The following is a 56612-nucleotide window of genomic DNA, read 5'->3' as shown; positions in this document are numbered from 1 at the left end:
GCCCGGTCCTTCAGCCCCTGCTGGACCTTGGCGACGTTGACGCGGTGATAATGGGTGGCATGTAGGGTCGCCGCCGTCGGCGAGGGAACCCAGGCGGTGTTTGCGCCGGCCTTCGGATGGGCGATCTTCTGTTCCAACATCGCCGCCATCAGATCCGGCATCGCCCACATGCCCTTGCCGATCTGGGCGTGGCCGGAGAGGCCGCATTCCAGCCCGATATCGACGTTCCAGTTCTCGTAGGCGGAAATCCAGGCTGCCTGGCGCATATCGCCCTTGCGAATCATCGGACCGGCTTCCATCGAGGTGTGGATCTCGTCGCCGGTACGGTCGAGGAAGCCGGTATTGATGAAGACAACACGCTCACGGGCGGCGCGGATGCATTCCTTGAGATTGACCGTGGTGCGCCGCTCCTCGTCCATGATGCCCATCTTGATGGTGTTGCGCGCCATGCCGAGCATGTCTTCGACCCGCGAGAAGATCTCGACCGCGAAGGCGACCTCTTCCGGCCCATGCATCTTCGGCTTGACCACATACATGGAGCCGCTGCGCGAATTCTTCTTCCGCCCAGACGGGCCGATATCGTAAAGCGCGATCAGGCTGGTGATGACGGCATCCATGATGCCCTCAGGCACTTCGTTGCCGTCCTTGTCGAGGATCGCCGGATTGGTCATGAGATGGCCGACGTTGCGCACCAGCATCAGCGAGCGGCGATGCACCTCGAAGCGGGCGCCATCAGAACCGACATACTCCAGATCCGGATTGAGCTTACGGATGAAGCTCGTTCCGCCCTTCGCTACTTCTTCCTGCAGATCGCCCTTCATCAGGCCGAGCCAGTTGCGATAGACGACGACCTTGTCCTCGGCGTCGACGGCGGCAATCGAATCCTCGCAGTCCATGATCGTGGTGATCGCCGATTCCAGCCAGACATCGGAAATATGGGCCGGATCGGCCTTGCCGATCGCCGTAGTCGGGTCGATGACGATGTCGATATGGATGCCGTTGTTCTTCAGCAGAATATGGGTCGGCGTCGCGGCATCACCGCGATAACCGGCAAAATGCCCCCCATCCCCGAGCCTTGTCTGCTCGCCGTCGACCGATTTGACGGCGAGCGTTCCGTCCTTGACGGCGAAGCTGCCGACATCCTTCCAGCTGCTGTCCTGCAGCGGCGCCGCAGTATCGAGGAAATCTCGCACCCAGGCGATGACCTTTTCGCCGCGCTTTGAATTGTAACCCTTGCCCTTCTCGGCGCCGTCGCTCTCGGGAATGGCGTCAGTGCCATAGAGCGCGTCATAGAGCGAGCCCCAGCGGGCATTTGCGGCGTTCAGGGCATAACGGGCATTCATCACGGGAACGACGAGCTGCGGACCAGCGATCGAAGCGATCTCGGGATCGACGTTTTCGGTCGAGACCTGGAAGTCCGATCCTTCCGGAAGGAGGTAGCCGATGCTGCGGAGAAAGGACTGATATTCGTCCATATCCGGCGGGGCGCCATGCTGGCGATACCAATCATCGATCTTCGTCTGCAGCTCGTCGCGTTTAGCGAGCAGCGCGCGATTGCGCGGGGCGAGATCGTGGACGATCGCCGAAAAATCGGCAAAAAACCTGTCCGCATCGATCGCCAGACCCGGCAGAGCCTCCTGCGTCAGGAAATCGTGTAGGACGGTTTCAATGGCAAGACCGTTCTTATCAATGCGGCTCATGCGATAGTCTCCCTGGCAACGCCTGTGAATGCTGCCACTTTGCCCGGCTTTCATTCACAGTCAATTCTGCAATAGTTCGAAAGATTTATGCCGTTCGGGAAATTATGCGCGACGTCACGCGCATGGGAAGTCCGTTCTGCGGCTGAGTCGTCAGCTTCTGAACCGGCCAGGGATTAGTGGTTTCCGTCTGATCAAAACGGAAACGGTGCATCATCACGGCCAGCGCGATCACCGCCTCCTGCAGCGCAAAAGTCGCGCCGATGCAGACGCGCGGGCCGGCGCCGAACGGCAGAAACTGGAAGCGGCCGATGCTGCCGCGGTTTTCCGGCAGGAATCGTTCCGGCATGTAGGCGCGCGGCTTTTCCCAATAAAGTTCGTGGCGATGCAGCGTCCACGGCATGATGAGCACGGTAATGTCGGCCGGTATTTCGACCTTTTCGCCCTTGGCATTCGTCCATAGATCATCGGCGATGGCGGCGCGATTGATCGAAGGGGCCGGCGGATAAAGTCTGAGAGCCTCTTCAAAGGCTGCCCGCGTCACCGGCATCAGATCCAGCCATTCCACCGGCTCGGCGCCGGTTGCCAGAACAGCGTCGATTTCCGCTTCCATCGCCTCGCGGATATGCGGGCTGTTGGCGACACAATAAAGGGTCCAGGCCAGCGCACGCGCGGTCGTTTCGTGCCCGGCGCCGATAAAGGTCAGGATATTGTCCTCGATCTCCTCTTTGGTCAGGCCATCGGGGCCCGCCTGTTCCAGGAGCAGCGTCAGAAAATCTTCCGGTGCGGCGGCACGATTGGCCTTCATTTTCGCCAGACGCATATCCATGGTGTCGCGAACGATCGCCCTGAATTTCTCCAGCACCTTCTGGCCGCCGATGCGGGTGAGACGCGGCACCCAGGAAGGCGCCCGCAGCAGGTCCATCGGGTCGACCCGGCCCATGCGGTGGAGAAGCTGGTTGACGTCGTCGGCGAAATGGCCGCTCGACGAGACGATTTCGCCGGAAAAGAGGGTTTCAGCAAGAATCGCAAAGGTGAGGTCGGTCATGTCGGCGGCGATATCGAAGACCTGGCCAGCCGCATCGGCGCCCGTGTATTTCCGGACAAAATCTTCCGATTGCCGCAGCATCTGGCCGGCAAAACCTTTGGCGTGTCGCGGCGTGAAGACCGGGGCAACCGCCTTTCGCGACCGCTTCCAGACCTGGCCTTCCGCCGTCAGCAGACCGTCGCGCAGGATCGGCCGCAGCACCAGCTGGCGAATATCAGACATGCGGTAATTGCCAGCATTGTCGACCAACACGTGCTTGATCAGGCCGGGATCGTTGACGATGAGGGTGTGCTGCCCGAAGAAACTCGTCTTGATCCAGGGCAGAGTATAAGAGGGCTCACCCCAGAGTTCGAGCGGGTTGCGCAGGATGATGCGGATGATGTCCAACCGGCTGGGCGGCACGGTGCGCGGCAACGGTGCCGGCGGAACGAAGGGATCAGGACGCATGTCCATCGTCAAAGCCTTTCGGGGAAGATCGACGCCTTCCCGGCAAGCTTGAAGCTAGAGCAGGCCCTTGAGTTCGTCCAGCTTGTCGTTGATCAGCCAGCCGTAATAATTCTCTTCCGGCCAGACGGTCGCGACGGCAGAGCGGTTTTTCGAAGCAAGGGCTAAGGCACGCTGGCGCGAGTTGCCGACGTTGTAAAGCGTTGCCGTCAGGCCGGGATTGCCCGAGATATCCATGCCGGCAATCTCCTTGTAATCGTCGATCGATCTGCGGATCGAGGCGGCGACGAAGGCGAGCGAGATGTCAGGATCCATGATGGCTCTATAGACGGCGCCGGCATTCTTCTCGTTCAGCTTGGGGTAACCGGAGACGCGGCTGACGAGATCGGAGAGCATCAGCGCCGTCAGGGGGTTGACCTGGCCGAGGCCGAAAGTCTGGCCGGCGTAGAAGGGCTGGAAGAAGACCGCGCTGAAGCGGTTATTGGGGAAGCTCTCGCCGCTGACCGTTTTGCCGCGGAAATCGCTTTCCCAGACATCTTCCCGGCAAGACCAGAGCGTATAGGAATCACTCTTGCCCTTGCACTCGGCAAATTGGGGCCGCGCCACGAAATCATCGATGCTTTCGCCGTCATAGGCGAAACGGAAGCTTTCACCGGCATAGGAGGCGGCCTTGACGTAATAGGCCTGCAGCCGGTCGTAGGCGTCGACATTGTAAGTATGCTCGCCGACGATCGCGCCGATAACATGGATAGGATTGATGCCGTAAGCGCCGGAGACCTTGCGAATCTTGGCCATGAGCTCGCGATCGGTCGCGAGAAGCTCATGGACCTTCTCATATTTCAGATCGAAACTGCTTTTGGTGCCCTTCGTGCGGCGGACGGACGCGCCGGGAATATCGGGCTGCTCAGCATGACGATTGCCGGCCGGCACCGTCTGCATTGCGAATGCAGGCGCCGAATTCACCAGGGCAACGGCAATCAAAAGACTTGTCAAAAGGCGTCGCACGATCCGCTATCCCATCCGTTCATCGTCCTGTTCGCGATGCGGCTGAGTGGACCAGAATCTTGGCCGAATAAAGCCGCGGCGGAAAACAAAACGGGCCTTCACTAAAAAGGAAAAGGCCCGCTGTCGATAGTCGAATCGACTGAATGCGGCATTCAGATCGGTAAAGCCATGAACCGGTGCGCCGATATCACAGAATGAAGCGTGACAGATCCGTATTCTGTGCGAGGTCGCCGACATGCTCGCGCACATAGGCTGCATCGATCGTGATGGCTGCCCCGGCCCGATCGGGCGCATTGTAGGAAATATCGTCCAGGACCCGCTCCATCACCGTCTGCAGACGGCGTGCGCCGATATTCTCCACGGAGGAGTTCAAATGCACCGCGACATCGGCGAGCGCGTCGATCGCATCCTCGGTGAAGTCGAGGTTCAGGTTTTCAGTTTCCATCAGCGCCCGATACTGGCGGATGAGGCTTGCTTCGGTCTCCGTCAGGATCCGGCGGAAATCCTCCTTGTTCAGCGGGCGCAGCTCGACACGGATCGGCAGTCGGCCCTGCAATTCGGGCAGAAGATCCGACGGTTTGGAGACATGGAAGGCGCCGGAGGCGATGAAGAGAATATGGTCTGTCTTGACAGGCCCATACTTGGTCGAGACCGTCGTGCCTTCGACGAGCGGCAGCAGGTCGCGCTGGACACCTTCGCGCGAAACGCCCGCGCCCATGCCGCCGTCGCGAGCGGCGATCTTGTCGATTTCGTCGAGGAAGACAATCCCGTCATTCTCGGTGGAGCGAACGGCCTCGCGCTGGATCACCTCATTGTCTATCAGCTTATCTGATTCATCGCGGATCAGGTCGGTATAGGAAGCCTTGACCGTCGTGCGCACCTTCTTGGTGCGTCCGCCCATCGCCTTGCCGAACATTTCCGACAGGTTGAGCACGCCGATATTGGCGCCTGGCATACCGGGTATTTCGAAGCCCCCCATGCCGGAACCGGCATCGGCCACCTCGATATCGATTTCCTTGTCGTCGAGTTCGCCATCCCTTAGCTTCTTGCGGAAACTTTCGCGGGTGGCCGGCGAAGCGGTGGTGCCGACCAGCGCATCGAGGACACGCTCCTCGGCGCTCACATGCGCCTTGGCTTGCACCTCTGCCCGTTTCTTCTCACGCACAAGACCGATGCCGACCTCGACCAGATCGCGGATGATCTGCTCGACATCACGGCCGACATAGCCGACTTCGGTGAACTTGGTGGCTTCGACCTTAATGAAGGGCGCGCCGGCGAGTTTTGCCAAGCGGCGGGAGATCTCCGTCTTACCGACACCGGTCGGACCGATCATCAGGATGTTTTTCGGCATGACTTCGTCGCGCAGGCTCGGGTCGAGCTGCTGGCGACGCCAGCGATTGCGCAGTGCAATCGCGACGGCGCGTTTGGCATCATGCTGGCCGATGATGTAGCGGTCGAGTTCGGAAACGATCTCGCGGGGGGAAAAGGTCGTCATTGCGCATCATTCTCCTGGCGGTCCGGAGCCATCGGCACCCGGCCGCAATTCGTCGTTGATTCGCCGCGACGGATCAGCCGCGGCAGCAGCCAAAGGGCCTGGAATTCAAACCTCGACATCCAGCGATTCCACCACGATATTGTGGTTGGTGTAGACGCAGATGTCAGCGGCGATATCGAGGGCGCGCCGGGCGATCTCTTCGGCCGATTTGTCGGTATCCATCAGTGCACGGGCGGCGGCGAAAGCAAAATTGCCACCAGAACCGATCGCCGTCGTTCCGTGTTCGGGCTCCAGAACATCGCCGTTGCCGGTGATTGCCAGCGTGATCGACTTGTCGGCAACGAGCATCATGGCTTCGAGATTACGCAGGTATTTGTCTGTGCGCCAGTCCTTGGCGAGCTCGACGGCGGCGCGCATCAGCTGGCCGGGATATTGCTCCAGCTTCTTTTCAAGCCTTTCGAGCAGGGTGAAGGCGTCAGCCGTGGCGCCGGCGAAACCGGCGACGACCTCGCCCTTGCCGATGCGCCGTACCTTCCGGGCGTTGCCCTTCATGACGGTCTGGCCGAGGCTCACCTGGCCATCGCCCGCCATCACCACCTTGCCGCCTTTTCGAACTGTAATGATTGTTGTCATAAAACACCTGTCTGCCCATGACGCGGGCCTTTACATAAAACCGCATACCGTCCTTGTTGAACCCTATGTAAGCAGGCCGGGGCCGATTGCAAATGGGCGGGCTTTTCTCCTGCCCGGCTTCTGGATATTTGCCGATGCGCCTGATAAGGAACGGCCTTATTCCGATGGAGGGCCACATGGCCGAGACCGCAGCAAGCCGCACGGGCAGCGTTTCCCGCAAAACCAACGAGACGTCGATTTCCGTTTCCGTCAATCTCGACGGCACTGGCAAATCGAAGATTTCGAGCGGCGTCGGCTTCTTCGACCATATGCTCGACCAGCTTTCGCGGCACTCGCTCATCGACATGGAGATTGAAGCCAAGGGCGACCTGCATATCGACGATCATCATACGGTCGAGGACACAGGCATCGCGATTGGCCAAGCGATCTCGAAAGCGCTCGGCGACCGCCGGGGTATCACACGCTACGCTTCGATCGATCTTGCCATGGACGAGACGATGACCAAGGCTGCGGTCGATCTTTCGGGCCGGCCGTTCCTCGTCTGGAATGTCGCCTTCAGCGCGCCGAAGATCGGCACCTTCGACACGGAACTCGTGCGCGAATTCTTCCAGGCGCTCGCCCAGAATGCCGGCATCACCTTGCATGTTCTCAACCACTATGGCGCCAACAACCACCATATTGCCGAGACATGCTTCAAGGCCGTTGCCCGCGCATTGCGCACGGCGACAGAGATCGATCCGAGACAGGCAGACCGTGTTCCCTCGACGAAGGGCACGCTCGTCTGAGCCCCTCAGGGAGCTGCGACAATGACATCCAGCTATATTTTCCTGACGCCGCCCGGCGCTACGAACGCCACGGCCGAAGAAACGCGAACCATTCGCGACGGCTTCACGTTCCTCGGGTTGCTGTTTCCATGGATCTGGCTGCTGGCACACCGACTGTGGCTGCATGCGGCCGCGGCTTTCGCGCTGCAGACGATCGGCGGGGCGCTGATGGATGAACCGGGCCTCTGGCCGGCGGGAGTGGCAATCATGCTTGGCGTGAACATGATCGTCGGTCTCGAGGGTCAGAACTGGCGCATCCGCAATCTCGCCGCCAAGGGTTGGAACGAGAACGCACTCATTGCGGCCGACAAGCTCGACATTGCCGAGCAGATTTATTTTTCGGACGGGCCAGCCGCAGCGGATCATGACGACACCGTCGTACCGGACTGGCAGAACAAGCCCGGTGCAAACAGTTCGCGCGGCCAGGCTACGTCGCTTGGTCTGTTTGGCTTTGATGGAGGACGCTGACGATGCGCGTCGCGATTATCGACTACGGTTCCGGCAATCTACGTTCGGCCACCAAGGCTTTCGAACGGGCCGCCCGCGAGGCGGGAATCGATGCCCGTATCGACCTTACCGATAAAGCGGAGGACGTCGCCGCGGCCGACCGTATCGTACTTCCAGGCGTCGGTGCTTATGCCGATTGCCGGCACGGTCTCGATGCTGTGCCCGGAATGGCGGAGGTGCTGATCGAGGCCGTCGAGAAGAAGGCGCGGCCTTTCCTCGGTATCTGCGTCGGCATGCAGCTCATGTCCTCACGCGGTCTCGAGAAGACCGTGACGCACGGCTTCGGCTGGATCCCCGGCGATGTCATTGAGATGACGCCTGGCGATCCGGCGTTGAAGATACCGCAGATCGGCTGGAACACGCTCGACCTGAAGCGCGAACATCCGCTCATCGACGCAATTCCCACCGGGCCACAGGGGCTGCACGCCTATTTCGTGCATTCCTACCATCTTGCCGCCGAAAATGCCGAGGATGTCATTGCGACGGTCGATTATGGCGGCCCGATGACCGCCCTCGTCGGGCGCGACAACATGGTGGGTGCCCAGTTTCACCCGGAAAAGAGCCAGAAGCTCGGCCTCGCCCTGATCGCCAATTTCCTGCGCTGGAACCCGTAATACCTCCGCCTTATTTCCTCTTTATGGAAAGAGCGGAACAGGAGTGCGCTCGATGCCGGAGTCGCGGAAATCAGGCAAGGTGTTCTATATGCTGAGACCCTCCCGAGAGGGTCTGCCTCCCTTCTCGGACATCCGGCTCCCCGACGGAACGATCATTCGCCGTGTCGACGAAGCCCTCCATAAAAGAGCGCTTTCGAACGCGGCCAAGGCATTGAAAGAAAGGCTGGACCGATGATCCACGAATTTCTTGCCGGCAATGAGAATTCGCAGCTGCGCGCCAATGGGATCAACGCCGGCGATATCACCGAAGCCGTGCTGGAATTTTATATCGAAGATGAAGACGATCTGATCGGGCTGATCGCCTACGCGCTCTACGAGCGGCAAAAGCGCGATTTCGTCATCAGCTATCGCAAGCGAAATGCCGGCCGTTCGCCCAATGAGGCCGAGCTTGCCGCCGTCTCCAGCAACTATCTCTCCACCGACCTGCGCAATACGCTGCGCGATCGCGCCTCGCAGATTCTTTCGAGCTATGCCGAAACCTTTGTGGAGGCGATGGAGCCTGATATCCGGCTCGCCGCCGTCAACAGCGACGCGCTGCGACGGGTGCGCGAGATCGAGAAATCGGTCAAGAAACGCCTCGGTTTCTGGCGCCAAGTGCGTGCCGGTTTCATCGTCACCCTTCTGCTTCTGCTGCTTTTGAGCGCGGCCGCCATTGCCGCTGTCTTTTTCCGCTCGGATATCGTAGATGCGTGGAATGCGCTGATGACAGCGATCACTCTACGGACGTAAGACGACATGATCCTTTTTCCCGCGATCGACCTGAAGGGCGGCCAATGCGTCCGCCTGAAGCTCGGCGACATGCAGCAGGCGACGGTCTACAACACCGATCCGGCCGCCCAGGCGAAATCCTTCGAAGAGCAGGGTTTCGAATGGCTGCACGTGGTCGACCTCGACGGCGCCTTTGCGGGACATTCGGCTAATGGCGACGCCGTCGAGGCGATCCTGAAGGCGACGAAAAATCCGGTGCAACTCGGCGGCGGCATCCGTACGCTCGCTCATATCGAGGCCTGGCTGTCTCGCGGACTGCGGCGCGTCATTCTCGGCACCGTCGCGGTCAGAAATCCTGATCTGGTCATCGAGGCCTGCCGGCAATTTCCGGACCAGGTTGCCGTCGGCATCGACGCCAAGGGCGGCAAGGTGGCGGTCGAGGGTTGGGCCGAGGCCTCGGAACTCGGCATCATCGAGCTTGCCAGGAAATTCGAGGGCGCCGGCGTCGCCGCGATCATCTATACCGATATCGACCGCGACGGCATCCTGACCGGCATCAACTGGAGCTCGACGCTGGAGCTTGCCGATGCCGTCTCCATTCCCGTCATCGCCTCGGGCGGCCTTGCCTCCATTGAAGACATCAAGCGCATGCTGCAGCCCGACGCACGAAAGCTCGAAGGCGCGATTTCAGGCCGTGCGCTCTATGACGGCCGCATCGGCCCGGCGGAAGCGCTGGCGTTGATCAAGGCCAGCAGGGCAAAGGAAACCGCATAATGACCCTCAAAGCCCGTGTCATCCCCTGCCTCGACGTCAAGGACGGCCGCGTCGTCAAGGGCGTCAACTTTCTCAATCTCGTCGATGCCGGCGACCCGGTCGAAGCGGCGAAGGCCTATGACGCCGCCGGCGCCGACGAGCTCTGCTTCCTCGACATCACCGCGTCCTCGGACAATCGCGAGACGATCTTCGATGTCGTATCGCGCACGGCCGACCAGTGCTTCATGCCGCTGACCGTCGGCGGCGGAGTGAGAACCATCGCCGATATCCGCAAGCTGCTGCTGTGCGGCGCCGACAAGGTGTCGATCAATTCAGCAGCCGTCAGCAATCCCGATTTCGTTGCCGAGGCGGCCGACAAGTTCGGCGATCAGTGCATCGTCGTCTCGATCGATGCCAAACGCAGGCGCACGCAGGCGGTCGGCGGCGACAATCTCAGCGCCTGGGAGATCTATACGCATGGCGGCCGCAACGCGACCGGCATCGATGCGGTTGAGTTCGCCCAGAAGATGGTGGCGCGCGGTGCCGGCGAGTTGCTGGTCACCTCGATGGACCGCGACGGCACCAAGGTCGGCTATGATCTGGAACTGACGCGGACGATTGCCGATGCGGTGCGCGTTCCGGTGATCGCCTCGGGCGGCGTCGGCGACCTCGACGATCTCGTCGCCGGGGTGAAGGAGGGCCACGCCAATGCCGTGCTCGCCGCATCGATCTTCCACTTCGGCACCTATTCCGTCGGCGAGGCGAAGCACTATATGTCGAAGTGCGGTATCGACATGCGTCTCGACTGAATCTGAAAGCGCAGATATGAGCGGATTTTCCCTTTCCGACCTCGAAACCATCGTCGAAGAGCGGTCGAAGGCCTCACCGGAGCACTCCTGGACCGCCAAACTCGTGGCCGGCGGCCAGCCGAAGGCGGCGAAGAAGCTTGGTGAAGAGGCAATCGAAGCCGTGATGGCGGCGGTCACCGGCGACCGCGACAATCTGACCTATGAAGCCGCCGATGTGCTCTATCACCTTTTGGTCGTATTGAAGATTGCTGAAATACCGTTAGAGAATGTGATGGCCGAGCTCGAGCGCAGAACCGCGCAGTCCGGTCTCAAGGAAAAGGCCAGCCGGCAGAGTTCATGAGTATCGCGACTGAGATTATCGGGGTGCCGGAGATATTGGATCACTTCCAGTCGGAATCCTATTCGCCCTACCATTTCTTCTCTTCCGAGCAATGGGCGAAATTTCGGGCGGACACGCCGCTTACGCTGACCGGCGACGAGGTCAAACGGCTGCGCTCGATGGGCGACCCGATCGATCTCGACGAGGTTCGGCGCATCTATCTCTCGCTGTCGCGTCTGCTCTCGTCGCATGTCGAATCCTCGCAACTGCTGTTCGAGCAGCGCAACCGCTTCCTCAGCCTCTCCGACGTGACGAAGACGCCCTTCGTCATCGGAATCGCCGGCTCGGTCGCTGTTGGAAAATCGACCACGGCCCGTATCCTGAAGGAGCTCCTGGGCCGCTGGCCTTCCAGCCCGAAGGTCGATCTCGTCACCACCGACGGTTTCCTTCACCCGAATGCCGTGCTGCAGCGGGAAAAGCTGATGCAGCGCAAGGGTTTTCCGGAAAGTTACGATACGGGCGCGATCCTGCGCTTCCTCTCGGCGATCAAGGCCGGACGGCCCGATGTGAAGGCGCCGTGTTATTCGCATCTCGTCTACGACGTGCTGCCGGACGAATACAAGATCGTCGACCGGCCCGACATCCTGATTTTCGAAGGCATCAACGTGCTGCAATCGCGCGACCTGCCGGCCGATGGCAAGATCGTGCCGATGGTGTCCGACTTCTTCGACTTTTCGATCTATATCGATGCCGCGGAAGACCAGATCCACAACTGGTATGTGACGCGCTTCATGCGGCTGCGGGAAACCGCCTTCCGCGATCCAAACTCCTATTTTCATCGCTACGCCTCGATCACCGATGCGGAAGCGCTTGAAATCGCCGAAGATCTCTGGACGAACATCAACCTGAAGAATCTGCGCCAGAACATCCTGCCGACGCGGCCGCGCGCCGATCTCATCCTGAAAAAGGGCAAGAATCATCTGATCGAACAGGTCGCGCTCAGAAAACTATAGCAGGCGATCGATTTTCACAGACGAACGCGGCGCAGCGTCAGATTGATGCGGCCGCCGTTCTTCAACAGCGTCGACGTCGCGGGGTAGATGCGGTCGACACCATGGTAACAAAGCCTCCCCTCGCCGCCCAGCACGATCAGATCGCCGCTCGAAAGCTTGAAAGATAGCGTGCGGTCTTTGCGGTCGAGGCCGCCGAGACGGAAGAGGCAGCTGTTGCCGAGAGAGATCGACACGACAGGGGCGTGCAGATCCTGCTCGTCCTTGTCCTGATGCAGGCCCATGCGGGCGTCGTCGGAATAGAAATTGACGAGACAGGCTTCCGGCGGCTTGTCATAACCCGAAACATCATTCCAGATGTCGAGCAATTGCTGCGGCATCTCGGGCCAGGGCCTACCCGTTTCCGGGTGCGTCGGCTGATAGCGATAGCCGCGCCCCTTGTCGGTCACCCAACCGAGCGGCCCGCAATTGGTCATGCGCACCGACATCGGCTTGCCGGTGCCGGGCATGGCAGGCATGAAAAGCGGCGCTTCGGCCACGACAGCACGGATCAGTTCGACCAATGCTTCCTGGCTCGCCCGGTCGAGATAGCCCGGCAGATGGCGGATGCCGTTCAGGAGCTCGGGCATGTCACTCGCCGCCGCCGGGGCGGCCGCGCATTTTCTTGACTTCCGAGCGGCCGGATTTCTCCTTCAGGCGGCGCTCGACGGAACCTTTGGTCGGCTTGGTCTTCTTGCGCGGTGGCGGCGGCGGCTTGGCCGCCTCCACAATCAGTTCCTTCAGCCGCTCGCGCGCATCCTCGCGGTTGCGGTCCTGGCTGCGAAAGCGGCTCGCCTCGATCATCAGCACGCCCTCCTTCGACATACGCCGGCCGGCAAGCTTGATCGCATTGGCCTTGACGCGATCACTGAGGGAAGGCGAATTCGCGATGTTGAAGAACAGCTGGACCGCCGTCGAAACCTTGTTGACGTTCTGCCCACCAGGGCCGCCCGCCAGAACGAACTGTTCCGTCAGTTCCCATCCGGCGATGGTAATCCTGTCATCGATGTAGAGCGCGTCGCTGGCCATGCGGCGTTCTATCTCATATCGGCCGCCAATTGAAAACATCGGCCCTCAACGAGAAAACCCGGCAATCCTGCGATGCCGGGTTTCACGTGAATCAGAAGTTTAGTCTTCTTACTCAGCAGCAACCTTAACGCCGGGGGCGGCATCGCGGACGCCGCCATCGACGTGGTTCTCGAACTTGGCGAAGTTGGCGATGAACATCGACACCAGCTTTTCAGCCTGCGCATCATAAGCTGCCTTGTCGGCCCAGGTCGAGCGCGGATCGAGAATGCCGCCGTCGACGCCATCGACGGAAACCGGCACGGCAAAGCCGAAATTCGTATCCGCGCGGAATTCGACCTGACCGAGTTTGCCGCTGAGGGCGGCAGCGAGAAGGGCGCGCGTGGCCTTGATCGGCATGCGCTTGCCGGTGCCGTAAGCGCCGCCGGTCCAGCCGGTGTTGACAAGCCAGCACTCGACGCCGTGGCGGCTGATGAGATCCTTGAGCATGTTGCCGTATTCGGCCGGGTGACGCGGCATGAATGGCGCGCCGAAGCAGGTGGAGAATGTCGCTTCCGGCTCGACGACCCCCTTTTCGGTGCCCGCCACCTTGGCGGTGTAGCCGGAAAGGAAGTGATACATCGCCTGATCGGGGGTCAGGCGCGCGATCGGCGGCATGACGCCGAAGGCGTCGGCGGTCAGCATGATGATCGTCTTCGGATGCCCGGCGCGGCCGGTTTCCGAAGCGTTCGGTATGAAATGCATCGGATAGGCGCAACGGGTGTTTTCCGTCAGCGAACCGTCATCGAAATCAGGCTCGCGGCGATCGTCCAGCACGACGTTTTCAAGCACGGTGCCGAAGCGCTGCGTCGTTGCGTAGATTTCCGGCTCTGCCTCGGCCGAGAGGCGGATGGTCTTGGCGTAGCAGCCGCCTTCGAAGTTGAAGATGCCGTTTTCGCTCCAGCCATGCTCGTCGTCCCCGATCAGCGTACGCGCCGGATCAGCCGACAGCGTCGTCTTGCCGGTGCCGGAAAGACCGAAGAAGACCGCCGCGTCACCGTCCGGACCGACATTGGCCGAGCAGTGCATCGGCATCACACCCTTTGCCGGCAGCAGGTAGTTCAGCACGGTGAAAACCGACTTCTTCATTTCGCCGGCATAGGAGGTGCCGCCGATGAGAACGAGACCGTTGGTGAGATCGCAGGCGATCACAGTTTCCGATCGGCAGCCGTGGCGCGCCGGATCGGCCTTGAAGCTCGGCAGATCGATGATCGTCAGCTTCGGCACGAAAGTGCCCAGTGCCGCCGTCTCGGAGCGGATCAGCAGATTGCGGATGAACAGCGAATGCCAGGCGAATTCGGTGACGACACGGGTCGGCAGGGCATGACCTTCTTCGGCGCCGCCAACGAGGTCCTGAACGAACAGATCCTTGCCGGCCGCATGCGCCAGCATGTCGTCGCGCAGCAGGGCGAAGTGTTCCGGCGAGAGCGGCTTGTTGTTGTCCCACCAGATTTCGCCATCGGTATTGGCGTCGCGGACGACGAACTTGTCGCGCGGCGAGCGGCCCGTATGCTGGCCGGTGATGGCCCGAAGCGCACCTTGAGCGGTCAGTTCGGCTTCACCCCGGCGGATTGCTTCTTCATAGAGCGCTGCGGCGGAAAAATTATAGCGGACGCTGGCTGCGCCGCCCAATCCAACCGTCGCAAGCTCCGTTGCCGGGTTATGAACTCCGAACTTTTCCATGGCTAGTTCCCTTTGTTCAGGCTCGTTGCCGTTAAAACTAAGCGGGAAAATACGGTGAGAAATTTTAAAAGACAAGAGATAAAAACTGAGAAAATATAGTAATATCAAATAATTAATCGATTTAAATTTGTTTTATTCTTTTTAAATCGTTTGAAGGACCCGCGTTGAAACATTTCGCCATGCAACTTAGGAGCGCTGCGGAATTTTACGACAATCTTCCCCTTTATCTTTGCCACAATTTGTTCCACCTTTATCCTCCATAAGCGCATCCGGTCATTGAGACCGCCTGGGGACGACCAAAATCCGGGAGATTGCGCACTGATGACGGAGACCAACACCATGCCGACAATCGCGCTCGTTGACGACGACCGCAACATCCTCACCTCGGTGTCGATCGCACTGGAGGCCGAAGGATATAAGGTCGAGACCTATACGGACGGTGCCTCGGCGCTCGACGGGCTTCTGGCGCGGCCGCCTCAGCTTGCGATCTTCGATATCAAGATGCCGCGTATGGACGGCATGGAACTATTGCGCCGCCTGCGGCAGAAATCGGATATTCCGGTCATCTTCCTCACCTCCAAGGATGAGGAGATCGACGAACTGTTCGGTCTGAAAATGGGTGCGGACGATTTCATCACCAAGCCGTTTTCGCAGCGCCTGCTGGTGGAGCGCGTCCGCGCCGTTCTGCGCCGTGCGTCAAGCCGTGAAGCGGCGGCCGCCGGCGGCACAAGCCCCAGCGGTACACCGAAGGCCGGTGCGGTGCAGCAGGCCCGCTCGCTGGAGCGCGGGCAACTCGTCATGGACCAGGAGCGCCATACCTGCACCTGGAAGGGCGAGGCCGTGACATTGACGGTGACCGAGTTCCTGATCCTGCACTCGCTGGCGCAACGCCCCGGTGTCGTCAAGAGCCGCGACGCACTGATGGACGCGGCCTATGACGAACAGGTCTATGTCGACGACCGGACCATCGACAGCCACATCAAGCGGCTGCGGAAGAAATTCAAGATGGTCGATACCGATTTTGATATGATTGAAACCCTCTACGGAGTGGGATACCGCTTCCGCGAAGCAGCTTGAGCCCGAGCGGCACAGCTGGAAATGTTGAAGGTTGCCGGCCGGTTTATCCGGCCCAACCTTTCGAAAGGGCCTGTCATTGGCACAGTTGGTGCAAGAAAGGGATATAGACGATGCGGAGGGCGTGAGCACCCGTCGCATCCGGGGCCGCCGTTGGTCGCATCCCTTCACGCTGATCCGGCGCATCTTCGGCAATGCGGTGTTTTCGAGCCTGACGCGGCGCATCCTGTTCTTCAATCTCGTCGCGCTGGTGGTGCTCGTCGGCGGCATCCTTTATCTCAACCAGTTCCGCGAGGGCTTGATCGATGCCCGCGCCGAAAGCCTTCTGACGCAGGGCGAGATCATCGCCGGCGCCGTTTCGGCCTCGGCATCCGTCGATACGAACTCGATCACCATCGATCCGCAGAAGCTGCTCGAGCTGCAGGCCGGCCAGAGCATCACGCCGGTGCCGAATGACGAGGATCTGGAATTTCCGATCGATCCGGAGAAGGTTGCGCCGGTCCTGCGCCGGCTGATCTCGCCGACGCGCACGCGCGCCCGCATCTTCGATGCCGACGCCAATCTGCTGCTCGATTCACGTCACCTCTATTCGCGCGGCCAGGTGTTGCGCTTCGACCTTCCGCCGGTCGAGGAAGAGAAGCAGACCTGGAGCGATTGGTTCGCGACGCTGTTCAACAAGGCGCTGCAGCCTGGCAATCTACCGCTCTACAAGGAAGCGCCGGGCGGTGACGGGTCGATCTACCCCGAGGTGATGAATGCGCTGACCGGCGTGCGCGGCGCGGTCGTGCGCACCACCGAGAAAGGCGAACTCATCGTGTCCGTCGCCGTGCCGATCCAGCGCTTCCGCGCCGTACTCGGCGTGCTGCTGTTGTCGACGCAGGCGGGCGATATCGACAACATCGTTCATGCCGAACGGCTGGCCATCATGCGCGTCTTCGGTGTGGCGACGCTCGTCAACGTACTGCTGTCGCTGGTGCTCTCGTCGACGATCGCCAATCCGCTGCGCCGTCTTTCGGCAGCCGCCATTCGCGTTCGCCGCGGCGCCAAGACACGTGAGCAAATTCCGGACTTTTCCGCTCGCCAGGACGAAATCGGCAACCTCTCCATCGCCTTGCGCGAGATGACGACAGCCCTTTATGACCGCATCGACGCGATCGAGAGCTTTGCCGCCGATGTCAGCCACGAGCTCAAGAACCCACTCACCTCGCTGCGAAGCGCCGTCGAAACGCTGCCGCTCGCCAGGTCGGAGGATTCCCAGAAACGGCTCCTTGACGTCATCCAGCACGATGTCCGCCGTCTCGATCGCCTGATCAGCGACATTTCCGACGCCTCGCGGCTCGATGCCGAACTCGCACGCGTCGACGCTGCCTCCATCGACATGGAGGTGCTGCTTCGCGATCTGATCGAGGTGTCGCGCCAGATCAGAGGCAGCAAGAAGCAGGTGGAGATCGACTATGTCGTCGAACGCAAGCCGAACATCAAGACGCGCTTCGTCGTCAATGGTCACGATCTGCGCATCGGCCAGATCGTCACCAACCTGATCGAGAACGCCCGCTCCTTCGTCCCCGAAAAAGACGGCAGGATTACCGTGCGGCTGCTGCGGACACGATCGCGCTGTATCACCACCATTGAAGACAACGGTCCCGGCATCCAGGCGGAAAACATCGATCGTATTTTTGAGCGCTTTTACACTGACCGGCCGGAATCGGAAGGCTTCGGCCAGAATTCGGGCCTCGGCCTGTCGATCAGCCGCCAGATCGCCGAGGCGCATGGCGGGTCGCTTAGAGCAGAGAACATCGTAGACGCCGAGAGCGGGCAGGTGCTCGGAGCGCGCTTTATCCTCGCGCTGCCCCTCGATCCAGCGACATGACGGAGGCCGCCAACATCCATGCGACGGCGATCGTCGTCGGCCGGACGGGGCTGCTGTTCAGCGGCCCCTCGGGCTGGGGGAAATCGATGCTGGCCTTCACCTGCATGACCGAGGCGCGACGCCTCGGGCTCTTCACCGCGCTCGTTGCCGATGATCAGGTGCTTCTGTCGGGGGAGTCCGGCACGGTGATCGCCACCTGCCCGCCGTCGATCGCCGGGCTGATCGAACTTCGCGGCACCGGCATCGTTCGGCAGCATCATATTCCTCAGGCGGCCATGCATTATGCCGTGCTGCCCGGCAGCGCTTCCGGCGAAAACCGCGTTCCCCCCGAGGGTGAAATCGTCAGCCTTTCCGCCGGTTTTTCACTTCCCGCATTGCGGTTGCTCACTGGCGTATCTTCACCGCTTGCAATCCTGATGGCAAAAGCCCCTGATATCGGAGATTGAGGCCGTTCAGATTGATCAATCTGCCTTATATATTTGCATTTTTATCTTGCACTTCGGCTTTTCATGGCCAAGATGTGCCCCCACCGGTGGACGTAATTGCTGCATTGCGATATTGGGGCCACCGTTTGCGTATATGGGAGCAGTAATATCATGATCGGACTTGTGCTTGTCACTCATGGCAAGCTGGCTGAAGAGTTTCGCCATGCTGTCGAGCACGTCGTCGGTCCTCAGAAATTTATCGAGACGGTCTGTATTGGCCCCGAAGACGATATGGACCAGAGACGGCAGGACATTCTGCAAGCCGTTTCCGGTGCCGACGACGGCCATGGCGTCGTCATCCTGACTGACATGTTCGGCGGCACGCCGTCCAACCTCGCCATCTCGGTCATGAGCAGCGGCCACACTGAAGTCATTGCCGGCATGAACCTGCCGATGCTGATCAAGCTCGCCGGCGTGCGCGGCGAGAACAACATGGAGAAGGCGCTGGTGGAGGCTTCCGAAGCCGGGCGGAAATATATCAATGTCGCGAGCCGCGTGCTCAGCGGAAAATAACGGCGCTTCATGACATCGCTTTCCCGGGAACTCCTCATCATCAACAAGCGCGGCCTTCACGCTCGCGCCTCCGCCAAATTCGTTCAGATGGTCGAGACCTTCGATGCCGCTATCACCGTCTCGAAGGATGGAATGACGGTCGGCGGCACTTCGATCATGGGGCTGATGATGCTTGCCGCAAGCCCCGGCTCCAGCGTCGTCGTCTCTGCAAGCGGCAGCCAGGCCGAGGAGGCCCTGGAGGCCCTCGACCAGCTGATCCAGAACAAGTTCGGCGAAGAAATGTAAGCGTCGACCGAGTTCATATAAACATATAAAGACTTCTTTATATCCTTATTGCCTTCCCCGGCGAAGCCTGCTAAACGGCGGACATGCCCTGCGCTGGCTCGCGCCTGCGCCAATTTTGAGACGTTTTCAGCCTGGAGACCTCTATGAGCACTGAAAAAGATTATGTCGTCGCCGATATCGGGCTTGCGGATTTCGGCCGCAAGGAAATTACCATCGCCGAAACCGAAATGCCTGGACTGATGTCCTGCCGCGCGGAGTTCGGCGAAGCAAAGCCGCTGAAAGGCGCGCGCATTACCGGTTCGCTGCACATGACCATCCAGACGGCCGTCCTGATCGAAACGCTGGTGGCGCTCGGCGCCGAAGTCCGCTGGGCTTCCTGCAACATCTTCTCGACGCAGGATCATGCCGCTGCCGCAATCGCCGCTGCCGGCGTTCCGGTTTTCGCGATCAAGGGCGAGTCGCTCGAAGACTACTGGGTCTATACCGACAAGATCTTCCAGTGGGCGGATGGCGGCCTCTCCAACATGATTCTCGATGATGGCGGCGACGCCACCATGTACATCCTGCTCGGCGCCCGCGCCGAGGCCGGCGAGGATGTGCTCTCCCATCCGCATTCCGAGGAGGAAGAAATCCTCTTCGCACAGATCAAGAAGCGCCTCGCCGCTTCTCCGGGCTGGTTCACCAAGCAGCGCGACGCGATCAAGGGCGTCACCGAGGAAACAACGACGGGCGTCAACCGCCTCTATCAGCTGAGCCAGAAGGGCCTGCTGCCCTTCCCGGCGATCAACGTCAACGACTCCGTCACCAAGTCGAAGTTCGACAACAAGTATGGCTGCAAGGAATCGCTGGTCGACGGCATCCGCCGCGGCACGGACGTAATGATGGCCGGCAAGGTCGCCGTCGTCTGCGGTTACGGTGATGTCGGCAAGGGTTCCGCTGCCTCGCTTTCCGGCGCCGGCGCCCGCGTAAAGGTCACGGAAGCCGATCCGATCTGCGCTCTGCAGGCCGCCATGGACGGTTATGAAGTCGTCCTGCTCGAAGACGTCGTTTCCTCGGCCGACATCTTCATCACCACCACGGGCAACAAGGACGTCATCCGCATCGACCACATGCGGCAGATGAAGGACATGGCGATCGTCGGCAATATCGGCCATTTCGACAATGAAATCGAGGTCGCCGCGCTGCGTAACCTCAAGTGGACCAACGTCAAGCCGCAGGTCGACCTGATCGAGTTCCCCAAGGGCAACCGCATCATCCTTCTCTCCGAAGGCCGTCTGCTCAACCTCGGCAATGCGACGGGCCATCCGTCCTTTGTAATGTCGGCTTCCTTCACCAACCAGACGCTGGCTCAAATCGAGCTCTTCACCAAGCCCGGCCAGTACGAGAACAAGGTGTACATCCTGCCGAAGCATCTCGATGAGAAGGTCGCCCGCCTTCACCTCGACAAGCTCGGTGTGAAGCTTACCCAGCTCAGCGAAGAGCAGGCTGCCTATATTGGCGTGAAGCCGCAGGGCCCGTTCAAGTCCGACCACTACAGATATTGATAGGCTCATCGATATCCACAAGATGTAGAAGCCGCGGCATTGACAAATGCCGCGGCTTATTTTTTGGCCGCTCCCTTCCCGCCGATTCCCTTCCGAAGTATTGTTTTGAGACTTGATTCGTGGCGCCGGACCCCGTCCGACCGCTCCGAAAATGGGATGTCTTGTCGTAATGCGGCACATTGAAAGACGGAGACATACCGCGGATGTCGGAAGTGAAAAACAGCCTGACCGGTCAGGCGGACGATGGTGCTCGCACTCCCCGTCCGTTCATGGCAGGCAAGGGATTTAAATCTGCCACGGCACACGAGGCCGCGAAGCAAGAGCACGGATCATTGGCGCGCTTCCTGAAGATTTGCGCGGCGGGCACGGCGCTTGCCGCACTGGCGCGGCCAGTTCTGGCACAAAGCGAGCAGCAGGCGGCGGCCTCGGCTCACCTCTTCACCTCCTCGCAGGTCGTCGGCGTTTCCGTTGTCATCGGCGTCATCTCGGCGGCGCTGCTTTCAACGCTGTGGCTCGTGCGCCAGCGCGGCAATCTGGAAAACGAGAGCCGGGAAATCCGCTCGGCGCTCTCCGATGCCCAGCAGCGCATTTCGCAATATCAGGCGCTGATCGCCGACAAGAACCGGCGCATCGTCATCTGGGACGGCAATTCGCGCCCGGAACTGCTTGGCCAGCTCCCGCCTGAGACGGGCGCACCGCAGGACGGCGAATTCCTGGCCTTCGGCCTCTGGCTGAAGTCACACTCGGCCTCGGAGCTTGAAAAGGCGATCGACCGGCTGCGCGAGGCGGCGCAGAGCTTCGATATGGTGGTCGAGACCATCCGTGATGAAATCCTCGAGGCGCAGGGGCGGGTTTCCGGCGGACGCGCCTTCGTCCGTTTCGTGGCGCTCAACAATTTGCGCGCCGAGCTTGCCGAACTCAGGATCGAGCGCGACCGGCTGATGACGTCGATCTCGGCCTTCCAGACCATGCTCGACGCGATCGACATGCCGGCGTGGCAGCGCGACCCGGCGGGGCGCCTCACCTGGGTCAACCAGGCTTATGGCGACGCAGTCGAGGCGCGCTCGCCGCAGCAGGCGATCAATGAAGGCCGCGAGATGCTGACGACCGTGGCGCGCGAGCGCATCCGCGCGACGACGACGCCGGAATCGCCCTTCCACGACAAGATCTCGACCGTCGTGCGCGGCAATCGCACATTCTTCGACGTCGTCGACGTCAAGGTCCCCGGCGGCTCTGCCGGGATTGCGATCGACGTGTCAGACATAGAGGCGGTGCGGGCCGAGCTGGAGCGGACGCTGAAAAGCCATGCTGAAACGCTTGACCATCTCGCGACACCCGTCGCCATCTTCGACGGCGAGCGCCGGCTGCAATTCTACAACCAGGCCTTCGTCGCGCTCTGGGAGCTTGATATCGCCTTCCTTGAGGGCCGTCCCGACAATAGCGAACTGCTCGAGCGGCTGCGGGCAGCCAAGAAGCTGCCGGACCAGCTCAACTGGAAAAGCTGGAAGGAAGCCGCTCTTTCCGTCTATCGCGCACTCGACACGCAATCGGACCTCTGGCACCTGCCCAACGGACAGACGCTGCGCGTCTTCGCCACCGCCCATCCGCAGGGCGGCGCCACCTGGGTTTTCGAAAATCTGACCGAACAGGTGGATCTCGAAACACGCTACAACACGCTGGTCAAGGTACAGGGCGAAACGATCGATCATCTCTCCGAAGGGGTGGCGGTATTCGGACCCGATGGACGTATCCGCCTGTCGAATCCAGCCTTCCGCGCACTCTGGGGGATAACGGAAACCGAAGCCAAGCCCGGCACCCATATCCGTGCGCTGGGCGAGGCCTGCGCGCCGTCCTATGACCGGCCGGACGGCTGGAAGACTTTCGCGGAACTAATCACCAGCTTCGACGACGAGCGCCGCTCGAGCCAGGGAACGCTGGAACTCTTCTCAGGCCTCGTGCTCGATTACGCCGTCATCCCGCTGCCGAACGCGCAGACCATGCTGACCTTCGTCAACATGACGGACAGCGTACGGGCAGAGCGGGCACTGACCGAGAAGAACGAAGCACTGCGCAAGGCCGACGAGCTGAAGAACGACTTCGTCCAGCATGTTTCCTATGAGCTTCGCTCACCGCTGACGAATATCATCGGCTTCACCGACCTCCTGCGCACGCCGGGCGTCGGGCCGCTGAACGAACGGCAGGCCGAGTATATCGACCACATCTCGACCTCGTCCTCGGTTCTCTTGACGCTCGTCAACGATATTCTCGACCTTGCGACCGTCGATGCCGGTATCATGCGGCTCAACTATGCCGAAATTGATCTCAACGACCTGCTCGATGACGTCTCGATGCAGATCGCCGACCGGCTGCACGAAAGCGGCGTCGCGCTCGAAATCACCGCCCCCGCCTATCTCGGCACCATCATCGCCGATCCGCAGCGGCTGAAGCAGATCCTTCTGAAGCTTCTTGCCAATGCAGCGAATTTTTCGCCGGAAGGCACCTCGATTTCTCTGGAATGCCATCGCGAAGGCACGGATTTCGTGTTCTCCGTCCGCGATCACGGCCCCGGCATTTCCCCCGACATGATCGCGACCGTTTTCGACCGGTTTGCAACGGGGGCAAAGAGCGGCAAACGCGGCGGTGCCGGCCTCGGCCTCTCGATCGTCGACAGTTTCGTCAGCCTGCATCATGGCGACGTGACGATCGACAGCGAGCCGGGCAAGGGTACGACAGTGGTCTGCCGTATCCCCTCGGTCAACATACCGCATTCCGCCGCCGCCGAATGACGACCGCTGATACGATCTCGCTTTTCCTGGAAGACGAGGCGGCCACGCTTCGCCTCGGCGAGGACCTGGCGCTGGCCTTGAAGGCCGGCGATTGTCTTGCCCTGTCTGGCGATCTCGGCGCCGGCAAATCCTCGCTCGCCCGTGCGATCCTGCGTGCCATTGCCGATGACGAAGGGCTCGAAGTCCCGAGCCCGACCTTTACGCTGGTGCAATCCTACGATCTGCGTATCCCGGTGTCGCACTTTGATCTCTATCGGCTCGGCGACCCCGCCGAATTGACGGAGCTCGGTTTCGACGAAGCCCTGCAGAACGGCATCTGTCTCGTCGAATGGCCGGAAATGGCCGCGAGCGAATTGCCTGGGGAACGCATCGCCTTGACGCTGGCGCATGAAGGCAACGGCCGCCGGGCGACGATCAGCGCCGCAGGCGCACAGGCCTTGCGCATCCGCCGCGTACTGGCGATCCGCAATTTCCTTGAAGACGCCGGCTATTCCGATGCCAAACGCCGCTTCCTGACCGGCGATGCCTCATTGCGCGCCTACGAGGCGATCTATCGCGAGAACGCCGAGCGCTGTACCATCCTGATGGACTGGCGGCCGCATCCCGAGGGACCGCCGGTCCATGACGGCAAGCCCTATCCTAAGGTTGCGCATCTGGCACAGGACGCCTATCCCTTTGTTGCCATTGCCGATGCGCTGCGAGAACGGGGTTTTGCGGCGCCGGAGATTTACAAGGTCGATTATGCGCAGGGCATCCTCTTGATCGAGGATCTCGGCACCGAAGGGGTGCTCGACGACGAGGGGCGGCCGATCGCTGAGCGTTACCGGCAAAGCGTCGCCTGTCTTGCCCATCTTCATTCCATGCCGTTTCCGCGGGATATACCGGTTTCCGCTACCCATACACATCACATACCTGATTTCGATCGCACGGCGATGAGGATGGAAGTGCAGCTTGTGCTCGACTGGCACATTGCCTGGAGGCGCGGCAGCGCACCGTCGGACAACGAGCGCAAGGAATATCTTGCGATCTGGGACGGGCTGATCGATGAGCTGGCGGCGGCCGAAAAGAACCTGCTGCTGCGCGATTTCCATTCACCGAACATCATCTGGCGGCCGCAGGAGAGAGGCATCAAAAAGGTCGGCCTGATCGACTTCCAGGACGCGATGATCGGCCCTACAGCCTATGACCTTGCCTCCATCGTTCAGGACGCCCGCGTCACGATCGAGCCGCAGCTTTTCCGGCAGCTGATGAATGATTATCTGGCGCTTCGCCATGCCCAGGGCGGCTTCGACGAAGCCGGATTCCTGAAAGCATGGGCGATCATGTCGGCGCAGCGCAATTGCAAGCTTGCCGGTCTCTGGGTGCGGCTGCTGCAGCGGGACGGCAAGCCCGGCTATCTCAAACATATGCCACGCACGCTCACCTATCTGAACGTCGCGCTCGAGCATGAGGCGCTTGCCCCCTTGCGCGATTGGTGCGCAAGGGCTGGAATAGGCCAGAGCGAATCATAAGTTCCGGATCAAGATGACCATCAGACAAGCCATGGTACTGGCCGCGGGTCTCGGGACCCGCATGCGCCCGATCACTGAGACGATTCCGAAGCCGCTGGTGAGGGTCGACGGCAAGCCGATGATCGATTATACGCTCGATGCGCTCGTTTCGGCCGGCGTCGAGCGGGCCGTCGTCAACGTTCATCATCACGCCGAGCAGATGATCGACCATCTCAGGAAATATCGCGGCCTCGATATCATCATATCAGACGAGCGGGACGGGCTGATGAATTCCGGCGGCGGGCTGGCGAAGGGGCTGAAGCTGCTCGACCGCGACAATCTCTTCGTTATGAACGCCGATCTCTTCTGGATCGGCGAACAGCCGGGCCAGCCGACCAACCTTGAGAGATTAGGCGGATTCTTCGACGCTGAACGGATGGACATGGCGCTGCTCTGCGTCGAGATCGAGAATACCACAGGCCATAACGGCAAGAACGATTTCAGCCTCGCTGCAGATGGCCGGCTGACGCGTTATCGCGACGATACGTCCAATCCCGTCGTCTACGCCGGGGCGATTGCCATGAACCCGGCGCTGTTTGATGATGCGCCGAAAGATGCCTTCAACCTCAATATCTATTTCGACGAGGCGATCGCGCGCCGACGATTGTTCGGCATCGTGCTCGAAGGCCATTGGCTGACTGTGGGAACGCCAGAGGCAATCGGCGAAGCGGAGGAAACGATCCGTCGACTGCGGGCGTTCGCGTGAGATCATGGCGGAGCGGCACCAGCCACGCATCCTGACGATCCCGGCGGGCCTTCCTTTCCTGAAAACCCTGGCAGTGGCTCTTTGCGACGGCCGGCTGACGCCGCTTTTCCGGCATGAGGCCGATGATCCCCTGTCGCTCGCCAAGGTAACCATCTATCTGCCGACCCGCCGCGCCGTACGCGTGCTGCGCTCGGAATTCGTCGATCTGCTTGGCGGCCGCTCGGCAATCCTGCCGGTGATCCGTCCTCTCGGCGAAACCGATGATGACAGCGGATATTTCGAAGAGGCGCTGCCGGCAACCATCGATCTCGCCCAGCCGCTGTCGAATACCTCCCGGCTGCTGGAACTGGCGCGCCTTATCCTTGCCTGGCGAAACAAACTGCCGGAGATCGTCCGTGATATTCATTCGGAATCACCGCTCGTTGCGCCGGCAAGCCCGGCGGATGCTATCTGGCTCGCCCGCAACCTCGCGGAACTGATCGATTCCATCGAAACCGAGGATCTCGACTGGTCGGAACTGGCCAAACTAGACACCGGCGACTATGCCGCCTGGTGGCAGCTGACGGCAGAGTTCCTGCAGATCGCCAGCGCTTTCTGGCCGGAGCGGCTTTCCGAACTCGGAAGGTCTTCCCCGGCCCGACACAGAAACGCCATTCTTAGGGCCGAGGCAGCCAGAATTTCGGCGACGAAACCCAGCGGGCCGATCATCATCGCCGGTTCGACAGGTTCGGTTCCTGCGACTGCCGACCTCATCGCTGCCGTCGCCAATCTCTCCGAAGGCGTGATCGTGCTCCCAGGCCTCGATCTCTCCATGCCGGAAAGGCATTGGCAAATGGTCGCGCCGGAACCGGCGCCCGGCCAGCATGCCAATGCGGCCAGCCGGAGCCATCCGCAATATGGCCTGTCAACGCTGCTGAAGAGGCTCAGACTGAGCCGGGCCGATATCATGCTCCTTGACAGGCCGGAGGCCGATCTCGATCGGCGCGCCGAAATCCTGTCGCGCGCGCTCGCCCCGGCGGAAGCGACCAGCGACTGGGGGGCATGGAGGGGCGAGCTGCCGGGGGGCGCGCTGACTTCCGCCTTCGGCGATGTTTCGCTGATCGAAGCCGCCAATGAACGTGAGGAAGCAACCGCGATCGCCATAGCGCTCAGGCTGGCGCTGGAAAGGCCGGGTCAGGATGGCGAAAGCCGGGCCGCGCTGATCACGCCGGACCGCAACCTCGCCCGTCGGGTGATGGCGGAACTTTCCCGCTTCGGCATCCTGGCCGACGATTCGGCCGGCACGCCACTTTCCGCCACGCCGCAAGGCACCTTGCTGCAACTGCTGTTGGAGGCGACGCTGCGGCCGGGTGATCCGGTGGCGATCGTGTCACTGCTCAAGCATCCGCTGGCGCGCTTCGGCCTCGAACGCGACGCCCTGATTTCCGCGACCGAAGCGCTCGAACTGCTGGCGCTGCGCGGCGGCGTGACGGAGGTGGATATCAGTGCGCTGGAGTTGCTCCTGGCCCATCAACTCGGCGAGCAGGCTCTCGACCGACACGCGCCGGAATGGCGAACGGCGCTTCCAGCCGAGGCCGCCAATGCCGCATCCGAGCTCGCCCGGCGGGTTACCCGCGCAACCGAGCCTCTCGCTTCCGCGCTAATCCGGCGCCGGCCGGAAGATCGCGGCAAGACGGCACGTTTCACGCTTTCCGAATGGGCGGAGCGGACCGGCCGTTCGCTCGAAGCGGTCGCGGCAGATCCGGAAGGCAATCTTGCCGATCTCTGGTCACATGAAGCAGGCGACGCCCTTGCCTCGCTCCTTGGCGAAGTCATCGATACGGATGGCCAGATGGAGGCCGACGGGCCGCAGTGGATCGACATCATGGCCGCACTCGCCGCCGGCCATGCGGTGAAGCCACGGGCGCTCAGCCATCCCCGCCTCTTCATCTTCGGCACGCTGGAAGCCCGTCTGCAGAGCGTCGACACACTGATTCTCGGAGGCCTGAACGAAGGCTCCTGGCCAGGGCAGAGCGCCAATAATCCCTTCATTCCGCGGATGATGAAGACGGAGATTGGGCTCGAACCGCCGGAGCGGCGCATTGGTCAGCTGGCGCATGACTTCGAGATGGCGAACGGCACCCGCCACCTGATTTATTCGAGAGCACTGCGCCAAGGTTCGACGCCGACAGTCGCCTCACGCTGGCTGCAGCGGCTGCTGGCGCTGGGCGGAGAGGCATTTGAAGCGGCCTTGAGGGAGCGCGGTAACCGGTACCTGCAATGGGCCGGCCTCATCGATCGGGGAGAGGCCCAGTCACCGGCGCAGCGACCCTCTCCGAAACCACCGCTTGCGCTGCAGCCGAAATCCTATTCCTTCAGCGAGGTCGGGCGGCTACGCCGGGATCCCTATGCCATCTATGCCCGCCGCATCCTGCGGCTCGATCCGGTCGACGCGTTCAATCGCGAGCCGGGAGCGGCCGAACGCGGAACTCTCTATCACAAGATCATCGACCGGTTCATCCGCGAGGCCCATGCGGCCGGCACGCCGGAGGCCTCAGCGGCAATGGAACGGATCCTGAGCGAGCTTTTCGACATGGAAAGGCTGCCGCCGCATATCGATGCCGTCTGGCGCCCGCGCTTTCGCGACGTGGCCCGTGCCTTCCTCGAATGGGAAGCCGGACGACGCCCCGCTGTCCGCAGGACGCTGACCGAAGTGCGCGGCGGCGTGGAGCTGGAGACAATCAACATCCGGCTCAACGGCGTTGCGGACCGGATCGACATTACAGGACCGGGCGCGGCCGACATCATCGACTACAAGACCGGCTACAATCCTTCACCGGCACAGGCACGCGCGCTTCTCGATCCGCAGCTCGCGCTCGAAGCGGCGGCTTTGAGCGCCGGAGCCTTTCGGGATGCCGGCAGTCTGGCGCCGCAGGATCTGCTCTATGTCCGCCTCCGTCCGGGAGCCCGGTTCCAGGTCGATACGGTGAACAACGAAAACTCGGCCCGCAGCGATAAGGCGAAATCGGCGATGGACCTTGCCGGCGAATCGGTCGACCAGCTGATCAAGTTCGTCAGTTTGCTGCAGTCCGGTGAAAGGGGCTTTACCTCACGGCTCATTCCGGCGCAGCAGTTTGACTTCGGCGGCGACTACGATCATCTCGCCCGTGTCTCCGAATGGTCAACGGCTGAGACTGAGGAAGGCGGCGGCGATGAGTGACCAAACCGCTCTTCCGACCGACGACGATCCGGGCGCGTGGATCGGCTGGACCACGATCCAGCAGGCGATCGCCTCCGATCCCGAGCGCTCGGCCTGGGTTTCGGCCAATGCCGGTTCCGGCAAGACGCATGTTCTGACCCAGCGCGTCATTCGTCTCCTGCTTGCCGGCGCGCGGCCTTCCGCCATTCTCTGCCTGACCTATACCAAGGCCGCGGCCTCCGAAATGTCGAATCGCGTCTTCGAACGGCTGGCGGACTGGGTGGTGCTTGACGACGAAGATCTCAGCCGGCGGATCATGCAGATCGAGGGTACGGCGCCCGATGCGCTGAAACTCGCCGAGGCGCGCCGGCTGTTCGCGAAGGCGCTGGAAACGCCGGGCGGATTGAAGATCCAGACGATTCATGCCTTTTGCGAAGCGCTGCTGCACCAATTCCCGCTGGAGGCCAATGTTGCCGGACATTTCTCGGTCCTCGACGATCGCGCGGCGGCGGCACTGCTTTCCGATGCGCGCCGGGCGCTGCTGACGGCAACAGAACCGGAGGAGGACAGCACCCTTGCCGAGGCTTTCGCTTATGTACTCAATCTTGGCGATGAATCCGGCCTTGAGAACCTGCTCGCCGACATCGTTGCCAACCGCAACGCCATTCGTCGCTTCACCACGGCTGCCGAGCGGCGGGGCGGCGTCGAGGCGGTTCTGCGCGAAAGGCTCGGCCTTGCTGCCGGCGATACGGAAAGCCGGATCGCGGCCCAATATTGGCCGTTGCCGGAGCTTTCGGGTGGCATGCTGGAGCTTTATCTGTCGCTTGCCGACCACAAGGGTGGCGCCAAGGCGCAGGAAATTGCCTATGGCCTGAGGCTCGCCGGCCGGGAGCGCGATGACGCCAGGCGCGCCGAAATGCTGGAGAAAATCTTCCTGACGGCGAAGGGCGAGCCGAAGTCGGACTCGCAGTTCCTGGTCAAGGCCATGCTTGCGGAAGCGCCGCAATTGACGAGCGCCATCGCCGCCGCCCGCGCGCATGTCGCTGCAAGCCGCGATCGGCTGAAGCTGATGCGGATGTACGGCGCCACGAAGGCCGCGCTCGTGCTCGCCGGTCGGCTGAATCACGACTATGAGGAACTGAAGAAACAGCGCAGCCAACTCGATTTCGAGGACTTGATCACCCGCACCGCCGACCTGCTGACGAAGAGTGGCGTCGGTCCCTGGATTCATTACAAACTCGACCGGGGAATCGATCACATCCTCGTCGACGAGGCGCAGGATACCAGCCCGATCCAATGGAGCGTCATCCAGTCGCTCGCCGAGGATTTCTTTTCCGGCGAGAGCGCCCGGCCGACCGTGCGCACGCTCTTCGCCGTCGGCGACGAGAAGCAGTCGATCTACTCCTTTCAAGGGGCGCGGCCCGAGCGTTTTTCCGAAGAGAGCGACCGGACGCGGCGGCGTGTCTCCGATAGCGGGCAGAGTTTTTCTTCGGTGCGGCTGCCGCTCTCCTTCCGCTCGACTGCCGACGTGCTCGAGGCCGTCGACCAGATCTTCAGGACATCGGACAATGCGCGGGGTCTCAGCGCCGTCGGCGAACCGGTCGTGCATCGTTCCAGTCGCATCGGGCATCCGGGCGCCGTCGATCTCTGGGAAATGGTCGCGCCCGAGGCGGTAGTGAAGGAAGAGGATTGGACGGCGCCCTTCGATGCGACACCGGAAAGCGCGCCGGCTGCAATCCTCGCGCGGCGGATCGCCCATGCAATTGGCATGCTCGTCGGCCATGAAACGATCGTCGACAAAGGCAAGGAGCGGCTGATCGAAGCCGGCGATATCCTCGTTCTGGTGCGCAAGCGCGATGCCTTCGTCAATGCGTTAACGCGCGCCTTGAAGCGCCGCGGCGACATTCCCGTCGCCGGTGCCGACAGACTGACGCTGACCAGCCATATCGCCGTGCAGGATCTGCTGGCACTCGGCCGCTTCCTGCTTCTGCCGGAAGACGACCTTTCGCTCGCTGCCGTGCTGAAGAGCCCGCTTTTCGATTTTTCCGAGGACGACATCTTTGCAATCGCCGGCCTGCGGGGCGACAACGAGAGCGTCTGGAGCCATCTCAAAAGATTTGCGGCCGACGGCACCGAACGTTTCCGTGCTGCCGTCGGAAGGCTGGAGCTGTTTCTTCGGCAGTCGAGGCATCTGTCGGTCCATGATTTCTATGCGCGTGTCCTGGGCAGCCATGGCGGACGGCGGCAATTCCTTGCCCGTCTCGGCACCGAGGTCAGCGATATCCTTGACGAATTCCTCACCTTTACCCTTGATCACGAGAGCTCCGGCCTTCCCGGACTGCAATCCTTCATCTCAACGCTGGAGCTCGAAGCGCCCGAGGTGAAGCGTGAGCAGGACAAGGGGCGCAACGAGGTGAGAATCATGACCGTACATGCCTCGAAAGGTCTTGAAGCGCCAATCGTCTTCCTCGTCGACGGCGGCTCGAAGGCCTTCACGCATACGCATCTGCCGAAGCTTCGCTTGCTCGAAACAGATCCGGACGAGCCGCCGCTGCCTGCCTGGGTTCCCGTCTCCGACCTCGCCAACTCACTGACGCAAAACGATGCCGCACGTATCCAGATGCTGGCGGAAGAGGAGTATCGCCGGCTGCTTTATGTCGCCATGACGCGGGCTGCCGACCGGCTGGTCGTCTGCGGCTACCGTGGCGTTCGCGTGAATAACGATACCTGGCACATGATGATTTCCACCGCGCTCAGCCAAGGCCATCCGCATGTCGAGGCGGCTACCTTCTCCGGCCCAGACGGAGAATGGCCGGGCATCCGATGGCGCGTTCCGCGGGTGGAGCGAAGCTTCGAGCGTATCGACCGCAACGAGACGCGCGACAGGCAGGAGGCGTTGCCGGAAGGCCTGTTGCGGCCATTGCCGCCGCAGGCTGAGCTGCCCCGCCCCCTCAGCCCCTCCGGCGCCGGGACGATCGTCGATGAAGACGAAGGCAGCCTGTTTGTCGCTTCACGTTTGTTCGGCGAGAAGGAACGCAGCGATCGTTCTCTGGAAAAGGGCAGGCTGATCCATCGCATGCTGCAGGCGCTTCCCGACATTCCGGCCGGCGAACGGCGAGATGCCGCGAACCGCTATGCGGAACGGGCGGCCCGGTTCTGGCCGGAGGTTGAAAGGCGCAGGCTCATTGATTCGGTTCTGAAACTATTGGAGGACGAGGGACTCCAGCCCGTCCTCGGCCGAGAGGCGAGACCCGAGGTCTCGATCATGGGTACATTGAGCCTCGACGGCAGGCGCTATGCCGTTTCCGGCCGCATCGACCGGCTTGCCGTGCTCGTCGATCGTGTCGTCATTCTCGATTACAAGACCAACCGGGTGCCGCCTTCGACCGAGGAGGCGATCCCTTTCGCACATAAGGCTCAGCTCGCGATCTACCGTGAAATCCTGGCGCCGCTCTATCCCGGCAAACGCGTGGACTGCATGCTCGTCTACACCGAGAATGCTTCGCTCTACACTCTGAGCGAAGCGGCGCTCGGTTTGGCGCTTGCAGGACTCAAGACAAAGTGAAATACCGAACATTGAAAATTTGGCGCCGCACCATCACATGTGGTTCAACATCTTTTTCCGTCAAAGGAGCAGCCTATGGCTACCGTGAAAGTCGATATCAATAACTTCCAGTCGGAAGTTCTGGAATCCGCAGAACCCGTCGTCGTCGATTTCTGGGCTGAATGGTGCGGTCCGTGCAAGATGATTGCTCCGAGCCTCGAGGAAATCTCCGTCGAGATGGAAGGCAAGGTGAAAGTCGCCAAGCTCAACATTGATGAAAACCCGGAACTCGCCGCCCAGTTCGGCGTGCGCTCCATTCCGACGCTTGCGATCTTCAAGGGCGGGGAAGTGGCCGATATCTCGGTCGGCGCCAAGCCGAAGACGGCTCTTTCGAATTGGATTTCGAACGCCGCCTGATCGGTATCGCTTTCATGTTGCGTGAAAAGCCCGGCTTCGACCGGGCTTTTTTATCGGCTTATTTCGGGGGCGTGCCGTTGTCGGCAAGCACATCGCCGACGAGATAGAGAGAGCCGCCGACGAGGATGCGGGGCGGCAGTGCTGCCGGGTCGAGGGCAGCTTTTATCGCTTCCAGCGCCTCTCCGACCGTCGACATCGGTTCGGCGACCAAGCCGGCATCATAGGCGGCATTCGACAATATCACCGGGTCGATCATCGCGTCGCTGCCGCGGATCGGCACGCAGAACACCTTCTCGACCAGGCCCGTGAAGGCTTTGAAATAACCGATCGGGTCCTTCGTGTTGATCATGCCGATGATCAGGAAAAGCGGCCGCGGCTGGCGCTCCTCGAAATTGGCCATGGCTTCGGCGATCACTTCGCCAGCCCCGGGATTATGCCCGCCATCGACCCAAATCTCTGCGCCGGCGGGCGCATGCGTCAGCAACCGGCCCTCGCTGAGGCGCTGCAGCCGGCCCGGCCATTCCACAGTATTCATCGCCTTCTCCATCATCGTCTCGGTGACGGTGAAGCCCGCGGCCTTGACGGCGCGGATGGCGGCGGCGGCATTCGCATATTGATGCCGGCCGGGAAGGCGCGGCAGCGGCAGGTCGGCAAGCCCGTACTCGTCCTGATAGACGAGCCGGCCATATTCCTCATGCGCCATGAAATCCTGCCCAAAAACGGTGCTCGGGCAACGCAGCCGTTCTGCCGTCGACATCAGCACTTCGAGTGCGGCGTCATAGTCCTGGTGACCGATGACAACAGGCAATCCCGGCTTCATGATGCCGGCTTTTTCGGCCGCGATCAACTCGACCCGGTCGCCGAGATAGGGCTGGTGATCCAGCGAGATCGGCATGATCACCGACACGGCCGGATCGGAAATGACGTTGGTCGCGTCGAAGCGGCCGCCGAGACCGACTTCGATGATCGCCGCATCGGCCGGATGTTCGGAAAACAGAATGAAGGTGACCGCCGTCAGGATCTCGAAGACGGTAATATGCTGTCCGGCATTGGCATCGGCCACGCGGCGCACGGCGTCGGCAAGGACGGCGTCATCGACAAGCTGCCCGCGCCCGCCCGCCACACCGATGCGATAACGCTCGTGCCAATTGACGAGATGCGGCGAGGTATGGACATGGGCGCTGTAGCCGCCGGCCTCGAGGAGGGCGCGGCAGAAAGCGGTGACCGAGCCCTTGCCGTTGGTACCGGCGACATGGATCACCGGCGGCAGTTTCCTGTGCGGATTGCCGAGCTGGTCGAGAAGGCGGGTGATGCGATCGAGAGACAGGTCGAACCCTTTGGGATGCAATCCCATGAGCTTTTCGATCTCGTGCGCTGCCTCACTCACCGCCGTTTGGCCTCTGGGTATCAATTCCGCACCCCGCCTGTTTGTCCGGTATCAGGCGCTCGCCGCCAAGGCGATCGCTCCGCCAGCCACGTCGTTCGCTGCCGAGACGGGCTTCTTCGTCAGAATCTTCAGAATACGCGCCAGCGTTTCCGGAATGTCGTGACGTTTGACGACCATGTCGACCATACCATGCTCCAGCAGGTATTCGGAGGTCTGGAAGCCTTCCGGCAGCTTCTCACGCAGGGTCTGTTCAATCACGCGCTTGCCGGCAAAGCCGATTTCAGCACCGGGCTCGGCCAAGTGAATATCGCCGAGCATGGCATAGGAGGCCGTGACGCCGCCGGTTGTCGGATTGGTCAGAACGACGACGTAGGGCTGGCCGGATTCCTTGAGCAGATCGACGGCGACCGTCGTTCGCGGCAGCTGCATCAGCGACAGGATGCCCTCCTGCATGCGCGCGCCGCCGGAAGCGGGGAACATTACCAGCGGGCACTTTTCGGAAGTCGCGCGTTCGAAAGCCTTGACGATCGCCTCGCCGGCAGCAATGCCGAGCGAACCGCCGATGAAGTTGAATTCGTGCACGACGGCCACGAGCTTCAGGCCCTTCACCTTTCCGAGGCCGGCAAGGATCGTGTCCTCCTGTTCGGTCTTCGCGCGGCTGTCGCGCAGGCGATCGATATATTTCTTGGAATCGCGGAACTTCAGGGGGTCCTGAGCAACCTTCGGCTGCGGCAGAGATTCGTATTCGCCGTTGTCGAAAAGATCGGCGAGCCGGGCTTTGGCCGGCATCTTCATGTGATAACCGGAAGCAGGGATCACCCACTTGTTGCCTTCCAGGTCCTTGTGGAAGACCATCTCGCCCGTTTCCGGGCACTTGATCCAGAGGTTCTCCGGCACTTCGCGACGGCCCAGCATGGAATTGATCCGCGGGCGAACGTAGTTGGTGATCCAGTTCAACTCGAATTCTCCTAACTGACTCGTGCCAATGTGGGCAAACTATTCGGCAGCAACAAGGCGCGCCGAACGCGTTCCCGATGAGAGGCCGCGCACCAGCGTCGCGACTGCCTGAACCGTGTCGGCCGTCGCCTTTCCGTCTTTCGTCAAGCTCGTTGCGACTTGATTGACGATGGCGGTGCCCACGACGACGCCGTCAGCAGAGCCACCGATGACCTTCGCATGTTCCGCCGTCTTGACGCCGAAGCCGACGCAGACGGGCAGTTCGGTATGCTGCTTGATGCGCGCCACGGCGCCCGAAACCAGCGAAGGGTCGGGCAGTGCCGAACCAGTAATGCCGTTCATGGAGACGTAGTAGACGAAGCCGGACGTGTTCTTCAACACGGCGGGCAGGCGCTTTCCATCGGTGGTCGGAGTCGCCAGGCGGATGAAGTTGATGCCTTTGCGAATGGCCGGAATGCAGAGTTCGTCATCCATCTCGGGCGGCAGATCGACGACGATCAGGCCGTCGATACCGGCGGCGAGCGCATCGTCCAGAAACTTCTCGACGCCGTAGATGTAGATCGGATTGTAGTAACCCATCATGACGATCGGCGTCGTCTCGTCGACCTTGCGGAAATCCGTCGCCAACTGCAGCGTCTTCTTCAGCGTCTGGCCGCCCTTCAGCGCACGCTGGCCGGCCAGCTGGATCGCCGGACCATCGGCCATCGGATCGGAAAAGGGCATGCCGAGCTCGATGATGTCGGAACCCGCTTCCGGCAGCGCCTTCATGATGCCGAGGGAGGTTTCGTAGTCAGGATCGCCGCCCATGAAGTAGGTCACGAGCGCCGGACGGCCCTCAGCCTTCAGCTCGGCAAAGCGTTTGTCCATGCGTGCGGTCATGTCTTACAGTCCCATTCCCAGAATCTTGCCGACGGTGAAGATGTCCTTGTCGCCACGCCCGGAGAGATTCATCAGGATGATCTCGTCCTTGCTCATCGTCGGCGCACGCTTGATGACCTCGGCAATCGCATGCGCGGCTTCGAGCGCCGGGATGATGCCTTCGAGGCGGGTCAGGGTCTGGAAGGCCTCAAGCGCCTCGTGATCCATGATCGGCACATAGTCGACACGGCCGATGTCGCTCAGCCAGGAATGTTCGGGGCCGATGCCGGGATAATCGAGACCGGCCGAAATCGAGTGGCCTTCCTTGATCTGGCCATCGCTATCCTGCAGCAGATAGGTGCGGTTGCCGTGCAGCACGCCCGGGGAACCAGCGGTGATCGAAGCGCAATGTTCGTCACCCTGCAGGCCCTTGCCGCCGGCTTCGACGCCGACGATCTTCACGGAGGGATCATCGAGGAAGGGGTGGAAGATGCCGATCGCGTTCGAGCCGCCGCCGACGGCAGCAACGACGAGGTCCGGCAGTCGGCCTTCGGCAGCCAGCATCTGCTCCTTCGCTTCGGCGCCGATCACCGACTGGAAGTCGCGAACCATCTCCGGATATGGATGCGGGCCGGCGGCCGTTCCGATCAGATAATAGGTATCCTCGACATTGGTGACCCAGTCGCGGAGCGCCTCGTTCATCGCATCCTTCAGCGTGCCGCTGCCGGCTGTCACCGGCTTCACTTCCGCGCCGAGCAGCTTCATGCGGAAAACGTTCGGCGCCTGACGCTCGACGTCAGTGGCACCCATGTAGACGACGCAGGGAAGGCCGAAACGGGCGGCGACTGTTGCGGAGGCGACGCCATGCTGGCCGGCGCCAGTTTCGGCGATGATCCGCGTCTTGCCCATGCGCTTGGCAAGCAGGATCTGGCCGATGCAGTTGTTGATCTTGTGCGAACCAGTGTGGTTCAGCTCCTCGCGCTTGAAATAGATCTTCGCGCCGCCGAGTTCGGCAGTCAGCCGTTCAGCGAAATAAAGCGGGCTCGGCCGGCCGATATAGTGCGCGCCAAGATGCTTCAGTTCCGCCTGGAAGGCCGGATCGTTCTTCGCCTTGTTCCACTCGTCCTGCAGGTCGAGAATCAAAGGCATTAAAGTTTCGGCGACGAAACGACCGCCATAGATGCCGAAGCGACCGTCTTCATCGGGCCCGGAACGGAAGGAATTCGGTTTAGGCGTTTCGTTCACTCTCAACTCCCTGAAGCCGTCAGAGGCGCATCCGCCTTTTCGACCGCATCGAAAAATTCATCGATCATTGCGACGCTTTTCACGCCGGGCTCGGTTTCGACGCCCGAGGAGACGTCGATACCACGTGCCCTGGTGTTCGCCAGCGCATCTGCGACATTGCTCTTGTTCAGGCCGCCGGAAAGCATGTAGTCGATACTGCCGTCGAGCCAGCCGAGAAGGCTCCAGTCGAAGGAAATCCCGTTGCCGCCAGGCAGTTCCGAACCCTTCGGTGCTTTCGCATCGAAGAGAAAACGGTCGGCGATGCCGATATAGGCTTCAACGCGCCTGAGATCATCGGCGGTGCGAACGGAAAAGACTTTCATCACAGGCAGACCATAGAGGGCCTTGATGGTCAGCACATGTTCGGGGCTCTCATTGCCGTGAAGCTGCAGGATATCCGGCTTCAGCAGCGACACGATCTCGTCCAGATCGTCATTTGTGGGATCAACGACGACGGCGACGATCTTCGCCTTGCCGCGGGCTGGTTCGGCAAGTTTTGCCGCCACATCGGGCTCGACGTAACGCGGACTCTTTTCGAAGAAGATAAAACCGACATGGGTCGCGCCGCGTTTCAGCGCACGATCAATCGCCTCGGGCGTCTTCAAGCCACAGATCTTGATATCGGGTTTCATGGCAGCGAAGTGACACGAAATGCGGCAAGAGTCGAGCCAATTTGCATGAGACGCCGCATTTAGGGTGGTGGTGTGTTAGTCGAAATCAATGGCGTGAAGCTGGCTGCCGTGCCGCTTCAGCCAGGATTTCGCGTCCTCCATGCCGGGGCAAAGCTTCTTGCAAAGCGCCCAAAAACGGGGGCCGTGATTCATCTCCTTGAGATGGGCCACTTCATGGGCGGCGAGATAGTCGATCACCGAAGGCGGCGCCATGACGATGCGCCAGGAGAAACTCAAATTTCCCTGCGACGAGCAGGAACCCCAGCGGCTGCGGGTATCCTTCATCGAGATCGAGCGGATCGGTGCACGGATCGTCGCTGCATGCATCACCGCCAGTCGTTCGAGATCGGCGCGCGCCTCCTTCTTGAGGAAAGCCGCGATGCGCCGTCCGACATGCTCGGGCAGGCCACTGACGCGCAGCACTGGGCTGCCCTCAACAGAGACCACCTCCGTCAAGCCGCGCAGGCTGCCCGTGTGCTCGATGCGATGGGAAACGCCGCGCAGGAGGATCTCGCCGCCATCGCGCAGGCCAGTATCGGTCGAAAACTTGGCAAGCTTGGTGAGCAGCCATCCCTGGTGCCGATCGAGGAAGGCATTGACCTCATGCGCCGCAAGGCCTCTGGGCACCGTCATCTTCAGGGCCCGCCCGCCCGGCTCGATGCGGAGCGTGATACGGGTTGCCTGGTCATGCTGTTTGATGGTCAGAGGCATGAGCCGGCCGGCGACATCGAGCGTCCGCATCTCGGGCGGAGCCGGCTTTCGCGCCTTTGGCCGTGTCTTAAGAAGCGGAAACATGGACGTTTTCTATACGATTCGCCGGTGAATCTAAACGATTTGCGGGGGCAGGCAGACATGAAAAAACCGGCATCGCGTGATGCCGGTCATCACTTCATCGCCTAAAGCGCGTCGCGATCTTTCAGATTCGCTCCTTGCGCTTTAGGTCTTTGTTTACGCATGTCGTTGCCGCAAAACCGCTTCACACTTTTGCGCGACATGCTTTAAGCCTTCACGGCGTCTGGAACTCCGCCACTGGGCCGTTATCGTCGCGCTTGGCGTTCTTGCGGTCACGCATGAAGCGATCGAACTCTTCCTGGTCCTTGGCGCGGCGGAGTTCACGCAGATACTCGTCGAATTCCTCGCGCATTTGGTCGAGCTTGCGGCGCTCTTCCTCGATCCGGTCGAGCTCGGCCTTGCGCCAGTCGTCGAAGGCGACATTGCCGGTCGAGAAATGCGGGCGATGGCGGCCATGCGAACGGCGGCAGGAGGCAAAGAAGCCGTCGGTTGCCTGATTGACGTCGCGCTTGAAGCCGCGCAGACGATCGCCGAAAATGATGTAGGCAAGCATGGCAAGACCAAGAGGCCAGAAAACCATGAAGCCGAGAATCATCAGGGCAATGGTAGCCGGAGTCCAATCCGGTCGAAGCAATGCTGACTGGTTCATCGTGCGGTATCCTCGCTTTCCGCGCCCGGCAAGATGCCGAACGCTGAAATCGATGTGGTTACCGCAAGAACCGCCTTCAAGGCGATTGCCGGCGAAATCGGACAAAGCCTTGAATCGCCTTTGCTAATTCAGCTATTTCTGAATCACGCCGTCCGTCCGCCCTTGATGACGCGCTGCACCGGGCGCTTGACGGCGGAGCGGGAATGCTGACGGACGAAATTGACGATGCGCGGCGCGATCTCGCGGCGGAACCGCGAGCCGTTGAAAACGCCGTAGTGGCCGACATCCGGCTGGAGATAGTGCATGCGCATATCTTCGGGAATGTTCACGCAGATGGTCTGCGCCGCCCTGGTCTGGCCAACGCCCGAAATATCGTCATTCTCGCCTTCGACGGTCAGGAGCGCGACGTTGCGGATCGCTGCCGGATCGACGCGCTTGCCGCGATGCATCAATTCACCCTTCGGCAGCGAATGCTTCATGAAGACCTGTTCCACCGTCTGCAGATAGAACTCGGCCGTCAAATCCATGACCGCGAGATATTCGTCGTAGAAATCGCGATGTTTTTCCGGTTCGCCGTCGTTCTTCACGAGATGCATGAAGAACTCCTTGTGGGCGACGAGATGCCGGTCCAGGTTCATCGACATGAAACCCGACAACTGCAGGAAACCCGGATAGACAGGCCGCATGAAGCCCGGCTGCGGCCAGGGCACGTTCATGATAACATTGTCGGAAAACCATTGCAGCGACCGCTCCTGGGCGAGCTTGTTGACCGCTGTCGGGTTGATGCGCGTGTCGATCGGGCCACCCATCAGCGTCATCGATGACGGCGACAGCGGATCCTGGGCTTCCTCCATCACCGCGGCTGCGACCAGCACCGGCACCGAGGGCTGACAGACGGCGATCACATGCGTGTCGTGACCGAGGAAATGCAGCATCGCAATGACGTAGTCGACGTAATCGTCGAAATCGAAGGTACCTTCCGTCATCGGCACCATGCGGGCGTCGATCCAGTCGGTGATGTAGACATCGGCGCTCGGCAGCAATGCCTCGACCGTACCGCGCAGCAGCGTCGCATAATGGCCGGACATCGGCGCAACGATGAGGATGCGCGGATCGCCGGCGCGGCCGGGCGGAAGGTTGCGCGAGAAATGCAGGAGATTACAGAAGGACCGCGACCAGACGATTTCTTCGCGAACGGAAACCGTCTGATCGCCGATCGTCGTCTGCTTCAATCCGAATTCCGGTTTTCCGTAGCGGCGCGTCGTGCGCTCGAACATTTCGAGGCTTGCCGTCATCGTGCGCCCGAACGGTGTCTGGGCAAATGGGTTTAGCGGATTGGCACAGGCAAACCGCATGATGTCAGCCGCGGCGCGAAACGGCGCCATGGCAGCATGATTTAATTCATAAAGTTGATAGAACATAGAAGGCGCCGCCTTTCTCTATCGAAAAGATGACATCGATTGATAGACATCGAGTCTTTTCGCACGCTGGCACGGAACGCAGACTAACAGGTTTTTGTTGCACAGCAACATGAACGTCCCGAAGCTGCACAACAATGCCAGAGAGTTGATCCCTGGCATCACCATAGAACTGAAAACTTAAGGTTCAGCTGAGCTAGCGTCGTTAACGATCGGCAACGAAGCTCTGCTTTTGGCTGCCGAGACCTTCGATGCCGAGTTCAACGACGTCTCCATCCCTGAGGAAGCGCGGCGGCTTCATGCCCATGCCGACACCGGGCGGCGTTCCTGTCGAGATGACATCGCCCGGATGCAGCGACATGAATTGGCTGAGATAGGAAACGATGTGCGCGACGCCGTAGACCATGGTCTTGGACGAGCCGTTCTGCATCGTCTCGCCATTGACCTTCAGCCACATGCCGAGGTTCTGCGGATCGGCGATCTCATCCTTGGTGACCAGCCAGGGACCAATCGGGCCGAAGGTGTCGCAGGACTTGCCCTTGGTCCACTGGCCAGCGCGCTCCGTCTGAAAGGCACGTTCTGAAACGTCGTGGGACACGCAGTAACCGGCGACGTAGTCTAGCGCGTCGGCTTCGCTGACATATTTCGCCGTCTTGCCGATGACTACGCCGAGTTCGACTTCCCAGTCGGTCTTTTCGGAACCGCGCGGGATGATCACGTTGTCGTTCGGGCCAACGATGGCCGAAGTCGCCTTCATGAAGATGACCGGTTCCGGCGGCACGGTAGCCCCGGTTTCAGCGGCATGATCGGAGAAATTGAGACCGATGCAGATGAATTTGCCCGTGCCGGCAACGCAGGCGCCGATACGGCCGGGGGCAAGTTCCGGAAGGTTCTTCGGATCGAGCGCCGCGATTTTTGCGAGCCCGGCCGGCGAGATTGCCTCGCCGCCGATGTCGGCGACATGCGCCGAGAGATCACGGATCTTGCCATCGGCATCGAGAAGCGCCGGTTTTTCACGACCTGCTTCGCCAACACGCATCAGCTTCATGGAATGCCTCCTCACCAAAACGAAGTTCCAGCCATCTATGAACGAATTATTCATCGGTGTCCTTACGGCTTTGGCCGGAAGCGGTACGGCGTTCCTAGAAAATTTCGGAGAGATCCGGAGCGGCAGAAAAGATCTTCATCGGGTTGCCAGTCTTCCGTCCACTTTCCGTTCACCAGGATGCGTAACTCTGCAACCGATCGACCGAAGAGATTTATTCTCCTGCTTCGGCGCGCGCGTAAGGCCGCTCTTATGGAGACAGTCCGTCCACTCAGCTGCGACGACGCTGCGCTTGCCAAGCTGGCGAAGCAGGAAATATGACTTGGCCCCAGTCAAGATGAGATGGAGTTTGACATGCACCTCTCCAAGGCCGTCGTGCCCACCGAACATGCAAGCCGCTACCTGCAGCAGCTCTGCAAACACTGGAGTCACAAGTTCAGCGTCGATTTCGATCCGCATAAGGGCCGGGTGCCGTTCAGCGATAGCGCCGAGGTGACATTCGCCGCCGACGATGCGGCGCTCACCATGACGCTTTCCGTTGCTGATCCCGACCAGCAGGCACGGATGCAGGGCGTGATCGACGATCATCTGAAGCGCTTCGCCTTCCGCGAAGAACTCGACATCGTCTGGACGCGCTAGCCCAGTTCATATTTCCGCCCCCAAGCCTGGAACGAGCATGACAAAGAGCAATAACCGCGAGTCCGACTATCCGATCGATCCGATGTTCCTCGACCGCTGGTCACCTCGCGCCCTTACCGGCGAAATCATCGAGGAAGCGCAATTGCTCAGCCTCCTAGAAGCCGCCCATTGGGCGCCGTCCTCTTCCAACCAGCAGCCCTGGCGCTTCATCTATGCCCTCAAGGGCTCGGAGCATTGGGAGAAATTCGTCGCACTGCTCGTCGACGCCAATCAGGAATGGGCAAAGAACGCATCGGCGCTGATCTTCGTCGTTTCACGCAGCTTCACCGGCGCTGCCGGTTCCGGCGAGGAAAAGCCGAGCTACACTCATTCGTTCGACGCCGGTGCGGCCTGGGGATATCTGGCGCTCCAGGCGCGCCTTTCCAGTCTCTATGCGCATGGCATGGGCGGCATCAAACACGAGGAAATCAGGAAGACGTTCAAAATTCCTGAGGGTTACCGGGTGGAAGCAGGCGTCGCCGTCGGCCGTCTGGCCGACAAGAGCGTCCTTTCCGAACGCAATCAGGCGCGTGAATTCCCGAGCCAGCGCAAGCCGCTGTCCGACCTCGCATTTAACGGTCATTTCGTCGCGAACTAAGCGAATCAGAGCAAACGAAGCCCCGCCGTCCTGTGTCGGCGGGGCTCTTTGCTTGAAGGGATAGCGGTCAGATATCGAGGTTTGCGACGCTGAGCGCGTTGTCCTGGATGAATTCGCGCCGCGGCTCGACTTCATCACCCATCAGACGGGCGAAGAGGCCGTCGGCATCAGTGGCGTCGCTGACCTTGACTTGCAGCAGCGAGCGCACGTTCGGATCGAGCGTCGTCTCCCAGAGCTGTTCGGCATTCATTTCGCCGAGGCCCTTGTAGCGCTGCATGGTCAGACCCTTGCGCCCGCTGGCGAAGATTGCGTCGAGGAGGGCGCGCGGTCCCGAAATTTCAATGTCGCCTTCGCGCCGGTGCAGCGACGGCGGCGTCTGGTAGATTTCCTTGAGGCGAGCGGTCAGCTGGTCGATGTGGCGGGCGTCGGAAGAGCCGATCAGGGCCATGTCGAGCACGACCGCTTCCTTTACGCCGCGAACCATGCGCTCGAGGCGCAGGCCGCCATCACCGGCGAGATCTCCCTGCCAGCCGCGCTCGGTTTCCTCGGCAATGATGTCGAGACGGTTTGCGACCTCACTTGCCAATGCCTGCGCTCGTGTCTGGTCGCTGACGAGTTCGGCGTTGAGTGCACCGGCGATTGCCGCCTGTTCGACGACCGCGCGATTGTAACGTGAGTGGAGATTGTCAAGCAGGGCGCGCATTCGCAGCGCATCGAGAATGACCTCGCGCAGGTCCTGGCCGGTGCGGACCTCGCCGCTGCCGAGCCTCAACGCCGCATCCTCGAGACCCTGAGCGATCAGATATTCCTCGAGCGCCTTCTCGTCCTTCAGATACTGCACCGATTTGCCGCGCGCGACCTTATAGAGCGGCGGCTGGGCGATGTAGAGATGGCCGCGCTCGATCAGCTCCGGCATCTGGCGGAAGAAGAAAGTGAGCAGCAGGGTGCGGATGTGGGCGCCGTCGACATCGGCGTCCGTCATGATGATGATCTTGTGATAGCGCAGTTTTTCGGCGTTGAACTCGTCCTTGCCGATGCCGGTCCCGAGCGCGGTGATCAGCGTGCCAATCTCCTGGCTGGACAGCATCTTGTCGAAGCGGGCGCGCTCGACGTTCAGGATCTTGCCGCGCAGCGGCAGGATCGCCTGGTTCTCACGCGACCGGCCCTGCTTGGCCGAACCGCCGGCCGAATCACCCTCGACGAGGAATACTTCGGATTTTGCCGGATCACGCTCGGAACAGTCGGCGAGCTTGCCCGGCAGCGAAGCGATATCAAGCGCGCCCTTACGGCGGGTCAATTCGCGGGCCTTGCGGGCGGCTTCACGCGCGGCCGCCGCCTCGACAACCTTGCCGACGAGGATCTTGGCTTCGCTCGGATGTTCTTCGAACCAGGTGTTCAGCGCTTCGTTGACGAGGCTTTCGACGACCGGACGAACTTCCGAGGAAACGAGCTTGTCCTTCGTCTGCGAGGAAAATTTCGGATCGGGAACCTTGACCGACAGGACCGCCGTCAGGCCTTCGCGGCAGTCCTCGCCCTGCAGCGTCACCTTTTCCTTCTTGGTGATGCCGGAATTATCGGCATAGGAAACGACCTGACGCGTCAGCGCCGCGCGGAAGCCGGCCATATGGGTACCGCCGTCACGCTGGGGAATGTTGTTGGTGAAGCAGAGCACGTTCTCGTGATAGCTGTCGTTCCACCACATCGCGACTTCGACGGTGATGCCGTCCTTTTCGCCGCGGATGGCGACCGGCTTGTCGACGAGCGGCTTCTTGGCGCGGTCGAGATAGGCGACGAAGGCTTCGAGGCCGCCCTCATAGCGCATCTCTTCCTGCTTGATGTCGGAGTGGCGCTTGTCGGCCAGCAGGATACGGACGCCGGAATTCAGGAAGGCGAGTTCGCGCAGGCGGTGTTCGAGCGTGCCGTAATCGAACTCCGTCATGGTGAAGGTTTCGCTGCTCGGCATGAAGCTCACTTCCGTGCCGGTCGAATCAGGAGCATCGCCCGTGACCTTCAGAGGAGCATCGGCCACGCCATGGGTGAAGCTCATTTCATGGATCTTGCCGTGGCGGCGGATCTTCAGCTTCAGCCAGACCGAAAGCGCGTTGACGACGGAAACGCCCACCCCGTGCAGGCCGCCCGAGACCTTGTACGAATTCTGGTCGAATTTACCGCCGGCATGGAGCTGCGTCATGATAACTTCGGCGGCCGATACGCCCTCGCCGCTATGAATGTCGGTCGGGATGCCGCGGCCGTTATCGGTGACGGTCACGGAGCCGTCCGGATTGAGGGTGACGGTGACGATGTCGGCATGGCCGGCCAGTGCTTCGTCAATCGCGTTGTCGACGACCTCGTAGACCATGTGATGCAGGCCGGAGCCATCGTCGGTATCGCCGATATACATGCCGGGGCGTTTGCGCACCGCATCGAGGCCCTTCAGGACCTTGATGGAATCTGCGCCATATTCGGTGCTTACGCCGTTTTCCGTCGCGGATGTATCGCTCATTCTGTCGAGATTTTCCCTGTTGTCGTAAAGCGGCGGCGCGCCCTGCGAATCACCGGCTTTCTTCACTCTCGTATATAGGTTTTTTGAGCCCGGTTCCCAATGGCAAGTCCCCTGCACAAGGCATAAAACAGGGGATTATGACGCTTTTCCGTCGCCTTTGACGCCATTTTCGAGAAGAGCCGATAGCCGGGCGATCTCCTCACTGTCAAGCTCGCGGATTCGCCGGGCCAGCCGGTTGGCAAATTCGGTGTATTCCGGCGGCAGACCCGACGTGTCGATGACGATGCGCGGGTCCGAGGAACGCGCAAGCAGGAACAATTCCTCTGCCTCGTCCCAGATGATGTTGAAATAACCGGCGATACGCTGCAGCAGGTCGAACGTCGGCAAGCCCCGCTTTCCATGTTCGAGCGCCGAGAGATAGGCCGGAGAGACGTTCAGTGCTTGCGCCATCTCCTTCTGCGAGACGCCCTTGCGCGCCCTCAGCCTGCGAACCGCCTCTCCGAAGGGTGTCATGGCTTTTCCCCATGCCGCCGCGACAGCCGGATATAGAGCGCACCCTCGCCGCCGTGATGCTGTGCGGCCGGCTCATAGGAGGAGATCAGGTGGCGGAATTCGGGCTTCGAGAACCACAGTGGGACCGCCCGTTTCAATGCACCTTCGCTGCCCAGCGAGCTTCCTTTGCCCGTGATGACGAGCACATGGCGCATGCCGCGTTCATGGGCTCGGATTAAAAAATCGAGGAGAATGACATGCGCCTGGCTCTGCACCAGCCCATGGAGGTCGATGCGCGCCTCGAGCGCCAGCCGGCCTTTGGCGATCTTGCGTTTGACCGGCCTTTCCAGCGGATGGTGCACCTTGGCCGGCTGCCTCGAGGTCGAGGGTGCGGCCAGCTGTGCCGCCGTCGGCGAAACGGAGGTCTGCTTTTCAACGTTCTGCCGTTCCGCCGCCGCTTCGGTTTCGGCAAGAAAGGCATCGAGTTCGGTCAACTCATTCGCCTTGCCGGGCATCGGCCGCGTGCTGCGGGCGACCTTGCCCCACAGGATCCTTTCATCGGCGCTGAGCTTGCGATCCCTGGCCATCAGTCGAAACGTCCGGCGGCGGCTTTGGGGATGAGGATGACGAAGTCAGCATCGTTGCGGACGGTGCCGGCGCGCTCTCCGGCCAAGTCCCCCGAACCGGTGAAGATATCGCCTCGCGCCGGCCCGACGATCGCCGAGCCTGTATCGAGCGCTAGCATTAACCGGCGGAAGGGCCGGCCGTGATCAAGGTGGGTGAGGCTGTCGGAGCGGATGAAAAAGGGGAAACCGAAAGTATGGATCAACCGGTCGACCGCAAGGGATCGCCCGGCGAGAAGCGGCACCTTGGCAGCTGCGACCGGACCCGCCTCAGGATCGGCGGTTTGCAGGCTGATCGCCGGCGAGGGCGCCTCGCGAAAGAAAATATAGGAGCGGTTGTGCCATAGCACCTCGTCCACTCGCTCGGGATGGCTGGCCAGCCAGGCGCGAATCGATTGCATGGAAATCTCGGCGCGGTCGATCTCGCCACGCTCGATCAAGAGCTTGCCGATCGCCGAGAAGGCATGGCCGGCCTTCGCCGCATAGGTGATGCGGCCGATGCGGCCGTCGCGATAGCGCAGACGGGCGGCACCCTGCACATGCACGAAGAAGACATCGACCTTCGATTTCGCCCAGGCGATTTCGAGGCCGCGGCCTTCGAGAAAGCCGCGGTCGATCTCGCGCCGATCCGGATAGGCGCCAATGCGGCCGTCATCATGCAAGCGGCCGAAAACATAGGATTCATCCAATTCAGCAGGGCGATTGCCGTCGTCGAGATCGATCAGATCGCTCGGGCGGCTGTAAAAGGGAAAGCGGAAAACGTCGTCCGGCCGCTCCGACACCTCGATCTCAGGCTCGTAGAAGGCGGTGACGAAACCGGGCCTACCGTCCTTGCTGCGGATCAGAAAGGGCCGGCAACGCGTTTCAAAAAAAGCCCGCGCCGATGCCGGCGACGCCGGCGTAAAATTTTCAGCGTCCATAAGAAGCGGAAGCAGATCCTCCGCGCTCAGGCCGAGCGAACCGGTGCGGTAGGGTTTAACGTCGGTGATCTGCCGGCGGCAGCGTCGCATCACTTCAAAAAGGCCGGAGGGATCATCATCCCACCAGCCTTCCAGCGTATCGAAGCTGATGGCCTGCAGGACGAAGTCCGATGCCTGGTCACTCATGTTCCGATTCGGTCGCCACAAGTTTCCAGTTCGGATCGCGCGAACGGGTGTCGCGGGCGAAGGTCCAGAGATCATTGACCTCGGCAACATTTTCGGCGTCGCCCTCGATCAACACATCCGCCTTGTCATAGGTGGCCGAAATCAGCTGGCTGACGATGCGCACGGTGATCTGCGCTTCACTGCCCTTCGTCTCCGCATGGGTGATTTCAGCCTTGTCGATGCCGACGAAGGTGGACTTCACCTTCTCGCCCCGGGTTTCGCGCTCGGCGATTGCTGCCCCGAAGCCGTCATAGACCTCGCGAGACAACAGATTCTTCAGCGTTTTGCGGTCGCCGTCGGCATAGGCCATGACGATCATTTCGTAGGCCATGCGGGCGCCGTTCAGAAACTCCTTCGGATTGAAGGAGGGATCGGCCTTGTTCAGGGCGCGCAGCGATTCATTGAGCGGGGTGCCCGGCGCGGCAAAGGCGTCGATGGCGGAGAAGCGATCCTCTTCCTCGGCCGTTGCATCACGGCGCGGCAGCGTCACGACCTTGCCGGCATCGGCGGCCTCGGCCGGAGTAGCATCCCGCGGCCTGAAGAGATCGCGCGGCGGCTTCTCATTTCCTGTGCGGCGCCCGAGCACGGAGCGCAGCTGAAAGAAGATCAGCACCGCCGCCACCAGGAAGAATAATGTGATGAAGTCGTTCGAACTCATATCGTATCGCAGCCGCCGTTAACATCTCTGATTTGTACTCCCATATAGTCCGCCTATACAGATGATTCAAATGATGGCTGGCATCTTCGCCGCCGTCCAGAGGAGACCGGCAAAGCCCGGGACATGACGACCATGCGTTTTTCAATCCTGCCGGCTTTTATTCTGTTGCTGCCACTTGGTGAAATTGCCGGCTTCGTTATCGTCGGCCGTACGATCGGTCTGGCGCTGACGCTTGCGCTCGTCATGGCGAGCTTCGTTCTCGGCGTGGTCCTGCTCCGCCGGCAGGGGATCGGTATCCTGCGACGCATGTCGAGCGAAGGACGGAACGGTGTCATGCCCGGGCGTGATCTGCTGAAGCCGGCGATGACGGTCATTGCAGCGCTGCTCCTGATCATTCCTGGGTTCCTCACGGATATCATCGCCATCCTTATTCTCACGCCGCCGGTGCGCGATCTCGTCTGGCGGTCGATTGCCAGGCGCTTCGTCGTCAACACGAAGGGCGGCTTTTCGGCTGGCCCGAAGCACGATTTCCGCGATCGCAGCCCGAATTCAAAGGTGGTCGATCTCGACGAGGAGGACTATCATAGGGAGCCGGACCGGAACTCGCCATGGTCGGGCAAACATCTCGGTGACTGAAGCCTTGCCGGCGATCAGGTGCGCCTTGCGCCCAGGGTTGTAAGCCCCTCCCCGAAATGTTAGATGGCGGCACCATTCCCATGCCCTTCGAGGAAAAGCCAATGGCAGACGATAACAACAGCAACGGTGCGACCAACCCCACCCTTTCGATCCTTGCGCAATATACCAAGGACCTTTCCTTCGAAAATCCGGGTGCGCCGCGTTCGCTGCAGGCCCGCGACAAGGCGCCGACGATCAACATCAATGTGAACGTCAACGCCAATCCGCTTTCCGACACGGATTTCGACGTCGTGTTATCGCTGAACGCCGAAGCCAAGGACGGCGACAAGACGGTGTTCCACACCGAACTCGTCTATGGCGGCGTCTTCCGCGTTGCCGGCTTCCCGCAAGAGCACATGCTGCCGGTTCTCTTCATCGAGTGCCCGCGCATGCTCTTCCCCTTCGCCCGTCAGATCATCGCTGACGTGACCCGCAACGGTGGTTTCCCGCCGTTGATGATCGACCCGATCGATTTCACGCAGATGTTCGCGCAGCGCGTTGCCGAAGAACAGGCCCGCGCCAAGGTTCAGGCCGTCCCGAACTGATCGAATTATCTCGGTTCTGACATGCGAATGCCCGGGCAGGCCCCGGGCATTTTCAATTCGGGCTGGCGTATTTCGCCCAGATGCTCTTTTCGCCGAGCTTGGCGATAAGCGCCTCATGCGCCTGCGCTTCGGCCTGGCTGAGGCGGGAGCCAAGCGGGCGGGGCCGTTCGAACGCCGCGGCAATCACCAGATCGTCTTCGGCGGCCATTTCACCGCGGGCCTGGCCGGATCGACCTGATATGCTCAGGCCGAATGCCGCCTGTCTGCCGCCGATCATCTCGATATAGACCTCGGCCAGCAGTTCGGAGTCGAGCAGCGCGCCGTGTTTGGTACGGTGCGAATTGTCGATGCCGTAGCGCCGGCAGAGCGCGTCGAGTGAATTCGGTCCCATCGGGTGCTTGCGCCGCGCCATTGACAGCGTATCGACCACCTTGTCCGGCAGAATCGGCGGCAAACCGAGCCGCGCGAATTCGGCATTGACGAAGCCCATATCGAAAGTGGCGTTGTGGGCGATCCACTTGGCGTCGCCGAAGAAGGCGAGGATTTCGTCGGCAACTTCCGCGAAGGTCTTCTTGTCCTTCAGGAACTCGTCGGTAATGCCGTGCACGGCCAGTGCATCCGGATGAACCTTCTGGTCGCCGGGATTGATATAGATGTGGATCGTGTTGCCGGTCGGGAAATGATTGAAGAGTTCGATGCCGCCAATTTCGATAATGCGATCGGCACGATTGTCGAGGCCAGTGGTTTCCGTATCGAAGATGATCTCACGCATTCCGGAAATCTCCGTTGGCTATCCGCATTTTCAGCTCGGCGATGATCTCAAGCACCCGCTGCCGCGTTTCCGCAATGCTGTGGCTGGTGTCGACCAGGTAATCGGCGCGGCGCCGTTTTTCCGAGTCTGGTGTCTGGCGAGAGAGAATCATATCGAATTTTTCTTCGGTCATGTCGTCCCGCGCAAGCACCCTCTGACGCTGAATCTGTGGATCGGTGCTGACGACGACGATGACATCCACTCTTTCCCAGGCGCCGGTTTCGAAGAGCAGCGGAATATCGAGCAGGACCATCTCGGCGCCGGCTGCCTGTTGTCGCGCCAGAAATTCCGTTTCCCGTTCGCGAACCAGCGGATGGACGATCGCTTCGAGGCGTTTAAAGCCTTCGGGATCGAGCGCGAGCTGGCGGCCCAGTTCATGCCGGTCGACCGCTCCGTCCTTCATCGTGCCGGGAAAAGCTGTATTGACCAGCGGCGCTGCTTCGCCGGCGTAGAGATCATGGACCACGGCGTCGGAATCATTCAAAGGGATTCCGGCCTCGGCGAAGAGTTTGCCGACCGTCGATTTTCCCATTCCGATTGAGCCGGTAAGTCCGATCTTCAGCATGAGTGCGCTTCCATGTCGGCGACAATCAACGCCCGCAGCGCCGCGTCGACGACAGGACGCTTGCCGAACCATTTTTCGAAACCAGGAACAGCCTGGTGCAGCAGCATCCCAAGACCGTCGACGACCGACAGTCCCTGCTCTTCCGCTTGTCTCAGGATCGGTGTCTTCAAGGGGATGTAGACGATATCGGTGACGACCGCATCGGCTGCAAGCGGCGCAAAATCGATCAGCGGCACCGCCTCACCGTCCATGCCGAGCGAGGTCGTGTTGATGAAGAGGCCGGCGCCGTGCATGACTTCGGTAAGCGCGCCCGCCGGGTGGGCTCGAACTTTCGGCCCGAAGCGATCGGCTAGCTCGCGCGCACGTTCGACGGTGCGGTTGACGACGTGGATTTCCCTGAAGCCACGGTCGCGAACCGCCTGAATGATCGCCCGACTCGCACCGCCGGCACCGAAGACCACGGCGGTATCATGACGGTCCCAGCCGGGATGGCGCTCATCAAGGTTAGCGGTGAAGCCGCAGCCGTCGGTATTGGTGGCATGCAGGAGGCCATCCTCCAGCCAGAGCGTGTTCGAGGCGCCGAGCTCGTGCGCCAGATCATCCGGCTTGTCGGCGAGCCTGAAGGCAAGTTCCTTGTGGGGGATGGTGACATTGCCTCCGGTAAAACCGGAACTGCCATTCTTCAGCGAGGCAATGAAATCGGGAAAGGCAGCGGGTGCCACCTCGTGGGCGCGGTAGCTGCCCGGCAGGCCAAGCGTCTTCAGCCAGTATCCGTGTATCAGCGGCGAGCGCGAATGCTTGACGGGAAAGCCCGTGACAAACGCCTTCGGTCCGAGTGTTTCACGTGAATCATCCATCGATCGCTCCGAATTCTCGCAATTTTCCCAGGAGCGGAAGCATCGGCAGCCCGAGTATGGTGAAATAGTCGCCCTCGATCTTCTCGAAGAGCTGAACGCCCTCTCCTTCCAGCTGGTAGGCGCCGACGCTGGAAAGCGCCCGTTCGCCCACCCGTGCCAGGTGCCTGGCGATGAAATCCTCCGTCAGGGGTCGCATCGTCAGTTCCGCATGGCCGAGATGCTCCCACAAGACGACGCCGTCGCGGACGATCGCGATGGCGCTGTTTAGCCGGTGGGTCGTGCCCGACAGGGCATGAAGGTGGTTCGCTGCATCGGCCATGTCCTTCGGTTTGTGGAAAACGCGGTCGCCGAGCGACATCGTCTGATCCGAACCGATGACCAGACTTTCGGGAAAGCGGACGCTGACATCCTGGGCCTTAGCCTTGGCGAGGATGCTGGCGACCATGTCCGGCTTCGCGCCGGCTTTTTCCAGCGGGGCCTCGACAGCCCTTTCGTCGATCTTCGCGGGGTGCGCCTCGAAGGAGAGACCGGCATTTTCCATCAGCATCCTTCGAAACGGACTCGACGATGCAAGGATGAGTTTCGGTGTCATGGATTCTCCCATTCCCGGCTTTTCGTCAGCGCTTAGCGCAGCTTCGGCCGGAGGGCAACAATGGCTGCCGCCGTTTCCTCGATCGAGCGGCGAGTTACATCGATCAGCGGCCATCCGTGGCGGGCGCAGAGGGAGCGGGCATATTTCAGCTCCTCCGAGATCGCGGCTCTATCGGTGTAATGTTCGCGGTCGAAACCTTGCGTCGCTCCGAGCACCCGATTTTCTCGGACCTGGGAAATACGGTCGGTAGTAGCGATCAGGCAGACGATCAGCGGTTTTGTTGCCGCGAGCAAGCTCTCCGGCAAGGGTACACCGTAGACGATCGGAATGTTCGCCGTCTTGATGCCGCGGTTGGCGAGATAGATGCTGGTCGGCGTCTTCGATGTCCGGCTGATCCCGATGATGACGACATCGGCATCATTGTAATCATCCGGCATCTGGCCGTCATCATGATCCATAGTGAAGTTCAGCGCCTCGATGCGGGCGAAGTAACCGGCATTCATCACATGCTGGGCCCCGACCCGACGGCGGGAGGGGGCGCCAAGATAGATCTGGAACGCATTCATGACCGGCTCCAGCACGTTGACCGAGGCGACACCCATCTCGACGCAGCGCTCGTCGATCAGGCTCGCCAGATCCCTGTCGACAATTGTGTATAGCACGATCCCCGGTGCGTCATCGATCGCCTGCAGAACCGGCAGCAGCTGTTTGCGATTGCGGATCAGCGGATAGACATGCTCGATCGGCTGAGCGGATTTGAACTGCGCCGAGGCGGCGCGGCCCGCTGAGATGAGAGTCTCTCCGGTCGAGTCAGAAATCAGGTGCAGATGAAAGAAGTTCGTTCTGTTCTCCACGTTATTTTCCGCCACCTGTTGAAAAGACTGGATGATGGAGAGCTAAGGCGGCGAGGCTGCTTCGGGCAAGGGAAAACATGCCTGCTTATCCACATTTCGAATTTTGCGGAACTGTTTTGATCTCTCCTGTGGAGGCTGGGGATGAAATCACCGTGTCGCACGCTGCTCCACAGCCTATCCACAGGCACGAGAAAATCCGTCTGCGGCCAAGGATCTGGAATCATTTCGCGATTCGGTTTCTCCCCGCAGTTTGAGCGAAGCCGAGAAAATCTTTCGCGTTCTTCTTCGAACGCGCGACAAATGGCGTCGGCAGTGGATGGATTTTAATCCTTGATAGACACCGACTCTAAGAAATAGAAACCTTTTAAAATATCTTTGATTTTTTATAGGGAAGATGCGCTTGAGCGATAGGCGGCGAACGATCATGAGGGTTCTCGACGGCGAAGCTGTCTTCCCTCCTCCTCTCTGGCTGATGAGACAGGCAGGACGCTATCTCCCGGAATACAGGGAGACCCGGGCAAAGGCGGGAAGCTTCCTCGATCTCTGCTACACGCCAGAGCATGCGGTCGAAGTGACTTTGCAGCCGATCCGCCGCTATGGCTTCGATGCAGCAATCCTGTTTTCGGACATTCTCGTCATTCCCGATGCGCTGAAGCGGAATGTTCGTTTCACTGAAGGCCATGGCCCGGAGATGGATCCGATCGACGAAGCGGGCATCGGCAGGTTGAGCGGCGACGAGGTTGTCGATTATCTAAGACCGGTTCTGGAAACGGTGCGGCGGCTCCGGGACGAGCTGCCTGATGAGACGGCTCTGCTCGGTTTCTGCGGCGCGCCTTGGACGGTAGCGACTTATATGATCGCCGGCCACGGCACCCCGGATCAGGCTCCTGCCCGTCTCTTTGCCTATAAACATCCCCGCGCCTTCGAGCATCTGCTGATGCTGCTTGCCGACGTTTCCGCCGATTATCTCGTGGCTCAGATCGATGCCGGCGCCGATGCCGTGCAGATCTTCGATTCCTGGGCGGGTGTTCTCGGTGAGAAAGAGTTCGAAGCCTTCGCCGTCAGACCGGTTGCACGGATGATCGCCTCGATCAAATCGCGGCGGCCGCAGGCGCGTATCATCGCTTTCGCCAAAGGGGCAGGCTACCAGCTGAAAACCTATCGTCACAAAACGGGTGCGGATGCGATCGGGCTCGACTGGTCGGTTCCGTTAGACTTTGCCGTCGAACTTCAGAAAGAAGGCCCGGTTCAGGGAAATCTCGATCCGATGCGCGTCGTTGCCGGCGGCCGGGCGTTGGAAGAAGGCATCGACGACATTCTGCAGCACCTTGGCAATGGGCCGCTTATCTTCAATCTCGGCCACGGCATAACGCCGCAGGCCGACCCTGAACATGTGCGTTTGCTGGTTGAGCGCGTGCGGGGCTCACGGATGCCCAGGGCGTGACGATGGAAAAACAGACGGACCGCAGGGCCGGCGCTTACGCCCGGCGCCGGGCGCATTTCGCACTGGCTTTCTTTGCGCTGATGGCGGTTGGACTTTTCGCCTGGAATCCCGATAATCTCTATCTCTGGATCAAGGCGCTCCATATCATCGCGGTGATCTCCTGGATGGCGGGATTGTTTTATATGCCGCGCTTGTTCATCTATCATACCGACGCCGAGCCAGGCTCGGTGCAGTCGGAAACCTTCAAGGTGATGGAGCGCCGGCTGCTTCGCATCATCATGACGCCGGCGATGATGCTGACCTGGATTTTCGGTCTCTATCTCGCCTGGTCGGTCTACGGATTCCAGGGCGGATGGCTGCATGCAAAGATCGGTCTGGTCGTGCTGCTGACTGCGATCCATATGTTCTTCAGCAGCGCCGTCCGCGCTTTCGAGCGGGATGAAAATCGCCGTTCTGCACGCTACTGGCGGTTCATGAACGAGGCGCCGACGTTGCTGATGATCGCGATCGTGATTCTCGTGGTGGTAAAGCCGTTCTGAGGAGAAATCACCCTCAGGTTAAATTTGCTTCATTTTAAGCAGCCCCCTTGCGGCGAGGAGAACGAGTCGCTATTTTCCGCGCATCTCATCTACGTGGCATGTGTGTAGAGTTCAGTCGTCTGCGAGCCCCTTTCGCAGTACCGAATACGACCCAACATCGCCTTTCCCCTTCGAAATTGAAAAGAGTATTGGTCACTTCATGGCTGAAATGAAGCTTCAGGAACTTAAGAGCAAATCCCCGACGGATCTCCTTGCTTTCGCCGAATCGCTCGAGGTCGAGAATGCAAGCACGATGCGCAAGCAGGAACTGATGTTTGCAATCCTCAAAATGCTTGCCAGCCAAGATGTGGAAATTATCGGCGAAGGGGTCGTCGAGGTGCTGCAGGACGGTTTCGGCTTCCTGCGTTCGGCTAATGCCAACTACCTGCCCGGTCCTGACGATATCTATATCTCGCCGTCGCAGATTCGCCGTTTCTCCCTGAAAACGGGCGACACGGTCGAAGGGCCGATTCGCGGGCCGAAGGAAGGCGAGCGTTATTTCGCACTGCTCAAGGTCAACACCATCAATTTCGACGATCCGGAAAAGATTCGTCACAAGGTTCATTTCGACAATCTGACGCCGCTCTACCCGAACGAGCGCTTCAAGATGGAACTGGATATCCCGACCTCCAAGGATCTGTCGCCGCGTGTGATCGACCTGGTGGCACCGCTCGGCAAGGGTCAGCGTGGGCTGATCGTCGCGCCGCCACGTACCGGTAAGACCGTGCTTCTCCAGAACATCGCGCATTCGATCACCGCGAACCATCCGGAATGTTATCTTATCGTCCTTCTGATCGACGAGCGTCCCGAGGAAGTGACCGACATGCAGCGCTCGGTCCGCGGCGAGGTCATCTCTTCGACCTTCGACGAACCGGCGGTACGTCACGTTCAGGTGGCCGAAATGGTCATTGAAAAAGCAAAGCGTCTGGTCGAGCATGGACGCGACGTCGTCATCCTGCTCGATTCGATCACACGTCTCGGCCGCGCCTATAACACGGTCGTCCCCTCCTCCGGCAAGGTTCTGACCGGTGGTGTCGATGCCAATGCGCTGCAGCGGCCGAAGCGCTTCTTCGGCGCCGCGCGCAACATCGAGGAAGGCGGTTCCCTGACGATTATCGCTACGGCGCTGATCGATACCGGAAGCCGTATGGACGAAGTCATCTTTGAAGAGTTCAAGGGTACCGGCAACTCCGAAATCGTCCTTGACCGCAAGGTCGCGGACAAGCGCATCTTCCCTGCCATGGACATCCTGAAGTCCGGCACGCGCA

The 56612-nt window shown here is 60.9% G+C and carries 55 protein-coding genes (2 of these 55 cut by a window edge); 28 read left to right on the top strand and 27 right to left on the bottom strand.

What is annotated here, in order from left to right; genetic code table 11:
• From FFR93_RS33145 to hslV, 5 genes are all read right to left on the bottom strand, one after another.
• Nucleotides 1-1700, bottom strand: the 5' portion of a protein-coding gene (locus tag FFR93_RS33145) for a malate synthase G (protein ID WP_138396307.1). 472 nt of this gene lie to the left of the window's left edge; only the first 1700 of its 2172 coding nucleotides appear in the window; its start codon is at nt 1698-1700; the stop codon falls past the left edge of the window.
• A gap of 85 nt (nt 1701-1785) precedes the next feature.
• Nucleotides 1786-3198 (bottom strand): cytochrome P450, encoded by a 1413-nt coding sequence (locus tag FFR93_RS33140; protein ID WP_138396306.1) that lies wholly within the window; start codon nt 3196-3198, stop codon nt 1786-1788.
• 48 nt (nt 3199-3246) lie between these two features.
• Nucleotides 3247-4194 (bottom strand): DUF1402 family protein, encoded by a 948-nt coding sequence (locus tag FFR93_RS33135; RefSeq protein WP_138396305.1) that lies wholly within the window; start codon nt 4192-4194, stop codon nt 3247-3249.
• 187 nt (nt 4195-4381) lie between these two features.
• On the bottom strand, nt 4382-5689 hold the full coding sequence (hslU, locus tag FFR93_RS33130; RefSeq protein WP_064708200.1) for an ATP-dependent protease ATPase subunit HslU: 1308 nt from the start codon (nt 5687-5689) through the stop codon (nt 4382-4384).
• Nucleotides 5690-5794: 105 nt separating this feature from the next.
• Nucleotides 5795-6322 carry an ATP-dependent protease subunit HslV gene (hslV, locus tag FFR93_RS33125; RefSeq protein ID WP_064708199.1) on the bottom strand — a complete coding sequence of 176 codons (528 nt, stop codon included), beginning with the start codon at nt 6320-6322 and terminating at the stop codon, nt 5795-5797.
• A gap of 176 nt (nt 6323-6498) precedes the next feature.
• Between hslV and hisB the strand changes: the two genes are divergently transcribed.
• The 9 genes from hisB to coaA are packed head-to-tail and all read left to right on the top strand — an operon-like array spanning nt 6499 to nt 11929.
• Nucleotides 6499-7107 carry an imidazoleglycerol-phosphate dehydratase HisB gene (gene hisB, locus FFR93_RS33120; RefSeq protein WP_064708246.1) on the top strand — a complete coding sequence of 203 codons (609 nt, stop codon included), beginning with the start codon at nt 6499-6501 and terminating at the stop codon, nt 7105-7107.
• 21 nt (nt 7108-7128) lie between these two features.
• On the top strand, nt 7129-7614 hold the full coding sequence (locus FFR93_RS33115; RefSeq protein WP_064708198.1) for a DUF2628 domain-containing protein: 486 nt from the start codon (nt 7129-7131) through the stop codon (nt 7612-7614).
• Between the two features lie 2 nt (nt 7615-7616).
• Nucleotides 7617-8267: an imidazole glycerol phosphate synthase subunit HisH gene (gene hisH / locus FFR93_RS33110; protein ID WP_064708197.1), complete on the top strand. Its 651-nt coding sequence runs from the start codon at nt 7617-7619 to the stop codon at nt 8265-8267.
• A 52-nt stretch (nt 8268-8319) separates the two neighbouring features.
• Complete coding sequence (locus tag FFR93_RS33105) at nt 8320-8502, top strand: hypothetical protein (protein WP_064708196.1); 183 nt, start codon at nt 8320-8322, stop codon at nt 8500-8502.
• Nucleotides 8499-9056 (top strand): hypothetical protein, encoded by a 558-nt coding sequence (locus FFR93_RS33100; RefSeq protein ID WP_138396304.1) that lies wholly within the window; start codon nt 8499-8501, stop codon nt 9054-9056. The genes FFR93_RS33105 and FFR93_RS33100 overlap by 4 nt, the downstream gene beginning before the upstream one ends.
• A gap of 6 nt (nt 9057-9062) precedes the next feature.
• The gene (gene hisA / locus FFR93_RS33095; RefSeq protein WP_138396303.1) at nt 9063-9809 is read left to right on the top strand and encodes a 1-(5-phosphoribosyl)-5-[(5-phosphoribosylamino)methylideneamino]imidazole-4-carboxamide isomerase; all 747 of its coding nucleotides are present in this window, start codon (nt 9063-9065) and stop codon (nt 9807-9809) included.
• Nucleotides 9809-10597, top strand: a complete 789-nt coding sequence (hisF, locus tag FFR93_RS33090; protein WP_064708193.1) for an imidazole glycerol phosphate synthase subunit HisF — start codon at nt 9809-9811, stop codon at nt 10595-10597. Before hisA ends, hisF begins: the two co-directional genes overlap by 1 nt.
• 16 nt (nt 10598-10613) lie before the next feature.
• Entirely contained in the window at nt 10614-10937 is a 324-nt protein-coding gene (locus FFR93_RS33085) for a phosphoribosyl-ATP diphosphatase (protein ID WP_064708192.1), read from the top strand.
• Nucleotides 10934-11929: a type I pantothenate kinase gene (coaA, locus tag FFR93_RS33080; protein WP_064708191.1), complete on the top strand. Its 996-nt coding sequence runs from the start codon at nt 10934-10936 to the stop codon at nt 11927-11929. The genes FFR93_RS33085 and coaA overlap by 4 nt, the downstream gene beginning before the upstream one ends.
• A gap of 14 nt (nt 11930-11943) precedes the next feature.
• On the opposite strand, the gene FFR93_RS33075 is transcribed toward coaA, so the two are convergent.
• From FFR93_RS33075 to FFR93_RS33065, 3 genes are all read right to left on the bottom strand, one after another.
• On the bottom strand, nt 11944-12555 hold the full coding sequence (locus tag FFR93_RS33075; protein ID WP_064708190.1) for an alpha-ketoglutarate-dependent dioxygenase AlkB: 612 nt from the start codon (nt 12553-12555) through the stop codon (nt 11944-11946).
• Nucleotide 12556: 1 nt separating this feature from the next.
• The gene (arfB, locus tag FFR93_RS33070; RefSeq protein WP_064708245.1) at nt 12557-12994 is read right to left on the bottom strand and encodes an alternative ribosome rescue aminoacyl-tRNA hydrolase ArfB; all 438 of its coding nucleotides are present in this window, start codon (nt 12992-12994) and stop codon (nt 12557-12559) included.
• Between the two features lie 108 nt (nt 12995-13102).
• Nucleotides 13103-14713 (bottom strand): phosphoenolpyruvate carboxykinase, encoded by a 1611-nt coding sequence (locus FFR93_RS33065; protein ID WP_138396302.1) that lies wholly within the window; start codon nt 14711-14713, stop codon nt 13103-13105.
• A gap of 339 nt (nt 14714-15052) precedes the next feature.
• Between FFR93_RS33065 and FFR93_RS33060 the strand changes: the two genes are divergently transcribed.
• From FFR93_RS33060 to trxA, 12 genes are all read left to right on the top strand, one after another.
• The gene (locus FFR93_RS33060; RefSeq protein WP_190233656.1) at nt 15053-15790 is read left to right on the top strand and encodes a response regulator transcription factor; all 738 of its coding nucleotides are present in this window, start codon (nt 15053-15055) and stop codon (nt 15788-15790) included.
• A gap of 76 nt (nt 15791-15866) precedes the next feature.
• Nucleotides 15867-17657, top strand: a complete 1791-nt coding sequence (locus FFR93_RS33055) for a sensor histidine kinase (RefSeq protein ID WP_138396301.1) — start codon at nt 15867-15869, stop codon at nt 17655-17657.
• Nucleotides 17654-18103, top strand: a complete 450-nt coding sequence (locus FFR93_RS33050) for a serine/threonine protein kinase (protein WP_064708187.1) — start codon at nt 17654-17656, stop codon at nt 18101-18103. Before FFR93_RS33055 ends, FFR93_RS33050 begins: the two co-directional genes overlap by 4 nt.
• Nucleotides 18104-18253: 150 nt before the next feature.
• Nucleotides 18254-18655 carry a PTS sugar transporter subunit IIA gene (locus tag FFR93_RS33045; RefSeq protein ID WP_011423437.1) on the top strand — a complete coding sequence of 134 codons (402 nt, stop codon included), beginning with the start codon at nt 18254-18256 and terminating at the stop codon, nt 18653-18655.
• Between the two features lie 9 nt (nt 18656-18664).
• The gene (locus FFR93_RS33040; RefSeq protein WP_064708186.1) at nt 18665-18940 is read left to right on the top strand and encodes an HPr family phosphocarrier protein; all 276 of its coding nucleotides are present in this window, start codon (nt 18665-18667) and stop codon (nt 18938-18940) included.
• A 143-nt stretch (nt 18941-19083) separates the two neighbouring features.
• Nucleotides 19084-20484: an adenosylhomocysteinase gene (ahcY, locus tag FFR93_RS33035; protein ID WP_064696368.1), complete on the top strand. Its 1401-nt coding sequence runs from the start codon at nt 19084-19086 to the stop codon at nt 20482-20484.
• A 203-nt stretch (nt 20485-20687) separates the two neighbouring features.
• Complete coding sequence (locus FFR93_RS33030) at nt 20688-23270, top strand: PAS domain-containing sensor histidine kinase (RefSeq protein ID WP_138396300.1); 2583 nt, start codon at nt 20688-20690, stop codon at nt 23268-23270.
• A complete protein-coding gene (gene tsaE / locus FFR93_RS33025; protein WP_138396299.1) occupies nt 23267-24781 on the top strand; it encodes a tRNA (adenosine(37)-N6)-threonylcarbamoyltransferase complex ATPase subunit type 1 TsaE in 1515 nt (504 codons plus the stop codon). The genes FFR93_RS33030 and tsaE overlap by 4 nt, the downstream gene beginning before the upstream one ends.
• A 13-nt stretch (nt 24782-24794) precedes the next feature.
• Complete coding sequence (locus FFR93_RS33020) at nt 24795-25526, top strand: nucleotidyltransferase family protein (RefSeq protein WP_138396298.1); 732 nt, start codon at nt 24795-24797, stop codon at nt 25524-25526.
• 4 nt (nt 25527-25530) lie between these two features.
• Entirely contained in the window at nt 25531-28725 is a 3195-nt protein-coding gene (gene addB, locus FFR93_RS33015; protein ID WP_138396297.1) for a double-strand break repair protein AddB, read from the top strand.
• Complete coding sequence (gene addA, locus FFR93_RS33010; RefSeq protein WP_138396296.1) at nt 28718-32269, top strand: double-strand break repair helicase AddA; 3552 nt, start codon at nt 28718-28720, stop codon at nt 32267-32269. Before addB ends, addA begins: the two co-directional genes overlap by 8 nt.
• Before the next feature lie 75 nt (nt 32270-32344).
• On the top strand, nt 32345-32665 hold the full coding sequence (gene trxA / locus FFR93_RS33005; protein ID WP_004672616.1) for a thioredoxin: 321 nt from the start codon (nt 32345-32347) through the stop codon (nt 32663-32665).
• A gap of 58 nt (nt 32666-32723) precedes the next feature.
• Here the strand turns inward: trxA and FFR93_RS33000 are convergent, their stop codons facing one another.
• The 9 genes from FFR93_RS33000 to FFR93_RS32955 all read right to left on the bottom strand — a co-directional run bounded on the left by FFR93_RS33000 (nt 32724) and on the right by FFR93_RS32955 (nt 41729).
• The gene (locus FFR93_RS33000; RefSeq protein ID WP_171049292.1) at nt 32724-34076 is read right to left on the bottom strand and encodes a folylpolyglutamate synthase/dihydrofolate synthase family protein; all 1353 of its coding nucleotides are present in this window, start codon (nt 34074-34076) and stop codon (nt 32724-32726) included.
• Nucleotides 34077-34103: 27 nt separating this feature from the next.
• Complete coding sequence (gene accD / locus FFR93_RS32995; protein WP_064708179.1) at nt 34104-35009, bottom strand: acetyl-CoA carboxylase, carboxyltransferase subunit beta; 906 nt, start codon at nt 35007-35009, stop codon at nt 34104-34106.
• A 39-nt stretch (nt 35010-35048) separates the two neighbouring features.
• Nucleotides 35049-35888 carry a tryptophan synthase subunit alpha gene (trpA, locus tag FFR93_RS32990; RefSeq protein WP_138396295.1) on the bottom strand — a complete coding sequence of 280 codons (840 nt, stop codon included), beginning with the start codon at nt 35886-35888 and terminating at the stop codon, nt 35049-35051.
• Nucleotides 35889-35891: 3 nt separating this feature from the next.
• Nucleotides 35892-37112 carry a tryptophan synthase subunit beta gene (gene trpB / locus FFR93_RS32985; RefSeq protein WP_138396294.1) on the bottom strand — a complete coding sequence of 407 codons (1221 nt, stop codon included), beginning with the start codon at nt 37110-37112 and terminating at the stop codon, nt 35892-35894.
• 2 nt (nt 37113-37114) lie between these two features.
• Nucleotides 37115-37783 carry a phosphoribosylanthranilate isomerase gene (locus FFR93_RS32980; protein WP_064708176.1) on the bottom strand — a complete coding sequence of 223 codons (669 nt, stop codon included), beginning with the start codon at nt 37781-37783 and terminating at the stop codon, nt 37115-37117.
• A gap of 75 nt (nt 37784-37858) precedes the next feature.
• Nucleotides 37859-38617 carry a SprT family zinc-dependent metalloprotease gene (locus tag FFR93_RS32975; RefSeq protein WP_138396293.1) on the bottom strand — a complete coding sequence of 253 codons (759 nt, stop codon included), beginning with the start codon at nt 38615-38617 and terminating at the stop codon, nt 37859-37861.
• A 211-nt stretch (nt 38618-38828) separates the two neighbouring features.
• Nucleotides 38829-39263 carry a DUF2852 domain-containing protein gene (locus FFR93_RS32965; protein ID WP_020920017.1) on the bottom strand — a complete coding sequence of 145 codons (435 nt, stop codon included), beginning with the start codon at nt 39261-39263 and terminating at the stop codon, nt 38829-38831.
• A gap of 143 nt (nt 39264-39406) precedes the next feature.
• Nucleotides 39407-40684 (bottom strand): polyhydroxyalkanoate depolymerase, encoded by a 1278-nt coding sequence (phaZ, locus tag FFR93_RS32960; protein ID WP_138396292.1) that lies wholly within the window; start codon nt 40682-40684, stop codon nt 39407-39409.
• Nucleotides 40685-40886: 202 nt separating this feature from the next.
• Entirely contained in the window at nt 40887-41729 is an 843-nt protein-coding gene (locus FFR93_RS32955) for a fumarylacetoacetate hydrolase family protein (protein WP_138396291.1), read from the bottom strand.
• A 351-nt stretch (nt 41730-42080) separates the two neighbouring features.
• On the opposite strand from FFR93_RS32955, the gene FFR93_RS32950 reads away from it, so the two are divergent.
• Together FFR93_RS32950 and FFR93_RS32945 are read left to right on the top strand one after the other, a co-directional pair.
• Nucleotides 42081-42365: a DUF2218 domain-containing protein gene (locus FFR93_RS32950; RefSeq protein ID WP_064712579.1), complete on the top strand. Its 285-nt coding sequence runs from the start codon at nt 42081-42083 to the stop codon at nt 42363-42365.
• Between the two features lie 37 nt (nt 42366-42402).
• Complete coding sequence (locus FFR93_RS32945; protein ID WP_138396290.1) at nt 42403-43002, top strand: nitroreductase family protein; 600 nt, start codon at nt 42403-42405, stop codon at nt 43000-43002.
• Between the two features lie 67 nt (nt 43003-43069).
• On the opposite strand, the gene gyrB is transcribed toward FFR93_RS32945, so the two are convergent.
• From gyrB to FFR93_RS32920, 5 genes are all read right to left on the bottom strand, one after another.
• On the bottom strand, nt 43070-45505 hold the full coding sequence (gene gyrB / locus FFR93_RS32940) for a DNA topoisomerase (ATP-hydrolyzing) subunit B (protein WP_138396289.1): 2436 nt from the start codon (nt 45503-45505) through the stop codon (nt 43070-43072).
• A gap of 135 nt (nt 45506-45640) precedes the next feature.
• Nucleotides 45641-46018 carry a helix-turn-helix transcriptional regulator gene (locus FFR93_RS32935; RefSeq protein WP_064708170.1) on the bottom strand — a complete coding sequence of 126 codons (378 nt, stop codon included), beginning with the start codon at nt 46016-46018 and terminating at the stop codon, nt 45641-45643.
• Nucleotides 46015-46584, bottom strand: coding sequence for a Smr/MutS family protein (locus tag FFR93_RS32930; RefSeq protein ID WP_138396288.1), 570 nt, complete (start codon nt 46582-46584; stop codon nt 46015-46017). The genes FFR93_RS32935 and FFR93_RS32930 overlap by 4 nt, the downstream gene beginning before the upstream one ends.
• Nucleotides 46584-47726, bottom strand: a complete 1143-nt coding sequence (locus FFR93_RS32925) for a murein transglycosylase A (protein WP_138396287.1) — start codon at nt 47724-47726, stop codon at nt 46584-46586. The genes FFR93_RS32930 and FFR93_RS32925 overlap by 1 nt, the downstream gene beginning before the upstream one ends.
• Nucleotides 47719-48423 carry a Tim44/TimA family putative adaptor protein gene (locus FFR93_RS32920; protein ID WP_064708167.1) on the bottom strand — a complete coding sequence of 235 codons (705 nt, stop codon included), beginning with the start codon at nt 48421-48423 and terminating at the stop codon, nt 47719-47721. The genes FFR93_RS32925 and FFR93_RS32920 overlap by 8 nt, the downstream gene beginning before the upstream one ends.
• Before the next feature lie 132 nt (nt 48424-48555).
• On the opposite strand from FFR93_RS32920, the gene FFR93_RS32915 reads away from it, so the two are divergent.
• On the top strand, nt 48556-49059 hold the full coding sequence (locus FFR93_RS32915) for an FxsA family protein (protein ID WP_138396286.1): 504 nt from the start codon (nt 48556-48558) through the stop codon (nt 49057-49059).
• Between the two features lie 101 nt (nt 49060-49160).
• On the top strand, nt 49161-49643 hold the full coding sequence (gene secB / locus FFR93_RS32910) for a protein-export chaperone SecB (protein WP_011423412.1): 483 nt from the start codon (nt 49161-49163) through the stop codon (nt 49641-49643).
• Nucleotides 49644-49695: 52 nt separating this feature from the next.
• Here secB and dnaQ read toward each other — a convergent pair whose 3' ends face one another.
• From dnaQ to FFR93_RS32885, 5 genes are read right to left on the bottom strand one after another with little or no spacing between them, the layout of a single operon-like run.
• Nucleotides 49696-50415: a DNA polymerase III subunit epsilon gene (dnaQ, locus tag FFR93_RS32905; RefSeq protein ID WP_138396285.1), complete on the bottom strand. Its 720-nt coding sequence runs from the start codon at nt 50413-50415 to the stop codon at nt 49696-49698.
• Nucleotides 50408-51019, bottom strand: a complete 612-nt coding sequence (gene coaE, locus FFR93_RS32900; RefSeq protein WP_138396284.1) for a dephospho-CoA kinase — start codon at nt 51017-51019, stop codon at nt 50408-50410. Before coaE ends, dnaQ begins: the two co-directional genes overlap by 8 nt.
• The gene (locus FFR93_RS32895; RefSeq protein WP_138396283.1) at nt 51013-51876 is read right to left on the bottom strand and encodes a shikimate dehydrogenase; all 864 of its coding nucleotides are present in this window, start codon (nt 51874-51876) and stop codon (nt 51013-51015) included. Before FFR93_RS32895 ends, coaE begins: the two co-directional genes overlap by 7 nt.
• Nucleotides 51869-52468 carry a Maf-like protein gene (locus FFR93_RS32890; RefSeq protein ID WP_064712581.1) on the bottom strand — a complete coding sequence of 200 codons (600 nt, stop codon included), beginning with the start codon at nt 52466-52468 and terminating at the stop codon, nt 51869-51871. The genes FFR93_RS32895 and FFR93_RS32890 overlap by 8 nt, the downstream gene beginning before the upstream one ends.
• A gap of 32 nt (nt 52469-52500) precedes the next feature.
• Entirely contained in the window at nt 52501-53322 is an 822-nt protein-coding gene (locus tag FFR93_RS32885) for a pyruvate, water dikinase regulatory protein (RefSeq protein WP_138396282.1), read from the bottom strand.
• Between the two features lie 400 nt (nt 53323-53722).
• Here FFR93_RS32885 and hemE point away from each other — a divergent pair, with 400 nt between their 5' ends.
• The 3 genes from hemE to rho all read left to right on the top strand — a co-directional run.
• Complete coding sequence (gene hemE / locus FFR93_RS32875) at nt 53723-54766, top strand: uroporphyrinogen decarboxylase (RefSeq protein WP_138396281.1); 1044 nt, start codon at nt 53723-53725, stop codon at nt 54764-54766.
• A gap of 2 nt (nt 54767-54768) precedes the next feature.
• Nucleotides 54769-55305, top strand: coding sequence for a protoporphyrinogen oxidase HemJ (hemJ, locus tag FFR93_RS32870; protein ID WP_064708160.1), 537 nt, complete (start codon nt 54769-54771; stop codon nt 55303-55305).
• 199 nt (nt 55306-55504) lie between these two features.
• Nucleotides 55505-56612: the 5' portion of a transcription termination factor Rho gene (gene rho / locus FFR93_RS32865; protein WP_003571435.1), read on the top strand. 158 nt of this gene lie beyond the right edge of the window; 1108 of the gene's 1266 nt are visible here — the first part of the coding sequence; its start codon is at nt 55505-55507; the stop codon falls past the right edge of the window.

It is taken from the genome of Rhizobium sp. MHM7A (genome assembly GCF_005862215.1).
Classification (GTDB): domain Bacteria; phylum Pseudomonadota; class Alphaproteobacteria; order Rhizobiales; family Rhizobiaceae; genus Rhizobium; species Rhizobium bangladeshense.
This window is presented reverse-complemented; position numbering and strand designations above follow the sequence as displayed.

Excerpts from the sequence above, each read along its gene's own strand:
- FFR93_RS32890 (WP_064712581.1), bottom strand. The coding sequence starts at position 52,468 with ATGACACCGAAACTCATCCTTGCATCGTCGAGTCCGTTTCGAAGGATG.
- hslU (WP_064708200.1), bottom strand. The coding sequence starts at position 5,689 with ATGACGACCTTTTCCCCCCGCGAGATCGTTTCCGAACTCGACCGCTAC.
- FFR93_RS32980 (WP_064708176.1), bottom strand. The coding sequence starts at position 37,783 with ATGAAACCCGATATCAAGATCTGTGGCTTGAAGACGCCCGAGGCGATT.
- FFR93_RS33065 (WP_138396302.1), bottom strand. The coding sequence starts at position 14,713 with ATGGAAAAGTTCGGAGTTCATAACCCGGCAACGGAGCTTGCGACGGTT.
- addA (WP_138396296.1), top strand. The coding sequence starts at position 28,718 with ATGAGTGACCAAACCGCTCTTCCGACCGACGACGATCCGGGCGCGTGG.
- FFR93_RS33140 (WP_138396306.1), bottom strand. The coding sequence starts at position 3,198 with ATGGACATGCGTCCTGATCCCTTCGTTCCGCCGGCACCGTTGCCGCGC.
- FFR93_RS32930 (WP_138396288.1), bottom strand. The coding sequence starts at position 46,584 with ATGGCCAGGGATCGCAAGCTCAGCGCCGATGAAAGGATCCTGTGGGGC.
- secB (WP_011423412.1), top strand. The coding sequence starts at position 49,161 with ATGGCAGACGATAACAACAGCAACGGTGCGACCAACCCCACCCTTTCG.
- FFR93_RS32950 (WP_064712579.1), top strand. The coding sequence starts at position 42,081 with ATGCACCTCTCCAAGGCCGTCGTGCCCACCGAACATGCAAGCCGCTAC.
- gyrB (WP_138396289.1), bottom strand. The coding sequence starts at position 45,505 with ATGAGCGATACATCCGCGACGGAAAACGGCGTAAGCACCGAATATGGC.
- FFR93_RS32925 (WP_138396287.1), bottom strand. The coding sequence starts at position 47,726 with ATGAGTGACCAGGCATCGGACTTCGTCCTGCAGGCCATCAGCTTCGAT.
- FFR93_RS33075 (WP_064708190.1), bottom strand. The coding sequence starts at position 12,555 with ATGCCCGAGCTCCTGAACGGCATCCGCCATCTGCCGGGCTATCTCGAC.
- trpA (WP_138396295.1), bottom strand. The coding sequence starts at position 35,888 with ATGACCGCACGCATGGACAAACGCTTTGCCGAGCTGAAGGCTGAGGGC.
- FFR93_RS32915 (WP_138396286.1), top strand. The coding sequence starts at position 48,556 with ATGCGTTTTTCAATCCTGCCGGCTTTTATTCTGTTGCTGCCACTTGGT.
- hslV (WP_064708199.1), bottom strand. The coding sequence starts at position 6,322 with ATGACAACAATCATTACAGTTCGAAAAGGCGGCAAGGTGGTGATGGCG.
- FFR93_RS32955 (WP_138396291.1), bottom strand. The coding sequence starts at position 41,729 with ATGAAGCTGATGCGTGTTGGCGAAGCAGGTCGTGAAAAACCGGCGCTT.
- FFR93_RS32975 (WP_138396293.1), bottom strand. The coding sequence starts at position 38,617 with ATGTTTCCGCTTCTTAAGACACGGCCAAAGGCGCGAAAGCCGGCTCCG.
- coaE (WP_138396284.1), bottom strand. The coding sequence starts at position 51,019 with ATGCTGAAGATCGGACTTACCGGCTCAATCGGAATGGGAAAATCGACG.
- addB (WP_138396297.1), top strand. The coding sequence starts at position 25,531 with ATGGCGGAGCGGCACCAGCCACGCATCCTGACGATCCCGGCGGGCCTT.
- FFR93_RS33030 (WP_138396300.1), top strand. The coding sequence starts at position 20,688 with ATGTCGGAAGTGAAAAACAGCCTGACCGGTCAGGCGGACGATGGTGCT.
- FFR93_RS33085 (WP_064708192.1), top strand. The coding sequence starts at position 10,614 with ATGAGCGGATTTTCCCTTTCCGACCTCGAAACCATCGTCGAAGAGCGG.
- hisB (WP_064708246.1), top strand. The coding sequence starts at position 6,499 with ATGGCCGAGACCGCAGCAAGCCGCACGGGCAGCGTTTCCCGCAAAACC.
- FFR93_RS32935 (WP_064708170.1), bottom strand. The coding sequence starts at position 46,018 with ATGACACCCTTCGGAGAGGCGGTTCGCAGGCTGAGGGCGCGCAAGGGC.
- FFR93_RS33060 (WP_190233656.1), top strand. The coding sequence starts at position 15,053 with ATGCCGACAATCGCGCTCGTTGACGACGACCGCAACATCCTCACCTCG.
- FFR93_RS32895 (WP_138396283.1), bottom strand. The coding sequence starts at position 51,876 with ATGGATGATTCACGTGAAACACTCGGACCGAAGGCGTTTGTCACGGGC.
- hemJ (WP_064708160.1), top strand. The coding sequence starts at position 54,769 with ATGGAAAAACAGACGGACCGCAGGGCCGGCGCTTACGCCCGGCGCCGG.
- hisH (WP_064708197.1), top strand. The coding sequence starts at position 7,617 with ATGCGCGTCGCGATTATCGACTACGGTTCCGGCAATCTACGTTCGGCC.
- FFR93_RS33115 (WP_064708198.1), top strand. The coding sequence starts at position 7,129 with ATGACATCCAGCTATATTTTCCTGACGCCGCCCGGCGCTACGAACGCC.
- dnaQ (WP_138396285.1), bottom strand. The coding sequence starts at position 50,415 with ATGCGTGAGATCATCTTCGATACGGAAACCACTGGCCTCGACAATCGT.
- tsaE (WP_138396299.1), top strand. The coding sequence starts at position 23,267 with ATGACGACCGCTGATACGATCTCGCTTTTCCTGGAAGACGAGGCGGCC.
- FFR93_RS33020 (WP_138396298.1), top strand. The coding sequence starts at position 24,795 with ATGACCATCAGACAAGCCATGGTACTGGCCGCGGGTCTCGGGACCCGC.
- FFR93_RS33100 (WP_138396304.1), top strand. The coding sequence starts at position 8,499 with ATGATCCACGAATTTCTTGCCGGCAATGAGAATTCGCAGCTGCGCGCC.
- trxA (WP_004672616.1), top strand. The coding sequence starts at position 32,345 with ATGGCTACCGTGAAAGTCGATATCAATAACTTCCAGTCGGAAGTTCTG.
- hisF (WP_064708193.1), top strand. The coding sequence starts at position 9,809 with ATGACCCTCAAAGCCCGTGTCATCCCCTGCCTCGACGTCAAGGACGGC.
- ahcY (WP_064696368.1), top strand. The coding sequence starts at position 19,084 with ATGAGCACTGAAAAAGATTATGTCGTCGCCGATATCGGGCTTGCGGAT.
- FFR93_RS33045 (WP_011423437.1), top strand. The coding sequence starts at position 18,254 with ATGATCGGACTTGTGCTTGTCACTCATGGCAAGCTGGCTGAAGAGTTT.
- FFR93_RS33105 (WP_064708196.1), top strand. The coding sequence starts at position 8,320 with ATGCCGGAGTCGCGGAAATCAGGCAAGGTGTTCTATATGCTGAGACCC.
- FFR93_RS32920 (WP_064708167.1), bottom strand. The coding sequence starts at position 48,423 with ATGAGTTCGAACGACTTCATCACATTATTCTTCCTGGTGGCGGCGGTG.
- FFR93_RS32965 (WP_020920017.1), bottom strand. The coding sequence starts at position 39,263 with ATGAACCAGTCAGCATTGCTTCGACCGGATTGGACTCCGGCTACCATT.
- coaA (WP_064708191.1), top strand. The coding sequence starts at position 10,934 with ATGAGTATCGCGACTGAGATTATCGGGGTGCCGGAGATATTGGATCAC.
- phaZ (WP_138396292.1), bottom strand. The coding sequence starts at position 40,684 with ATGTTCTATCAACTTTATGAATTAAATCATGCTGCCATGGCGCCGTTT.
- hisA (WP_138396303.1), top strand. The coding sequence starts at position 9,063 with ATGATCCTTTTTCCCGCGATCGACCTGAAGGGCGGCCAATGCGTCCGC.
- FFR93_RS33040 (WP_064708186.1), top strand. The coding sequence starts at position 18,665 with ATGACATCGCTTTCCCGGGAACTCCTCATCATCAACAAGCGCGGCCTT.
- FFR93_RS33050 (WP_064708187.1), top strand. The coding sequence starts at position 17,654 with ATGACGGAGGCCGCCAACATCCATGCGACGGCGATCGTCGTCGGCCGG.
- arfB (WP_064708245.1), bottom strand. The coding sequence starts at position 12,994 with ATGGCCAGCGACGCGCTCTACATCGATGACAGGATTACCATCGCCGGA.
- FFR93_RS32945 (WP_138396290.1), top strand. The coding sequence starts at position 42,403 with ATGACAAAGAGCAATAACCGCGAGTCCGACTATCCGATCGATCCGATG.